The sequence below is a fragment of the Nostoc sp. genome (assembly GCF_036917465.1).
Classification (GTDB): Bacteria; Cyanobacteriota; Cyanobacteriia; order Cyanobacteriales; family Nostocaceae; genus Nostoc.
In genome coordinates, this window is the sequence record NZ_JBALDL010000049.1 from 1 (window position 1) to 57671 (window position 57671).

The 57671-nt window shown below is 41.2% G+C and carries 38 protein-coding genes and 1 pseudogene (1 of these 39 running past the window's edge); 21 read left to right on the forward strand and 18 right to left on the reverse strand.

Translation table 11 applies throughout. The features are described 5' to 3' along the window. Positions 1–84: 84 nt before the first annotated feature. Positions 85–2274, forward strand: coding sequence for an S-layer family protein (locus V7K38_RS10550; protein WP_334857590.1), 2190 nt, complete (start codon positions 85–87; stop codon positions 2272–2274). A 281-nt stretch (positions 2275–2555) separates the two neighbouring features. Here V7K38_RS10550 and V7K38_RS10555 read toward each other — a convergent pair whose 3' ends face one another. Then, the gene (locus tag V7K38_RS10555) at positions 2556–3332 is read right to left on the reverse strand and encodes an ABC transporter permease (RefSeq protein ID WP_334857591.1); all 777 of its coding nucleotides are present in this window, start codon (positions 3330–3332) and stop codon (positions 2556–2558) included. Between the two features lie 327 nt (positions 3333–3659). On the opposite strand from V7K38_RS10555, the gene V7K38_RS10560 reads away from it, so the two are divergent. Further along, entirely contained in the window at positions 3660–4841 is a 1182-nt protein-coding gene (locus tag V7K38_RS10560; protein ID WP_334857592.1) for a DegT/DnrJ/EryC1/StrS family aminotransferase, read from the forward strand. A gap of 37 nt (positions 4842–4878) precedes the next feature. Here V7K38_RS10560 and V7K38_RS10565 read toward each other — a convergent pair whose 3' ends face one another. From V7K38_RS10565 to V7K38_RS10580, 4 genes are all read right to left on the reverse strand, one after another. Beyond that, on the reverse strand, positions 4879–5625 hold the full coding sequence (locus tag V7K38_RS10565) for a DUF561 domain-containing protein (protein ID WP_334857594.1): 747 nt from the start codon (positions 5623–5625) through the stop codon (positions 4879–4881). A gap of 76 nt (positions 5626–5701) precedes the next feature. Beyond that, positions 5702–7663 (reverse strand): protein kinase domain-containing protein, encoded by a 1962-nt coding sequence (locus V7K38_RS10570; protein WP_442940762.1) that lies wholly within the window; start codon positions 7661–7663, stop codon positions 5702–5704. A 254-nt stretch (positions 7664–7917) separates the two neighbouring features. Then, entirely contained in the window at positions 7918–8460 is a 543-nt protein-coding gene (locus V7K38_RS10575; protein ID WP_334857596.1) for a Uma2 family endonuclease, read from the reverse strand. 202 nt (positions 8461–8662) lie between these two features. After that, on the reverse strand, positions 8663–9565 hold the full coding sequence (locus tag V7K38_RS10580; protein ID WP_334857598.1) for a hypothetical protein: 903 nt from the start codon (positions 9563–9565) through the stop codon (positions 8663–8665). Between the two features lie 289 nt (positions 9566–9854). Here V7K38_RS10580 and mnmA point away from each other — a divergent pair, with 289 nt between their 5' ends. Further along, positions 9855–10910, forward strand: a complete 1056-nt coding sequence (gene mnmA / locus V7K38_RS10585) for a tRNA 2-thiouridine(34) synthase MnmA (protein WP_334857661.1) — start codon at positions 9855–9857, stop codon at positions 10908–10910. A gap of 335 nt (positions 10911–11245) precedes the next feature. Here mnmA and V7K38_RS10590 read toward each other — a convergent pair whose 3' ends face one another. Continuing rightward, positions 11246–11485, reverse strand: coding sequence for a hypothetical protein (locus tag V7K38_RS10590; protein ID WP_334857600.1), 240 nt, complete (start codon positions 11483–11485; stop codon positions 11246–11248). A 471-nt stretch (positions 11486–11956) separates the two neighbouring features. Between V7K38_RS10590 and sat the strand changes: the two genes are divergently transcribed. Continuing rightward, positions 11957–13135 carry a sulfate adenylyltransferase gene (sat, locus tag V7K38_RS10595; protein ID WP_334857602.1) on the forward strand — a complete coding sequence of 393 codons (1179 nt, stop codon included), beginning with the start codon at positions 11957–11959 and terminating at the stop codon, positions 13133–13135. Between the two features lie 166 nt (positions 13136–13301). Then, positions 13302–15533 carry a caspase family protein gene (locus V7K38_RS10600; RefSeq protein ID WP_334857603.1) on the forward strand — a complete coding sequence of 744 codons (2232 nt, stop codon included), beginning with the start codon at positions 13302–13304 and terminating at the stop codon, positions 15531–15533. A 215-nt stretch (positions 15534–15748) separates the two neighbouring features. On the opposite strand, the gene V7K38_RS10605 is transcribed toward V7K38_RS10600, so the two are convergent. Continuing rightward, complete coding sequence (locus tag V7K38_RS10605) at positions 15749–20566, reverse strand: non-ribosomal peptide synthetase (RefSeq protein ID WP_334857605.1); 4818 nt, start codon at positions 20564–20566, stop codon at positions 15749–15751. Between the two features lie 496 nt (positions 20567–21062). Between V7K38_RS10605 and V7K38_RS10610 the strand changes: the two genes are divergently transcribed. From V7K38_RS10610 to V7K38_RS10625, 4 genes are all read left to right on the forward strand, one after another. Further along, the gene (locus V7K38_RS10610; protein WP_334857606.1) at positions 21063–21905 is read left to right on the forward strand and encodes a DUF2382 domain-containing protein; all 843 of its coding nucleotides are present in this window, start codon (positions 21063–21065) and stop codon (positions 21903–21905) included. A 361-nt stretch (positions 21906–22266) separates the two neighbouring features. Continuing rightward, the gene (locus V7K38_RS10615) at positions 22267–23169 is read left to right on the forward strand and encodes a DUF2382 domain-containing protein (protein WP_334857608.1); all 903 of its coding nucleotides are present in this window, start codon (positions 22267–22269) and stop codon (positions 23167–23169) included. A 268-nt stretch (positions 23170–23437) separates the two neighbouring features. Next, a complete protein-coding gene (locus V7K38_RS10620) occupies positions 23438–24358 on the forward strand; it encodes a YsnF/AvaK domain-containing protein (RefSeq protein ID WP_334857610.1) in 921 nt (306 codons plus the stop codon). A 121-nt stretch (positions 24359–24479) separates the two neighbouring features. Further along, positions 24480–25409, forward strand: a complete 930-nt coding sequence (locus V7K38_RS10625; protein ID WP_334857612.1) for an ion channel — start codon at positions 24480–24482, stop codon at positions 25407–25409. Between the two features lie 12 nt (positions 25410–25421). On the opposite strand, the gene V7K38_RS10630 is transcribed toward V7K38_RS10625, so the two are convergent. After that, the gene (locus V7K38_RS10630) at positions 25422–25616 is read right to left on the reverse strand and encodes a hypothetical protein (protein ID WP_334857615.1); all 195 of its coding nucleotides are present in this window, start codon (positions 25614–25616) and stop codon (positions 25422–25424) included. Positions 25617–26109: 493 nt separating this feature from the next. Here V7K38_RS10630 and V7K38_RS10635 point away from each other — a divergent pair, with 493 nt between their 5' ends. From V7K38_RS10635 to V7K38_RS10655, 5 genes are all read left to right on the forward strand, one after another. Then, positions 26110–27834, forward strand: coding sequence for an alpha/beta hydrolase (locus V7K38_RS10635; RefSeq protein ID WP_334857617.1), 1725 nt, complete (start codon positions 26110–26112; stop codon positions 27832–27834). A 1068-nt stretch (positions 27835–28902) separates the two neighbouring features. Continuing rightward, positions 28903–29772 (forward strand): SDR family NAD(P)-dependent oxidoreductase, encoded by an 870-nt coding sequence (locus V7K38_RS10640; RefSeq protein ID WP_334857619.1) that lies wholly within the window; start codon positions 28903–28905, stop codon positions 29770–29772. A 643-nt stretch (positions 29773–30415) separates the two neighbouring features. Continuing rightward, complete coding sequence (locus tag V7K38_RS10645; RefSeq protein ID WP_334857621.1) at positions 30416–31912, forward strand: glycosyl hydrolase family 57; 1497 nt, start codon at positions 30416–30418, stop codon at positions 31910–31912. 322 nt (positions 31913–32234) lie between these two features. Continuing rightward, a complete protein-coding gene (locus tag V7K38_RS10650; RefSeq protein WP_334857623.1) occupies positions 32235–33392 on the forward strand; it encodes an FIST signal transduction protein in 1158 nt (385 codons plus the stop codon). A 7-nt stretch (positions 33393–33399) separates the two neighbouring features. Beyond that, entirely contained in the window at positions 33400–34479 is a 1080-nt protein-coding gene (locus V7K38_RS10655) for a sensor histidine kinase (RefSeq protein WP_334857625.1), read from the forward strand. A gap of 32 nt (positions 34480–34511) precedes the next feature. Here the strand turns inward: V7K38_RS10655 and V7K38_RS10660 are convergent, their stop codons facing one another. After that, positions 34512–35870: a sensor histidine kinase gene (locus tag V7K38_RS10660; RefSeq protein ID WP_334857627.1), complete on the reverse strand. Its 1359-nt coding sequence runs from the start codon at positions 35868–35870 to the stop codon at positions 34512–34514. A gap of 310 nt (positions 35871–36180) precedes the next feature. Between V7K38_RS10660 and V7K38_RS10665 the strand changes: the two genes are divergently transcribed. Both V7K38_RS10665 and V7K38_RS10670 read left to right on the forward strand, forming a co-directional pair. Further along, the gene (locus tag V7K38_RS10665; protein ID WP_334857628.1) at positions 36181–36945 is read left to right on the forward strand and encodes a Uma2 family endonuclease; all 765 of its coding nucleotides are present in this window, start codon (positions 36181–36183) and stop codon (positions 36943–36945) included. A 145-nt stretch (positions 36946–37090) separates the two neighbouring features. Beyond that, positions 37091–38239 carry an S-layer homology domain-containing protein gene (locus V7K38_RS10670; protein ID WP_334857630.1) on the forward strand — a complete coding sequence of 383 codons (1149 nt, stop codon included), beginning with the start codon at positions 37091–37093 and terminating at the stop codon, positions 38237–38239. Positions 38240–38439: 200 nt separating this feature from the next. Here the strand turns inward: V7K38_RS10670 and V7K38_RS10675 are convergent, their stop codons facing one another. Beyond that, positions 38440–38877 carry a CAAD domain-containing protein gene (locus V7K38_RS10675; RefSeq protein ID WP_334857632.1) on the reverse strand — a complete coding sequence of 146 codons (438 nt, stop codon included), beginning with the start codon at positions 38875–38877 and terminating at the stop codon, positions 38440–38442. Between the two features lie 940 nt (positions 38878–39817). Between V7K38_RS10675 and V7K38_RS10680 the strand changes: the two genes are divergently transcribed. Both V7K38_RS10680 and V7K38_RS29645 read left to right on the forward strand, forming a co-directional pair. Then, on the forward strand, positions 39818–41542 hold the full coding sequence (locus V7K38_RS10680; protein WP_334857634.1) for a sensor histidine kinase: 1725 nt from the start codon (positions 39818–39820) through the stop codon (positions 41540–41542). Positions 41543–42852: 1310 nt separating this feature from the next. After that, positions 42853–46297, forward strand: a pseudogene (locus tag V7K38_RS29645) (beta strand repeat-containing protein). Positions 46298–46981: 684 nt separating this feature from the next. Here V7K38_RS29645 and V7K38_RS10695 read toward each other — a convergent pair. The 3 genes from V7K38_RS10695 to V7K38_RS10705 are packed head-to-tail and all read right to left on the reverse strand — an operon-like array spanning position 46982 to position 48995. Continuing rightward, complete coding sequence (locus V7K38_RS10695) at positions 46982–47683, reverse strand: carbonic anhydrase (RefSeq protein WP_334857663.1); 702 nt, start codon at positions 47681–47683, stop codon at positions 46982–46984. Between the two features lie 27 nt (positions 47684–47710). Then, entirely contained in the window at positions 47711–48022 is a 312-nt protein-coding gene (locus V7K38_RS10700; RefSeq protein WP_334835305.1) for a P-II family nitrogen regulator, read from the reverse strand. Between the two features lie 4 nt (positions 48023–48026). Then, the gene (locus V7K38_RS10705; protein ID WP_334857637.1) at positions 48027–48995 is read right to left on the reverse strand and encodes a sodium-dependent bicarbonate transport family permease; all 969 of its coding nucleotides are present in this window, start codon (positions 48993–48995) and stop codon (positions 48027–48029) included. A 598-nt stretch (positions 48996–49593) separates the two neighbouring features. On the opposite strand from V7K38_RS10705, the gene pcrA reads away from it, so the two are divergent. After that, positions 49594–51915, forward strand: a complete 2322-nt coding sequence (gene pcrA / locus V7K38_RS10710) for a DNA helicase PcrA (protein WP_334857638.1) — start codon at positions 49594–49596, stop codon at positions 51913–51915. A gap of 59 nt (positions 51916–51974) precedes the next feature. Here the strand turns inward: pcrA and V7K38_RS10715 are convergent, their stop codons facing one another. From V7K38_RS10715 to V7K38_RS10735, 5 genes are all read right to left on the reverse strand, one after another. After that, a complete protein-coding gene (locus tag V7K38_RS10715) occupies positions 51975–52268 on the reverse strand; it encodes an antibiotic biosynthesis monooxygenase family protein (RefSeq protein WP_334857639.1) in 294 nt (97 codons plus the stop codon). Between the two features lie 92 nt (positions 52269–52360). After that, positions 52361–53005 carry a retron system putative HNH endonuclease gene (locus tag V7K38_RS10720; RefSeq protein ID WP_334857641.1) on the reverse strand — a complete coding sequence of 215 codons (645 nt, stop codon included), beginning with the start codon at positions 53003–53005 and terminating at the stop codon, positions 52361–52363. Further along, a complete protein-coding gene (locus V7K38_RS10725) occupies positions 53002–54444 on the reverse strand; it encodes an AAA family ATPase (protein ID WP_334857643.1) in 1443 nt (480 codons plus the stop codon). The genes V7K38_RS10720 and V7K38_RS10725 overlap by 4 nt, the downstream gene beginning before the upstream one ends. 33 nt (positions 54445–54477) lie before the next feature. Next, on the reverse strand, positions 54478–55011 hold the full coding sequence (locus V7K38_RS10730) for a GAF domain-containing protein (RefSeq protein WP_334857645.1): 534 nt from the start codon (positions 55009–55011) through the stop codon (positions 54478–54480). Positions 55012–55015: 4 nt separating this feature from the next. Next, on the reverse strand, positions 55016–55933 hold the full coding sequence (locus V7K38_RS10735) for a metallophosphoesterase family protein (protein ID WP_334857647.1): 918 nt from the start codon (positions 55931–55933) through the stop codon (positions 55016–55018). Between the two features lie 135 nt (positions 55934–56068). On the opposite strand from V7K38_RS10735, the gene V7K38_RS10740 reads away from it, so the two are divergent. Continuing rightward, positions 56069–56932 (forward strand): hypothetical protein, encoded by an 864-nt coding sequence (locus V7K38_RS10740; protein ID WP_334857648.1) that lies wholly within the window; start codon positions 56069–56071, stop codon positions 56930–56932. A gap of 84 nt (positions 56933–57016) precedes the next feature. Then, positions 57017–57671, forward strand: the 5' portion of a protein-coding gene (locus V7K38_RS10745; RefSeq protein WP_334857650.1) for an ATP-grasp domain-containing protein. It continues 179 nt past the right edge of the window; the window shows 655 of its 834 coding nt (coding positions 1–655); its start codon is at positions 57017–57019; its stop codon lies beyond the right edge, outside the window.

The following is a 57671-nucleotide window of genomic DNA, read 5'->3' on the forward strand; positions in this document are numbered from 1 at the left end:
AAGTCGTAGCGATCGCCTGTTTTTCTTCCTCCCCTTGTTCACACATCCTTAATTTCATCAAATCCATCCTCGATTACGCGAACGGTGAGTAATAACAATTTGCGCTTAAGTTTTCCTGAAAATACTGCATTAGCAGATGTATTTCTGACCAATGGAGCTAGAGTTGATGTCACTGCTAATGGTGGCGGTAGTATCACGGTCAATTCAGGAAATATAAGCATTTCAGGAAATCAAACTCGGCTTTTTAGCGGGATAAATCCAGGGGAAAGTAGCAAGCAAGCTGGAGATATTACGCTCAATGCCACGGGAGCAGTGACAATTGACGAAAGTAGAATTCTCAACAGAGTGGTATTACCGCAAACTGGACAACCTCAAGCACAGGGCAATAGTGGCAACATCAATATTAAGGCTGGATCGCTCTTTTTAAGCAACGGTGGTCAAGTGCAATCCGTAACTTTTGGTCAGGGAAATGCTGGGAACGTAAACATTGATGTCCGTAATGGCGCTGTTACAGTTATTGGTAAGGATTCCGAGGGATACAGTTCTAGTCTAGACAGCAGTGTGGGAGAAAAAGGAATAGGTAACGGTGGCAACATCAAAATTACGGCGAAGGAACTTTCTTTAAGGGATGGGGGTTTTATAAATACCGGAACTTATGGAGAGGGAAATGCCGGAAACATATTCTTGCAGGTTTTGAATCTTGTCTCTCTCGAATCCAAATCTGTAATAAACACTGGTATTTTTAGCAATGTGTCAGATGGAGCAGTAGGTAATGCTGGTGAAATTAATATTAAAACTTCCTCACTCTCTTTAAGTGGCAGTGTTCAAATAGGTGCTTTCGTTATCAGTGAAACCGAACAAAACCCCGGAGGTATTGGTAGTGGGGGAAATATCCTAGTCAATGCTGATTCTGTAACTATCTCAGGAGCCAGTCTGGATACAGGTTATTCTAGTGGTTTATTTACACTTACTGGCAAAGGTGCAGAAGGGGCAGCAGGAAATATTACAGTCAATGCGAGGGATTTTCGGTTAACAGATGGTGCTACTGTAAATGCCCAAACTCGCAATTCTGGAGCCGGGGGTAATGTTACTATTAACACGACTACCTTTGAAGCTATTAATGGTGGACAAGTTTTCACCACCGCCAGCAGTTCTGGGAAAGCAGGGAATATTACCGTTAATGCTACTGACAGCATTACACTTTCTGGAAAAGACTCCACCTTTGCTGAACGAAAAAACAACTTTCAAGATATAGTTCAAAATGAAGGAGATGCTAGTGGGCTGTTTGCTAGTACCCGAACTAACTCTACAGGTTCAGGAGGCGACATAGCGATCGCAACTCAAAAATTGGTTGTCCAAAATGAAGCTCAAGTAAGCGTGAGTAGCAAGGGAGAAGGAGATGCAGGCAATCTTGATATAAATGCACATAAAATCACTTTTGATAACAAAGGAAAACTCACTTCTGAAACCGCATCAGGTAAAGGTGGAGATATTACTCTAGAAGTGCGGGACTTATTACTTATGCGCCGCAACAGCCAAATATCCACTGATGCCGCCAGTGATGGAAATGGCGGAAAGATCACCATCAATGCACCTAATGGCTTCATTGTCGGCTCTCTCTTCGGAAATAGCGATATCACCGCCAACGCCAACTTTGGCTTTGGTGGAAAAATTAAAATCACTGCTAAAAACATCTTTGGATTTGTGCGGCGCACAGGTGCAGATATAGCAAAGCTCGATCCAACAGGCGAAAACAAACCGAGTAATCTGCTAACAAATGACATTACGGCGTTTTCTCAACAGAACCCTTCATTAGATGGCACTGTCCAAATCAACTCACCAGATGCTGATCCCAGTAAAGGATTAGTGGAATTGCCCGTAAATCTGGTTGATACTTCCCAGCAAATTGTTGCTGATTGCCATTCTGGTGGAAAAACAGGAAGGAGTTCGTTTATTACTACTGGGCGTGGAGGACTCGTAGACGATCCTACGCAGCCATTGATAGCTGATGATGCGGTGCTGGTAGATTGGATCGCGCTCTCTCCAGAAATCAAGAATCGTGCTGACGGTATTCAGAAAATAGCGGTTGTTCACAAGCAGCGAAACACAGAGGAAAAATTACAGAAGGTTAATTCTGTCAATGAACCTACTCAAATTGTGGAAGCCCAAGGTTGGGTAATCGATGCCAATGGTAACGTGGTTTTGGTTGCTCAAGTACCCACTGCAATGCCCCATAACTTCTCACTCACCTCTAAATCTTGCCCTGCTAATTAGATAATATTAAAAACCACATCTGTTGTAGGGGCAATTCATAAATTGCCCCTACAACGCGGATCTATTTACCATTAAAAAATAATCATTGAAGAAGAATTCAGAAATCAGAATTCAGGAGTCAGAATTAATCAGTCGGGGATTCAAACCCGCGACTAATAGCGCAGCGTTAGCGAGTCAGCCAGTCATACAGAATTCCGAATGAATTCTGACTCTTGACTCCTGAATTCTGTTCGATAAAAATTTTAATGCTCATTACTATTACTCATTACTCATTTATTCCCTTACCTGATTAACTGCGCGGCGGAATTAAAAAACTGACGACACAACCCCCTAGTAAGCAAAATTGTTGTCAGTAGGTTAGCGAAAGCAACCATGAAGATAATCAAAATTTCGTAAGATACAGCATCCAAGGGTTTCACACCAGCTAGCAATTGTCCGGTGGTAATGCCTGGTATTGCCACCATCCCGATGAGGATCATTTGATTTAGAGTCGGAATTAATCCGGCTTTGATAGCGTCTTTGCGATATAGGCTAACTGCTTGCTGGGGCGTTGCACCTAAGCTCAGGTGGGTTTCTATTTCGAGATGGCTGGAATTAATGGTGCTGACAAGACGATCGCCAGCGATCGCAGCTGCATTGGTAGCATTACCCAAAACTATCCCTACTAAGGGAATTATATACTGTGGTTGATACCATCTTTCTGGTTGGATAATCAAGAAGTTGGTGTAAAACACTGTCAGGGCAGTACTAATTAAAATTGCACCCCACACCAAAGGCAACAAATGAGGAATTTTTTGGCTGATGCGATTTCGTGCGACAATCGCCGTAATTGTCAGCATTATTGCTAATAGCGCCAAAACTGCCCAAGCATTGTCTAAAGCCAAGATGAAATCTAAAATGTATCCCAATACAAGAAGTTGTAAGATGGTTCTCCCAGTCGCAAGGGCTAGGTTCAACTCTAATCCTAATTTTTCCCAGGCAGATAAACCAATGGCGATCGCCATTAATCCCACAGCAATAGCTAAATCCACGAAATCCAGCTTGATAATATCCTGCATGGGTTCTCTATCTCCTAGTATTTTCTTCTCAAAGCAGCCCATACACCTGGAACTTTGCTCTGATGTGTTGGATCTTGGTTGATATATATCGCCTTCATCAATTGAAAAATCAAAAATGCTACAACCTTAACATGGCAAACTCCTAGTATGTCTACTATCTGTAAATTAAATATGCGGTAATCTGCCGCCCCACAATTTAAGTAAAAACCCTAATAGATGCGTATCTTGGGCGATAGTCTTTTAGTTGCTCCTTTTTGATTAATAATTCAACAGCAAAAATTGACTCTCGAAGTGCATCCTTTGTATCTTCCGATAAAATTAGAACTCATGATCCAAAGTGTAAATCCTATCCCTGCCTTTGATATCAAGCAACAATACACTACTATCGAAGCAGAAGTAAGTGCAGCCGTCTTAGAAGTTCTGGCTTCTGGGCGCTATATTGGCGGCCCCTTAGTCGAAGGCTTTGAGCAACAATTTGCTGCTTATAATACCGTTACTCAATGTGTGGCTTGTAATTCTGGTACTGATGCGCTCTACTTAGCGTTACGAGTCTTAGAAATTGGTGCAGGCGATGAAGTGATTACAACGCCTTTCACCTTTATTGCGACATCTGAAGTAATTAGCGCCGTGGGTGCAAAGCCTGTTTTCGTTGATATTGATGCTACTACGTTTAATTTGGATGTGGAGCAAGTCGCGGCAGCGATTACACCCAAAACTAAAGCGATTATCCCGGTTCACCTATTTGGGCAACCTGTGGATATGACATCATTAATGGCGATCGCTCAGTCTCACAATTTGTCAATAATTGAAGATTGCGCTCAGTCTACTGGTGCAAAGTGGGCTGATGAAAGAGTAGGAAGTATTGGACATATTGGTTGCTTTAGTTTCTACCCTACCAAAAATCTTGGCGGTTGCGGCGATGGCGGAGCAATCACGACTAACGATCCGGCGATCGCTACTAAACTGCGAATACTACGAGATCATGGTAGTAAAGTTCGATATTTACACGAGGAAATAGGTGTAAATAGCCGCTTAGATGCTCTCCAAGCAGCCATCTTGCAGATTAAGCTACGTTATTTAGATACTTGGAACGATCGCCGTCGAGATATTGCTAACTATTACTATCACTTCCTAAGCCAAATTCCGGGAATCGTCCCACCTCAAGAATTACCTGGGGGTATGGGGGTATGGAATCAATACACTATTCGCATCTCAGGCGAAGGGCGAAATGGTTCTAGCGCCAAATATCGAGATTGGGTGCGTAATCAATTACAAGAGCAAAGTGTAAGTTCAATGGTTTACTATCCATACCCTTTACATTTGCAGCCAGTTTATCAAAATCTAGGTTATCAAATTGGGGACTTACCAATAGCAGAGCAAGCTTGCCATGAAGTTATCTCTTTGCCCATGTTCCCAGAATTGACACAACAGCAGCAAGACCAAGTTATTTATGCGTTGAAAGATTGTTTGGGGAATAGGGAATTGGGAATTGGGAATTGGGAATTTTAATATTCACCACTCCCCACCTCCCACTCACCATTTAAGACTAAGCGATCGCGCGGTTGCTAGCATTCTCTAAGGCTTCTACTAAGCCACGTACAGCCGCAATCATGGCTATTTCGCTATTGAGTTGGTTGATGGCGGAACCAACACCAACACCAGCTGCACCAGCTGCGATCGCTAATGGTGCTGTAACGTTAGAAATACCAGAAGCACACAATACTGGTACTGACACCACACGAGATATTTCAAAAGCTGCTGCCAAGGTGGGAGCAGCTTTTTCAATTAATCCTAAAGTTCCAGGGTGAACTGGGTTACTGCTAGTACCGCCTTCGGTTTGGATAATATCTGCTCCAGCTTTCACCAGTTCTTCGGCTAACTGTACCTGTTGATCTAGTTCCAAAATGTGGGGAACGGTGACAGATAAGGTGATTTCTGGGAGGAGAGCGCGGGTTTGCTTAGTCAGCGCTAGCACTTCCAAAGCCTCAAAGCGGCGACCTTGAGCATAAAAGGAATCGAAATTCCCGATTTCAATTAAATCAGCGCCAGCTTCCACAGCTTGCACAAATTTTTCTGGTTCGACTGCTGATACACAAATTGGCAATTGTGTCAAACTTCTCGCTAATTTAACCAAAGCGCGATCGGCGGCAATATCGACAAAAGTAGCACCACCAAATTCAGCAGCTTTGACAGTAGCAGCGACGCTAGCAGCATCGAAGTTATTCAAGCCGCTAATTACTTTCAGAACGCGGCGGTTAGTAAATGCACGTTGGAGTGGAGAATGCATCGTCATGGTTAGGCTTTTGAAGTTATGAGAATTCTAAATTAGGTATATTCTACCGTCACTCAGTTGATGAGGAACTAAATCACTATGGCAGTTGCCAAATTTTGATCGTTTTATCCTTACCAGCACTAACTAAAGTTCTGCCATCAGGACTGAAAGCGATCGCATAAACTTCGGCTGAATGTCCATCAAAGGTGTGTATTGCCTCTCCCGTGTCCAGTTTCCAGACTTTAACAGTCTTGTCATCACTAACACTAGCGATATATTCACCATTTGGGCTGAAAGCGATCGCATTTACATCCGCTAAATGCCCCGTAATCGTGCGGATTTCCATTCCCGTGTCTAGTTTCCATACTTTGATGGTTTTGTCATCACTAGCACTAGCTAACATCTGCCCATCTTGACTAATAGCAACGTCATTTACATCGCCTAAATGCCCAGTAATAGTACGTATTTCATTACCTGTATTCAAATTCCATACCTTGATAGTTTTATCCTTACTACCACTGACAATAGTTTTACCATCCTGGCTGATGGCAACGGATAAAACTGCGCCGGAATGACCTGTAATAGTACGTATCTCCTGTCCCAGCTTCAAGTTCCAGACTTTGATGGTTTTGTCATAACTACCACTGACAAGAGTCTGACCATCTGGGCTGATAGCAACAGAATTAACATAGTCTGTATGACCAGTCAACGTGTAGATTTCTTTCCCAGTATTTAAATTCCAGACTTTGATAGTTTTATCCTTGCTGCCACTGACAATAGTTTTACCATCCGGGCTGATGGCAACAGCATAAACCCAGTCAGAATGGCCAGAAAGGGTGCGGATTTCCTTCCTACTCTGGATGTTCCAAATTTTCACAGTCTTGTCATCACTACCACTGGCAAGGTTATTACTTAGAGACTGAGAGTTAAAAGCAAGGGAATTAACGTCGCCTAAATGCCCTGTTATGGTTGTATAAGTATATCTATTAAGATACCAGACTACCGAGAGACCAAATAATGCTAGTAGAAACCACATTATAAGTCTTCTGTTGATCTGGATTTTTGAAGGTGCTACAGTGGCAAATGGCACAGGTGGCGGTGCTGCATTAGCAAATGGCACAGATGGAGGTTTATAGCGATGACTTGGTAACGATTGTGATTTTTGCTGCAAGTCTAGCAGAACTTCATCCACCGATTGGTAGCGTTCCTCAGTATTCTTTTGTAACAGCTTACTTAGTACCTTCTCCAGTTTTATGGATGCAAATGCTGGAAACTTCAAGTATTCCTGCCAGTGCGTTACCCAACCATAGCCCTCTTCGGCCCAGAGTTCGGATGGGTTTATTTTTGTTAACAGATGAAAACAAGTCACACCCAAACTGAATAAATCGCTAGCTGGATAGGCACGACATAACTTCATTTGTTCGATTGGGGCATACCCATAGGAACCAATGCTGGTACCTGTATTATGCAGCGCCGAATTTGTTGTTAACTGCTTGGCAACGCCGAAATCAATTAGTACTAACTTGCGATCGCCTTGACGACGGATAATATTTTCTGGCTTAATATCGCGGTGAATTACCTGATGCTCATGGACAAACTTCAAAATGGTTAATAATTCACTCAAAACGTCCCAAATCTTATCTTCACTGAAAAGTCCTTGTTGTTGTAACTCCTGTCCTAAAGTTTGGCCTACAATCAACTGCTGCACCAAATACAGGTAATTATCCTGCTCAAAATAAGCATACAAAGTTGGAATTTGGGGATGTTCTCCTAGTTGTTGCAGCCGCCGTGCTTCCTCTTGAAATAATTCCGTCGCCTTAAGCAAAGCGCTACTTCCTTGGACTTGAGGTGCTAGCTGCTTGACAACGCAAGCTTCTTTGAGTTTGTCTTCATCCTCGGCCAAAAAAGTTCTGCCAAATCCGCCGCCTCCCAGTGGTTGAAGAATGTGGTAGCGGTTTCGTAGCAGTGGTATTAATTTTATCCCGCAACTTTGGCAGAATTTTATACCATCAGGGTTGAGCGGCTTATGGCAATTAGGATTGAGGCAGTACTTCATCATTAGGCATCTATCACCCGTTGTAATCTTATGATAAATACTTCCTGTGCATCCTTTCCTATTTCCGATCGCTATTTTGTTAAATTTTTCAAGTGCAATCCAATCTAATCGATCAATTTACTCTTGTGCCTCAGTCGCCTCCGAAATCAAATAACAGAAAATAAACGCCAAAGTTCAAAAATAGTGTAAGTTATTTACTAAACAAAGGTTGAGTTTGGAAAACTTTAGATAAATTTTATTTGAAATTTGGTAGAGTACTAATCAAACTCTAGAGGCCACAAATCTGCAATTGGTACTTCCCATCCTGGGAGCAAATCGGGAACTGTTAAAATATCGCCATCACGAAGTATTATTGCTTCTTGTCCAAGGTTGTAAACTTCAACAATCCGCTCATCTGGATTGAGCAAAATTCCTACCTTAGTTCCCAAACTCAGAAATTCTTGAATTTTGGCTCTCACATCCTCTAAATTATCACTAGGAGACTTCACCTCTACAGTTAAATCGGGAGCTAATTGAGCGAAAGACTTGGGACTACGACGTAAGCGTTCGGCTAAAACAAATGAAGCATCCGGTGCGCGTAAATCTGAATTTGGTAATCTGAAACCAGCGCTAGAAGCTGCTGTCCGTCCTAGTTTGCGCGGTCTAACCCAGTTACGTAACTGGGCTACCATTTCGGCTGCGACTTCATCTGATTCGTATCCTGATGGACTCATGACAATAATATTACCCTTAACTAGTTCCATGCGATAGTCAGGGTGCTGTTGCTGCATTTTTTCAAAGTCTTCAAGGGTTAGGGACATAAAAACCTCTGATTATCACACGCCCTGTATCTATATTATCGAGACATTATGGAGACAATAGACCTCTCTACGGTAGGTTGGCTCCATTAATTCGCCAGTCATCGCCAAACTATCACTCCAAATAGGTAAAAAAACAGGAGTAAGCAGTAAAATCGAATGAATATTAGTGCTTATTTTTCAAAAAAGTTCATTGCTGTTTTAATCATTTACCGTAGTAAACCCTGGCATTCCGGTAGCCTATATTTCGCAGATATTTATTCCACTCCTCAGCTTGGAATCGATTAGAGAAAGGCCCTACTGCTACATGTGGCCCTCGTGGTTGCGTCCTTTCGATAACTCCGCCAGATCGTCCTAAATCTTGACTAAATCGGGCTAGATTCTGCCTAATTTGCGATCCGGTTGCAGATAACTGTTCTTGAGTGGTAGGAATAGCGACATAATATCTAGAGACTTGCTTGGGAGGATTTATGTTATTGCGATCGCCTATAAAGCCTCTATTTCCTGCCTCTATTTCCTGTCCGTTAGGGAAGTTGATAATCCGGGCGCTATATATACCCCGTGACTGTAACTCACTTACCCGTTGTTGGGCGTTAGATACTCTGTTAAAAACACCTGACTGAATTACATTCCTTCCTTGGTACTGGCGAATGTAAGCAGTCGGTTCAATCTGACGGATTGCTTGTAGCGTCCGGGAATCACTAGCATCTACGTAAACTGAGTAGCGCTCAAAGTTCTGGTTATATTGACTAAACTGTGAAGGTTGAGAGGGCTGAAAATTCTGCTCAAACTGATTATTTTGTACTGGTTGAGAGGGTTGAAAATCCTGCTCAAATTGATTGTTTTGTAATGGTTGGGAGGGCTGAAAGTTCAGTTCAGATTGATTGTCTTGCACTAGTTGCGCTGGTTGTAATTGCGGTGATGGCTGTTGGCCAAAGGGAATTGGCGGTGGCGGTAAAGTTTCACCTGCTTGTTGAGCTAGTAGCACATTGTTGTAGATTTGTGCTTGTGCTGGGATAGAGTCGGGAATTAGCACTAACCATCCTCCCACTAGCAGAGGGAGAAATCTAATAGTGGTCTTCCAACCCTCAGAACTTTGGCGCAGCATTTGAAATGGGGTAAATTTACTTGATATTCCTCTCGACATAGTACTTAGAAAGTAGTCAAAGTATTTTTAGGCAATTTCCATCAGGAACTAATTAGTTCTCTGTTGTAGCAACTATATAGCGTTAACGTAAAGTTAGCTCATCTGCTTGGCAAAAAATACATCTTTCAGAGGGAATAGGGAAATCCACGGCTTAAAATCCGTGACTTAAAACCGAAGTGCAATGCTGGCAAGGCTTTCAATAGTGTGTGCTACAATTGGACAACCACGCAGCTATCGTGTCGTGCTTTGTATGAAAAAAGTCGTCGTTGGTCTTTCTGGTGGCGTTGACAGTTCCACCGCCGCAGCTATCCTGCACCATCAGGGCTATGAAGTGATTGGTTTGACTCTTTGGCTAATGAAAGGCAAAGGTCAATGTTGCTCTGAAGGTATGATCGACGCGGCTGATCTCTGTGAACAATTGGGCGTTCCCCATAAAATTGTAGATATTCGCGATCTCTTTCAAACCCATATTATCGATTATTTGGTAACAGGTTACAGTGCTGGAATCACACCTTTGCCTTGCTCCCAGTGTAATAAAACGGTGAAGTTTGGGCCAATGGTGCAGTATGCCCATGAACAATTGGGGTGCGATCGCATCGCCACCGGTCATTATGCCCGAATTAGCTATGACGAAGCAACTGGACGTTACCAGTTATTAAGAGCTGTTGACCGCAACAAAGACCAATCATACTTTCTCTATGATTTGTCTCAAGATTTACTAAGAGCAACTATATTTCCTCTGGGCGAACTAGAAAAAACTGATACGCGCCGGATTGCGGCTGAGTACGGGCTGAAAACTGCTGATAAGCCAGAAAGTCAAGACTTGTGCTTAGTAGAAAGCAACGGTTCCATGCGGGCATTTTTGGATAAATATTTAGCTCCCAAGACAGGCGATATTGTCGATGTTACGGGCAAAGTTTTGGGACAGCATGATGGAGTCCATCACTACACCATTGGCCAGCGCAAGGGTTTGGGGATTGCTGCTGCTGAACCTTTGTATGTGATTGAATTAGATGCAGAAAATAATAAAGTAGTAGTAGGCGATCGCACTAAGGTAACTCAGCCAGAATGCACTGTAAATCGGGTAAATTGGGTTTCTATTGCCGAACCATCCACCCCAATTCATGCCGAAGTGCAAATTCGCTATCGTTCAACCCCTACACCAGTGACGGTGATTCCGTTGGAAAACTCCCGTGTGCGTTTGGTGTTTGATGAACCCCAAATCAGCATCACCCCCGGACAAGCGGCGGTGTGGTACGACGGCGAGAAAGTCTTAGGTGGCGGAATTATTGAACAGTTTAGTTGAATGTCACCCCGGTTTTGGTAGAAGCCAAAACTGCCCCTCCTTTTAACTTCAGATAAGCAAAAGCCGCCCTGAGTTTTGGAAGGGTATTTTTTGTTTAAATTGGATAATAAGCGTATATTTTCCCAATCGTCAGGAGTCATCTCAGAAGGCTAACGCCCTTTGAATTGTAGATGACACCCTATTTATCAACAAAATCGTTCCCTTCATTAACAAAGGCATGGTTTTCATTAACAAAGACATGGTTTTCATCAACAAAGGCATAATTTTCATCAACAAAAGCATAATTTTCGTAACGACAGCTTTTGAGGGAATTGCGAAACCCTCAACGGAGAACTCTAAAATTTTTCTATACCAGGTTTAATTTTTAATTGACGTTCTGGTTCAGAACGAATCAGCAAAAGACACTGAGAACAACATTCTCTAGCGATTCGCACCAATTCTCGCACAACGCCGCCACTGGTGAGAACAATTTGCCTTGCGGTTTCCGGTTCAATTAATTCTTCTGGAATGCGTTTTTGAAGAATTTGCAGAAACAAGTTAATTAGAAAATTTCGCCAGCAGACTAGACTTGTCACAACCGAGATGTCCGGCAAACATGATTTTGCCATTATGCGGTGCATCTTCAACAGCTTGCTCTAAGCGGGCAATTGTCTGATTAGCAAAATCAACCCAAACGCTTCAACCTGTCTCGCTGTAATAAGCGGGAATAATTCGAGATCCTGATATGCTTTACGAAACTTGTCCAGCAGAGATTTGTTCATGTTCATCATTACAGCCATCCTGGGATTATCATAGCCAATTCTGATATTACTGCTGACACCATAAATAATAGACATCTGGTGACAATGAATCTAGAGACGTAGCAATGCTACGTCTCTACAAGGGTTTCAGGTGACGCATATTTAATTTCTGGAGATGTCTAATGCCGTGAGGCGCATACGCGGTGAGCAGTTCACAGACGCAAACTCTTTTTCTCTCAGTACCAGCATTTGATAAGTTAGTACATAATCTGAAACAATAACAGTTAATACAAAGAGGGGATTACGTTGAGTCAAAATCCAGATGCCATAGCCCCCCACGGTGGACAGTTGGTTAACCGTATCGCCACACCAGAACAAAGAGCAGAGTTTCTCTCAAAAGCTGACTTTTTGCCGCGAGTGCAAATTGACGATCGCGCCGTTTCTGATGTAGAAATGATTGCGATCGGTGCTTTTAGCCCACTCACGGGTTTTATGAACCAAGAAGACTACGATCGCACTGTTACCGAAATGCGACTAGCTAATGGTCTTGTATGGTCAATCCCGATTACACTATCGGTAAGCGAAGAAGTCGCTACTCCCTTGCAAGAAGGCGGCTTAATCCGTCTGGATAACTCCAGAGGTGAATTTATTGCAGTTTTACAACTTACCCAAAAATATAACTACGACAAAACCCGCGAAGCCATTAAAGTCTACCGCACTGATGATGTCAAACATCCAGGCGTGCAGGTACTCTATAACCAAGGTACTGTACATCTGGCAGGTGATATTTGGCTGTTGCAACGCGAACCTCATCCCCAGTTTCCCAGCTATCAAATCGATCCGGCTGCCTCACGGCAACTATTTAAAGACAAGGGTTGGAAAACCATCGTCGGCTTTCAAACTCGCAACCCCATTCATCGCGCCCATGAATATATTCAAAAGTGCGCTTTAGAAATCGTTGATGGTCTATTTTTGCACCCATTAGTCGGGGCAACAAAAGAAGATGACATCGCCGCCGATGTGCGGATGCGCTGCTATGAAATTTTGCTGGAACACTACTACCCCTTAGACCGGGTAACTTTGGCAATTAATCCAGCCGCAATGCGCTATGCTGGGCCTCGTGAGGCCATATTCCATGCTTTAGTCCGCAAAAACTACGGCTGTACTCACTTTATCGTCGGACGCGATCATGCTGGCGTTGGTGACTATTACGGCACTTACGATGCTCAATATATCTTTAATGAATTTGCGCCAGGTGAATTAGGTATTGTGCCGATGATGTTTGAACACGCTTTTTACTGTATGCGTACTAAGCAGATGGCAACATCTAAAACCAGTCCCAGCAAGCCAGAAGAACGCATTCATTTATCGGGTACAAAAGTTCGGGAAATGCTGCGGCGGGGTGAATTACCTCCACCAGAATTTTCTCGTCCAGAGGTAGCGGCTGAGTTGGCGCGGGCGATGCAGATAGAAGTACCTGTTTAGGGCATTGGGCATTGGGAAAGAAACTTGTTAAATAATTCCTCCTTGTCCCCCTCATCTCCCTACTCCCCACTCCCTATACTTTGCAAACAGTATTGAGTGTAACTTTACAATACAGAGTTCAGCCCTGTAAGCTGCTAGCTAATGGGCTTAGGGCTGATAGCTAATTATGAAACGCCGCACGTTTTTACATAGAATTGGCTCAATACTCGCGGTATTGGGGATAACTGAAGCTGAGTGGTTAAGTTTAGGAAATCGCTATTATCAGGCTTTGGCACAGCCCAGTCCGCGTAAGTTGGCATTATTAATAGGTATTAACCAATACCAAAAGATTCCAAACCTCAGTGGTTGTATCACGGATGTAGAACTGCAAAGGGAACTTTTGATTAACCGCTTTGGTTTTCAAGGGTCGGATATTTTAACCTTAACTGATGAACAAGCTAGCAGGGAATTCATTGAGACGGCTTTTTTGGATCATCTGGGCAAACAAGCTAAACCTGGTGATCTAGTCGTTTTCCACTTTAGCGGTTATGGCAGTCGTGTCAAATTGGAAACATCGCCAGATATAATCCAAAATGCTTTGGTGCCAGCAAATGTGAGTCAGAATACACAAGATAAAAAAATAGTCAACTATATATTAGAAGAAACTCTACTGCTATTATTGCGATCGCTCCCCACAGACAGAGTAACGGCAGTATTGGATACTAGCTATGATGCTCCTAGCACAGTCATCGGATTAAAAATTCGCGCCCTTCAGGAATCGCTAGCAAAGCTAGCAACAGAAGAACTCGGCTTTCTCAAACAACTTAAAACTCAAAAGTTATCCAGCACTCCAATTGTTTTAGCGGCTACCTCAGAACCAAACCAGCCGGCAAGGGAAGGACTATTTTCTGGTTTTAGTGCTGGGTTATTTACCTACGCCTTGACACAGTATTTGTGGGAATTCACCCCAGCAACCAAAATTCAAATCGCCTTCTCCGATGTGGAAAGTACTTTACACAAATTGGGCAGCAAACAACAGCCAAAATTATTAAGTAGTCAGGAAAACCTCTCTCCAAACCTTTCCCCTAAAAGGGGAGAGGCTTTGAATTCTCCCCCTTCCCTATTAGGGAAGGGGGCTGGGGGGTTAGGTTCTTTTACACCTGACCTGAATTATCAGCTACTTCCAGACAGTACTATTGGTGCAGAAGGCGTGGTAAGCGCTATTGAAGAAGACGGTAAAACAGTCCATCTGTGGTTAGCAGGATTACCTCCACAAGTGCTGGTATACTATGGAGTTAATTCTCGATTTACTTTAAAAACAACAGAGCAATTAATATTGCGATCGCGCACTGGGTTAACAGCAAAAGCGCAAATTGCCAAAATTGAAGGTGCAAATCCCTTACAAGTTGGGCAACTCGTCCAAGAAGCAGTCCGAGTTTTACCCCGGAATATTAATTTAATAATAGCTTTGGATACTGGATTAGAAAGAATTGAGCGGGTAGACGCTACAAGTGCCTTTGCTGGATTTTCCCATGTATCCACCGTAGTCGCAGGAGAGAAACCAGCTGATTATCTATTTGCCAAGCTACAAGAAACTCCCACTCGTTATGGTCTATTTTCTCTTGGTGGCGAGCTAATTTCCAATACCACCGGAGAAGTAGGAGAAGCAGTAAAATCAACAGTCCAAAGGTTAGCGCCAAAATTATCAATCTTGCTAGCAGCCAAATTATGGCGACTCACAGAAAATGGAGGTTCTTCTCGCTTGGCTCTCAAGGCAACTTTAGAAATAATTAGTGGTATATCGCCTCGCGTCGTCATGCAGCGCGAAACAGTACGAACTTTCAAAACTGAAACTTCGATTAAAAAATCAGTACAGGCGCGATTAATCGCATCTCTCCCCACTCAGATTGTGCCTATCGGTAGTCGAATGCAATATCGAGTGGAAAACCAGAGCGATCGCCCAGTATATTTAATCTTGCTGGGATTAAACAATAATCATACAGCAGTTACCTTCTATTCTTGGGAAACACCCCAAGAACCAAACACTGCGGACACCAAGCCTATCCTGAAAGAAGTCGTCATTGCCCCAGGTGAAAGCCTCACCCTACCCCAAACTAATGCTGCTTTCCAATGGGTGATTTCAGGGCCAGCTTCTGAGTGCGAACAACAACTTATTTTTAGTCCTGTCCCCTTTAGCGGAACTTTCGCCGCCTTAAGTACTGCTAAGTATTCCACAGCCGAACAACAGCCAACTGGCTTATTATTGAATCCCTTAGACGTTGCACAAGCCTTACTACAAGACTTGCATAACGCCAGCGCCAGCGCCCTCAAAACGGAGATGAACGGCACAGCAACCGACTCATATATCTGGGATGTGAATAATTGGGCAAGTCTTAGCTTTAGTTTTCAAGTAGTATAAATAGCAAGATGATCTAATATCCTTGGGTTAAGGCTTGTCATTAACTATATTTTTGTAAGAGTTATTAATATTTAGTCCCCTGAAGAGAACTTGAGCTACTAGCCTCGGAATTTATCCTTTATTTGTAATAATGAGCTTAATATAATTTGATTAACTTTGCTCATTTGAGTGAGTTAAAACGAGGAATATTAAGCTCAAAATCATCGCGTGAACAGTTACTCCTGTCTTGAAGGTGGTGAATTTAAGAAACCACTACTAATGAAATATGAGAAGTATTTATCCAGCAGTTTAGCATCCATTGGTGGACAAACAATTGCCGAATCTGCCAATCCATTGAGGGTATTCTGATAGTCATAATCAACTGTATTTTGATACAATTCCATGACTGTCAAAGAATTTTGATAGACTTTTTCAGACATCATCGGTAAAAGCGGATGTAAAACATTTTCCTGAGAGTCCCTGAGATTTGCAATTAACTCATCTTTCCACTGAGTATATGGTAACTTCTTGAGTTGATAACCATAAGAACAAATAAACTCAAAAAGCTCGATGATGCTAATATTTTGATCCTGCGGGGGTACGATATGGAAAGTTTTCCCTAGAGATTCTTGCTTTTTGGATAAATGGACAATTGCTTTAGTGGCGTAATCCACAGGAAGCAATTCTTCTTTTTGATTTATGAGTTCGGGAAAACTACCAAGCTGTATGCATCCTTTAATAACTCTAGGCACAAAAGCATCTTTTGTATGAGCAATACCTGTACTGCTGTGTCCCATGAGAAATCCTGTTCTGAAGATGCTAACAGGTATTCCCCTAGACTTGGCAATCGATACAAGATTTTCGGCTACCCATTTGGTTTGAGCATAGCCAATATCCATAGCAACATAGTCTTTAGAAAACTCGATGTTGTCATCTTCGTAAACTACTTTTTGTCCTGTAAAATGGCTGATTGCACCAAAAACAGCAATAGTAGAAATGTAATGCATTGGTTTAATTTTTCCCAGACAAGCTAATCTGAGAACTTCTTGGGTTCCCAGAACATTGGGTGCTTTGATTGCAGAGTATGGTTTAGCAAAATTTACTTGGGCAGCACTATGATAAATAACATCAATTTGCAGAGCCAGTTTTTCAAACTGTTCACTAGAAAGACCCAAATATGGCTGTTCTAAGTCTCCCGGAATTGGAATCATCCGAGAGCTAAAATTTGGGTGATGAAGGAAATATTTTTCTAGGTTTTGTTGAATCTTTTTCAATCCTTCATGCTCGTTTGGGGAGCGCACCAGGCAGTATATTTTTGCTTGAGTTTGCTGTAGCAGTTCATCAAGTAAAAAAGCCCCCAAATAGCCTGTAGCTCCGGTGAGGAAAATATGACGCACTTCATTAACCTGAGCAACAGCCCTTCCTTGGGCATCAATTGCGGGATCGAGTACTACCTCAGATTTTAGATCGATCGCACTGGTTAAAGAAGAAACGCCATCTCGACGCACTTTCTCTATTACCTGAACTAGCCCTTCTATAGTGGATTTCTCAAACAGGGTTTTTAGCGGTAAATCGACTTGAAAGGTTTCTCTGACAAAAAAAATCAACTGAGATGCTAGCAGGGAATTACCACCAAGCTCAAAGAAATTATCATGAATCCCAACTTCTGCGATCGCTAAAACTCGGCTCCAAATTTCAGCCATTTGTTTCTCAATCGGGGTACGAGGTGCGACAAATGCTACTTCCAAATCGCTTCTATGCATTTCTGGCTCTGGTAGATCGCGAAGATTTACATTGCCGTTGGATATATGCTGAGTTTGCCGATCCCCAGGGACTGTTAACATGCGTAATTTGGAAATTGTCTGGTCTGGGTTAGAGACAATACTCTGTAATAGAGTAGAAAAATGTTCCACCATCAGAGCGATCGTCTCAGCTTTAAATAGGTCAGTACTATATTCCAAGTTGCCCGATATCCCTGCTGCTGTCTCTCGCAGTTCAAGATAAAGATCGAACTTAGATGTCCCATTGTCAATTCCCAAACGGTTCATTGTCAATCCAGGAACGGTCAATTTAGGCATTGGGGTATTCTGAAGATGAAACATCACTGAAATCAGGGGATTTTGTTTCAAGTCCCGTTTGATCTCTAGAGCATCAACTACTTTCTCAAACGGTAAGTCTTGGTAGGTATAACCCCATAAAGCTACTTCTCTGACTCGGCTTAACAACTCCCGGAAACTTGGAGAGCCAGATAAGTTGGTTCGCAATACCAAAGTATTGAGCAAAAATCCAATTAGTCCTTCTAACTCAGAACGGTGGCGGTTGGTAATAGGCGCACCTACTAAAATGTCTTCTTGCCCTGTGTAGTGATATAGGAGTGTCTGGAATGCTGCCAACAAGGTCATAAACAAGGTAGTTCCCTCTTGCCGCGAGAGAACATTGAGGGCATCTGTTAAAGATTTGGGGATAACGACCAATTGACGCGCCCCCTGATATGTTGGCTCCAATGGTCGTGGATAATCGGTGGGCAATTGTAATATTGGTAGACTGCCACTCAAATTTTGCTGCCAATAAGCAAGCTGATGATCTAAAATTTCACCTTGCAGCCACTGCCGTTGCCAAGCTGTAAAATCCGCATACTGAATAGCTAAGTCAGGAAGGGGAGAGGGGTTTCCAGTGGAGAAAGCTTGATAGAGGGCTGACAGTTCCTCAAACAAAACACTTAAAGACCAATCATCACAAAGAATGTGGTGCTGGTTGAGGAGGAATATATGCTCCTCTGAACTCAATTGCAGCAATGTTGTTCGCAGCAATAGCCCTTGAACTAAATCGAAAGGACGTTGGGCTTCTTCAAGGATGATCTGGCGGACTTGAGATTCCTGATCATCTGGAGACAGCCCTTGGAGGTTCACCACTAAGAGTCTGATGGGAAAATTTGAGTGGATGACCTGTATGGGTTGTCCTTTTACACTCGCATAGGTAGTTCGCAGGACTTCATGACGGTTGATAATTTCATTCAAGCTCTGCTCTAATATGGTGGTTTTGAGTACACCTCTGAGGCGAAAGGCTTCAGGAACATTGTAAAAAGCATGGTTGGGTGCTAACTGGTCAATAAACCACAACCGTTCTTGCCCAAAGGAAAGCGGTAAATAGCGATCGCGCCCAATGGATTGTATTCGCACAGAGCATCCTTTGTCTTCCTGTTGCGCTTTTTTAATGCTTTCAGCTATTTCAGCGATGGTGGCCGCTTCAAAGAAATGCCGCATTGGTAACTCAACTTGAAAGATATCGCGGATGCGGCAGAGGATCTGAAAGGCTAGTAAGGAGTGTCCTCCCAACGCTAAGAAATTGTCATGAACACCAATGTTTTTTATACCCAATACTGTAGACCAAATTTCTCCTACTCGTTCTTCAATAGGGGTGCGAGGAGCAACAAACTTCACACTTGCATTCAAAGTTTGAGCTGGTGCTGAGAGTGCCTGACGATCGACTTTTCCATTAGCTGTTAAGGGTAAAGCACTCAATTGCACAAAGCGAGAAGGGATCATGTGGTCAGGCAATTTCTGTTTGAGAAAACGGCGTAAATTACCAACATTCGTGTCTGCTGGTTCGGGCTTGGGAACTACGTAAGCTACTAGACGTTGGTCGCCAGGGGCAAATTCTCTAGCAATCACCACAGCTTCTTGCACGTCAGGATGTTGCCACAGCGCAGTTTCAATTTCTCCTAGCTCAATACGGAAGCCGCGAATTTTTACTTGTTGGTCGATGCGCCCAATATACTCAATATTGCCGTCTGGTAAGTAGCGAACTAAGTCACCTGTTTTATATAATTTGGAATTTTTAACTTTTAATTTTGAATTATTGAATGGGTTGGGGATGAATCGCTGATCTGTCAGTTCTGGGCGGTTGAGATAGCCTCTGGCTAGTCCCTCACCAGCAATGTAAAGTTCTCCAGAGACACCTGTGGGTACTGGCTGCATCTGTTCGTCCAAGATAAGACAGCTAGTATTGGCGATCGCTCGTCCGATAGTCACGATACTGTCACCTTTCTTCACCAGGGTAAATGTCGAATAAGTCGTATCTTCTGTAGGCCCGTATAGATTGAAGACTTTTTGAATATTGTCCAACTCATATATCTGCTGCACCAAACGATTCTGGAGTGGTTCACCGGCCAAGTTAACGGTGCGTACAGAAGTGGGTATACCATTAATTCTGAGTAACTCTGCGATCGCAGATGGCACTGTATTAATCAGGGTGACTTGTTGAGCAGCAAGTAAGCGAGGTAAATATAAGGCATTTTCTGCCAAAATTACCTTACCACCCCAACAGAGGGGAACAAATATCTCGAAAACTGAGAGATCGAAGCAAATAGATGTTGCGGCTAGAACTCCAGCGAGATCCTCGGTTGTAAAAACTTCTTTTGCCCAATGCAACAGAGCCACGGTGCTGTGATGTTCGATAGCTACCCCCTTGGGTTTACCAGTCGAACCGGAGGTATAAATGACATAGGACAGGTTTTCATCTGTCACTAGGCTGGTTAAATTTTCCTGGCTTTGTTGAGTAATTGCCTCCTCATCACTATCTAGACAAACTACATAAGCCTGATGCTTTGGAAGCTTTGAAAGGAGATTTTGTTGGGTTAGTAGTATTGGTAACTGTGAGTCCTCTAACATCAAGGCTAGGCGCTCTGAGGGATAGGCTGGATCTAGGGGGACATAAGCTCCACCTACTTTGAGAATGGCTAATAGTCCAACGATCATTTCCAGCGATCGCTCTACGCAAATGCCAACTAGAATCTCCGGTTTGGCATTCAGAATCTGTAGATAGTGCGCTAGTTGATTAGCTCGCTGGTTAAGTTCTTGGTAAGAAACCTGCTTGTCTTCAAAAATGACCGCAATTTGCTCAGGTGTCTTTTCTACTTGGTATTCAAATAACTGATGGATACATATATTGCTTACGTAATTTGCTGGATTTTCATTCCATTCCAGAAGCAACTGGTTTACTTCTGTCTTGGGTAGACTCAGGTCTTGTTGAGAATGTCCAGTAGAATTTTTCATTGAGAATAAGTATTTTTTGTGACCACAATTTTAGCTGCTAATACTTAAAATGGCTAGTCAAAGTGGAAAGCGTACAGTGACCAATTATCTGTCGTTATGACAAATTGTTATTGCCGAAAAAGCCTGTACAGCAAGGTTTTTAAACTTAAGATCCTCAATCCAGTATTCTTGATAGTGATAAAATAAAGTCATTTACCCGATCAATGACTAAATAGCTGTTGCTACATATAAAATTTGATATCAATTAGGTACAACGACACTAATCTGTTATCGATGACAAATAATTAGTCACTGTACAAATTGCTAGGTTTTTACGACTTTAGTTATACTCCTATTGATTACCTAAGTGTTAAAGTTGAGGATTTAACTCATAAACTATGAGTTGTAAACCATAAAATATCTCAACTGAATCAACTGAATTCAGTCGCCAGCAGGATGAAACTCAGCACAATATTCTTTAGAGTAATAAAAGTTACAAACAACCTGGAAACAGCGTATGCCTCTTCATAAACTTGAAAATTTTGATCCAAACTATCGAGAAACTTTTGGCGCAGACGATGTTAAAACACTGGAACTTTATACTGAGGGAGGAGACAGAGTTGGCTCAGTAGCTGATGTTTTAGTTGATGATGATGGTCATTTTCGGTATTTAGTTATTGACACAAGCATAGATTTTTTTGGTAAGAAAATATTACTACCAATTGGCCTGTCTCGGATTGATTATCCTGCAAGACGTGTCTATGTTGATGGGTTAAGTAGACAGCAAGTAGAAGGTTTGGTTGAGTACAAAGAAGACACAATCTTTGATCGCAATTACGAAGAAAAAGTACGTACTGGATTTCGTTCTCCAACTAGCGGTGTAACTTACGATCGCGATACATATAATTACCAGACAGAACCAGCTTTATATGGATTGAATGAGCAATCTCATCAAACTTTCAGACTTTATGAAGAACGATTGATTGCAAACAAACACCGCATCAAAACCGGAGAAGTAACGGTTGGTAAGCACATTGAAACAGACACTGCAACTGTTACAGTACCTATTCAAAAAGAACGAGTTATAATTGAGCGAGTTGCGCCAACAGAAGCAGGAAACGTTGTAGATCCCACTGAACTTAAGTTTCAAGAAGGCGAAGTTGCACGCATAGAAGTATACGAAGAAACGCCTGATATACGAAAAGAAGCCTTTGTGCGTGAAGAAATTCGAGTTAAGAAAGTAGTAGAACAGGACATTGTAGAAACACAAGAAACCATTCGTCGAGAAGAGTTAGATATTGATACTTCGGGGAATTTAAACGTGCAGGAACATGGCACTACTACACATGAAGCTATTTAATTAGCCGAGCGGTAAATTTATTTGTTAGATTTATCTGAAATAATCAAGCAGGCAAAGCTAATTTTTATCTCTGCCTGCATTTTTTATTAAACAACAAGATTCCAGATTCCTTTAAAAAGGCGAGAATCTAAACTTTAGAAAAATTTATATCTTGAGAAAGGATTTAAAAAAGTAAAATTGCACTTCATCTTGCAATTCTTTCGCGTCCTTACTTAATTCTTTGCTCTCCCATCAAAAACTAACTATAACTTTTGATTATTGAACTTTTGAAAAAGTTCATTCGCCAGAAAGAGGTAAACAAGTAATTAAATCGATAACTTAGTTGATAGGAGATGGGAAGAAAATTTTTGAGGAAAATATAATGGTTCTTTACAAATTACAAGATTTTGAGCCTAACTATCGTGATACCTTGGAAGGTCAAGACATTAATGGGCTTGGAGTTTATACACAACTAACTGACGAAAAAATTGGTACTGTCAGCGATGTTTTAGTGGATGAGGAAGGTCATTTCCGCTATCTAGTTGTTGACTTAGGCTTCTGGATTTTTGGTAAAAAAGTATTACTACCAATTGGTCGCGCCCGTGTTGACTATAATGTTAATCGCGTCTACACAATTGGCTTGACTAGAGAGCAAGCAGAAGATTTACCTGAGTTCAATGAACGTCAAGCCCTTGATTACGACTACGAAGAACGGGTACGTGGCGTATATCGTCAACCCACAGGCTCCACCCTTCCTTTAGAAGCATCACCACCTGTAGAAGCATCAATACCTGTAGATACAACCTATAAACAACCGGCCGCTACGCCAACGCCAACTTATAATCGTGATAGCTACAATTACGAACATGAGCCTTCTTTATTTGGGTTAAATGATCAAGATCATCAAACTCTGAGATTGTATGAAGAACGGCTGATTGCCAACAAACGCCGCCAAAAAACTGGAGAAGTATCCATTGGCAAGCGGGTTGAGACTGAGACTGCACGGGTTGCAGTGCCAATAGAAAAAGAGCGGGTTGTGATTGAACGTATAACTCCAGCAGATGCAGGTATTGCCGTTTCTGGGCGCGAAGCAGATTTCAAAGAAGGTGAAGTTGCTCGCTTAGAAATCCATGAAGAAACTGCTGACATTCGTAAAGAAGCATTTTTACGTGAAGAAGTCAGAGTTAGAAAAGTGGTCGATCAAGAAACAGTTGAAACCCAAGAAACTGTGCGCCGTGAAGAGTTAGATGTGAATTCTGGTAATCTTCCGATTGAAGAACGCTAACTAAGAGAGTGATTAGTTAGTAACTAACGATCAACAATCAATTCGACACAGTACAGGTGAGGCTGTAAAAGTAGCTTTGCCTGTGCTTGGAATATCTAACACCGCTTTAGCTTTTGGATTGCAAATATTGATCTGAATATGAGTTGGATAAATATATTTGCCACAAATATTTTCTAAATTGGTATTCAGACGAGCGATCAATACATTTAATTTAGCTAAGTAAAAAGCAGCTCATAAACATTAACTTTGCATTATGAATAGCCAACCGATGACAAAAAACATTGGACAGGCAAACTCTGACTCTCGTACTAGCACCTCCATAGCAGATTTAAGAAACAAGGTAAACAATTTTACGGTGTTCGATCGGCAAGGTCAGCTAGTAGGAGTAGTTCATGATTTAATTGTGGATACTAATCGCCGATTAAACCTAGTCATATCTAATCAGGCGAGTCAAGAAACTCTAGAATATGGTCAGATGTTAGCCAATAAACATCCTTCTTTATTTAGATTGCAGAGCCAAAGAATAAAAAAAATCGACAAGCCGACTAAATCTGTTTTCATAGACTTAAACAAATCAGAAATCGAATATATGCCTGAATATTTAGAAACAGAAACACCAGGCGATTCCTATGGGCAACCTGCTCCGTATGTACCCCCACTATCAGACAATTCAACTGAGCAACTAGTTAAGGATCAAACTACAAATAGCCCAGTTGAGGGAATAAATTTAGAAGAAGTTAGCGAAGAACAGATTATTCGTTTACTAGAAGAACGCCTATTTGTTAAAAACAGTAAGCGGAAAGTTGGTGAGGTGATTGTTCGCAAAGTAATCGAAACCCGGATGGTACAAGTTCCTGTCCGGCGTGAAAGGCTGATTGTGGAACAAATTAGCCCAGAACACAAACAACTCGCAGAAATTGATTTAGGTGAAGAGGAAATTTCTGGCGTTGACTTGACTGGAGTAGAAGGACTTGAAGTGACACATTTTGATAGTGGTTTAACGGTAAGCGGCGAATTTAGCTCACCGAAAACTGCTAGTTTATTGTTGAATGCGATCGCACTAGAGCAAAATCACGGTTGCAATCGAGTGCGTATTACCATAGCCGTTGAAGATGAGTCACATCAGCAAAAATACCAGGAGTGGTTTGATCGTTGTTCTAAAGATCAATCACCAAAGCGTGAAAAATAGGTTTCTAGCAGATAAATTAGTAGGGTGGGCATTGCCTACCCTATTTTTTTTGCTGATTTAATAACTTCAGCCCGGAGAGTGTCAAAATACTAAGCAGTTGCCGTTCTTTTGGCTACTTGCAATGAAATTTCGACTGAAGAGACTTTCACAGAAGAAACAACAGCGCCAGCGTCTGATCCCACCTATTCAGATTCAAGTTCAAGATGGAAAATTGGAGATTATCGGTATGGGTGTATGGCATTCCTACTGGCGCGATCCCTACCATTTGCTGCTAACGATTCCCTGGACTGGCTTTCTGCTGCTGATTTGTACTTTCTATCTAACTATTAATGCTCTATTTGCCCTAGCTTACTTCATAGGCGGAGATTGTATTGCCAACGCCCGACCTGGCTCTTTTTTAGATGTCTTTTTCTTTAGCGTCCAAACCCTAGCATCCATCGGCTATGGGGCAATGTATCCTAAAACAACTTACGCCAACATTATTGTCACCATTGAAGCAATGATCGGTTTGATGGGAATTGCTGTGATGACAGGACTAGCGTTTGCTCGATTCTCCCGACCTACAGCCCGTGTGGTTTTTAGCCGTATTGCAGTAATTACACCTCATAATGGGATGCCGACTCTCATATTTCGCAGCGCTAATAAGCGTCGCAATATAATTCTGGAGGCGCAGATGCGAGTCTACTTAATGCGTGACGAAATAACCCTAGAAGGGCAGTTCATCCGTCGATTCTACGATCTCAAACTGCTAACGAACCAAACACCTAGCTTCACGTTAAGCTGGTCAGTGATGCATGTCATTGATGAGTTTAGTCCTCTATATGGGATGACACCAGAATCCTTAACCCAGACAAATACTATTCTGATCGTCTCTTTGAGTGGCATTGATGAAACGGTTGCACAGGTCGTCCATGCCCGTCATACTTATGGTGCTAATGAGATTTTGTGGAACAATCAATTTGTCGATATCTTCTACCATACACCCGATGGACATCGCTACATTGACTACAACCGCTTCCACGATGTCTTACCTTTAGATGAAATGCTTTAAATGCTCTAAGACTTACTCTGAAGTCTGATTTTGTGTGGGTTGTAAGGGTTTAACAACGACTCGACCATTTTCAACTACAGTGTAATTTTTAACCATACTTTTGCTATGGTTAACTGGTACATCCTGGCACTGGTTTTGGTATGAGATATTTTGCTCCTGTTGTTGGTTCAGGACAACAGCACAACAGGCGCAGGAGGAAAAGGACATATAAAGTATTTTGATCTCTATATCTATTATCGCGCTACTGATGCTATTTGGCTGAAAAATTTGCTCTTGATATGTTTTGATCGTTTATGACAATCAGCAGAGTAGATGATCGCGTTTGTGCGCCTTTAGTAGTTCAGTGCGTATGTGCGAAACTATAGATGTAATACCATTTTTGACTTGAGATTTTAGATTTTGGATTTGGAATCGCCTTTTCTGTGCGGGTTCTATTAATCCATCTCTCGTAATCATTTTTCAAATTGGTATAAATATTTGCTTTCTTCTGCTTGTAGCCTGTTTGATATATCTATAGGACTTACACTTAAAGAAAGGTAGGGGCAATTCATGAATTACCCCTACGAGAAATCAAGGGTGTCACTGCCTTTGTACGTAAGTCCTAATCTAAACCAATTAAATAAGAAAGCGTTTATAGATCCCGCCCCGCTTTCCTCTCTGTCCAAAATTGTTTGCCAGGGTTAGACAGTAGGTTTTTCTAATGAAAAAATTTTTGAGATACCTGGGTTTAGGTTTGCTATCTACCTTTTTGACTTCTACTCCCGGATTGGCCGCTGAACGCATTAGCTTTTACTACCCTCCCTTCGGCGAATTCTACTTGTCGGTGGACTCGCTGGAAACTTTTGCCAAAGTTGGCAAAATCGATCAAGATTTTTCATTTTATGCTAGCCGTGCTACGCCCCAACAACTTGCTCAACTGCGGGATCTGCTCCAGCAAAAATTTAATGTCACTCCTACTTTGGTGTCTCAGCTGACTTACTCACCTATAGGCGAACAAGTAATGGAACAATTGGGAAAATTACTCCTTACTGAATCTGGAAAGAATGGCTTCTATGCTATACGTGCCTCTTTTATTTTGGCTGCTGCTGACAAGCAAGAGGGTTTAACGGTTGTGAATTTGCTGCGGAAATTTCCTAGCAATACTGTGCGGCTGAATTTCACAGAGGGGTTAAGGATAGTTGATGACTTGTCACAATTGATCAAGAAAAAGGATCAAGTTTTTGCCTCTCTTCAAAAAGAAGCGATCGCCGAAGCCGCCAATTCAACCGTTGACTTCTCAAAACAAGCAGATTTGCGATCGCCAGGAAAATTCCTCTGGCAGAAAAAAAGCATAGAGCTAAATGACATTTCTCGCTCGCGCCGTCTACCGATAGATATCTATTTACCTACAACTCAAAACTCAAAACTGGCTAAAGACCCCCCTAACACAAATCAAAGTTCTCTGTCTTCTCCCTTTCCCCTGATTGTAATTTCTCATGGCATCGCCTCAGACCGCTCTACCTTTGTCTATCTGGCTGAACATCTAGCATCTTATGGTTTTGCTGTTGCTGTACTAGAACACCCTGGTAGTAATGCCAAACGCTTTCAGGAATACTTTGCAGGTTTGGCAAGACCACCAGAACCAGCAGAATTTATCAACCGATCTTTGGATATCAAGTATCTACTCGACGAACTCCAGCGTCTAGATAAATCTGATCCCAGCCTCCAGAAAAAACTCAATTTTCAGCAAATTGGGGCGATTGGTCAATCTTTTGGTGGTTATACTGTTTTGACTCTAGCAGGAGCAAAGATCAACTTTGAGCAACTGCGCCAAGATTGTAATCCCAATTATTCATCCTTTAATTTGTCGCTCTTATTGCAGTGTGAAGCAATTAAGTTACCTCCAAAAAATTATGAACTCAAAGACGATCGCATCAAGGCAATCATGGCGATTAATCCGATTGACAGTTCAGTTTTGGGTCAGAGCAGCCTGAGTCAAATTAAAATACCTGTAATGCTGGTAGCAGGTAGTCAAGATATTTTCGCTCCACCTGTATTTGAGCAAATTCGCCCCTTCACCTGGCTTCCTGAATCCAATAAGTACCTGGCTTTGATTGAAAACGCCACCCACTTTTCAGCGATCGCTGAACCTACTCCTGAAAATGATGTCTTACCTGTGCCACCTACCTTACTAGGCCCCGATCGCGATGCCGTCTATTCCTATCTCAAAGCCCTCAGCGTCGCTTTTATGGAAACTCATCTCCTCAATCGCCCTGAATACCGTTCCTATTTGCAGCCATCTTATGGCACTTTTATTAGTAAAGAGCCGCTTAATCTCAGTATTTTACAGTCGTTATCGGTAGCTCAACTTAATCAAATATCGAGTGAGTCAACTCCGCAGTCAGTCAAACTATCAAATCCTCAACCTACCCCTACGCCGCGTTAGTTATAAGCTGAAAAATATCTAAGTTGGATATTTTTTTATTTGGAAGTTCCTTAAATTCTTTCTGCCTCCTACCTTCTTAAGTAAATATACGGGGTAGGGTAGAAGGCAGAATATTATAACTTACAGCAACATTCCCGGTTTCTCTAAGAAGTTGGGGATCTTGCTATTCAGGAATGATTTAAATTTGTGATGCTACAAGTCTCAAAGATTCCTCTGATAAACTCAAAGCTAAACCCAAACAAATTACTATTTACACTAAAGTTTCAGCAGATAAAACGCTGTTGTAATTTGCATTAATAATGATGCCCTAGCCCTCTCCTATTATTTAAAAACATCAAAGCTCAGAAACTTTTATTATCAAAAAATCAGTAAATATGCTGATATAAATCTGCCGATAAATCAGTAAGTTAAACTATTGCAACCATCAACCAAAATCCTATACGCTTTTTTTTTCCTAAAGGATGAATTATATGATGTCAGCCAAATCACCGAGCAGTTTGTAGTAGGGACTTCAGCCCTAAAAACCAGGACTCAAGTCCTGACTACGAGCAAATATTTTTTATTCAGTTTGATTAACCGGACATGATATTTAGATATAGAAATTACCTAAAACAAGGCTATTTGTCAGGAAAATGAGATATTCGTACTTAGGGATTTATAAAAACTTATTTAAGAAAATCTTTTATATATATATACTTGTCGTTAAGAACTATTAAGAAATCCTTATTAAAGAATATTGCAATACCTTGATTTAATTGCTAACGTGTGTATGACAACGATGCTGATGAACGCTCTGAACTAGGAGAAATAAAATCTATGAGCTATACCGATTCAGCCAAGTATGTTAGGCTTTGACGGTTTAAAAACGAGAAACTTCTGCCTCGTATAGACAATTATGAGGGATTGCAGATTAACCAAGAAATATCTCGTTTGCTATTAGTTTCAGTTTAATTTTAATTGCGATTAATTATTTGTCTTACCTTGTGCCGACAAGAGAGTAGCCCTTGATTGTATTTATCGGCAATAACGAAGAGGTTGGTAAGACTTAGATTTTGGAGGATAAAACCAATGGAGATTCAAGGTAAAGTTGCCCTAATTACAGGGGCTTCGCGTGGGATTGGACGAGCGATCGCTGTTGAATTAGCGCAACAAGGCATCAAGCGACTGATATTGGTAGCACGCGATCGCCAAAAGTTAGTTGAGGTAGCTAACGAAATCGAAGCGATGGGAACAGAAACTGCGATCGTGGCATTAGATTTAACTCAGACAATTGAAGTAAATATCGCTGTTGCCCAACTGTGGCGCAATTTCGGACAGATTCACCTCCTAGTTAATTGTGCGGGAGTCGCATATCAAACCTCATTTTTGCAATCTAAAATGCCCCAAGTTCAAGAAGAAATTTCTGTGAACTTGTTAGGGATGTACAACCTTACCAGTCTGATTGCTAGACGCATGGCCAGCCAAAGGCAAGGGACAATCGTCAATGTATCGAGTCTGATGGGGAAAGTAGCAGCACCGACAATGGCGACTTACTCAGCCACCAAATTTGCCATCTTAGGATTTACCCAAGCTTTGCGCCAAGAACTCGCTGAACACAATATTCGGGTGATTGCATTACTGCCTTCCCTGACAGACACAGACATGGTGCGCGACTTAAAATTATTTCGCTGGGTGATCCCCATGACTCCCCAGGAAGTGGCTAAAGCACTCGTCACCGGAATGCAAAATGATTCACCAGAAATTTTAGTCGGATGGCAAAGCCATTTAGCTATATTGTGCCAACGCCTTGCACCTTGGTTGCTAGAGCTAATTTTACGAATCGCAACACCGCCAGCAAGAAAACAACAGCCTGGTGAAAGACTCAACAAATTGATCCCGAAACTGAGTTTTTTGACGAGAATCCATCGTTTCGGTGATTTGTTCTTGTCAAGAACATGATTTTTTGCATTTAAACTTTTAGAAGCCGCCTCCTTCTCTGCGGGTAAAAACGGGAGTAATCGACAAAAGTTAACTAGATTGACTCCAATTAGCAATCCTTACACACCCAACTAAATCAGCTTCTAACTCTAGACATGGGCAATCAGCATTTCGAGCAACGCATATTTTGCTAAAAGCTCTGAATCATGCCGATCGGAAATTTCTGACTAAAATCTGGATATTACAGCGCTTTTCAAGTAATTGGGATTACCCAACTCCCTATTCCCTGTCTCAGCCGTGGCATAAATACCTAAAAACTGCTGCAACAGATGGTAAACAAAGTTTATCAATAAATAGAACCTAAAGATGCGAATATCTGGGTAGACTGCACCGATGATTAAGTAAGTGGGTCAAATTAAATATAAAACCTCACCCCTGCCTCCGGCTTCCCTCTCCAAAGTATCGGAGAGGGATTGAGGGTGAGGTTTGATATTATATTTAATTACGCCTACCTACTTACTAGACTGCCTGAGTTTGCAGTTACTGAAAATCACCAAATTCAAAATGTCATAGCTCAGGGTATTTATTGTATATACGCTGAGTTAGGTGCTATTAGATACTGGCGCAAATTTTACAGATATACCTTATTTCGGAGCAACCAGAAATGCTTTCCTTCCCCACAACCCTGACTCCTTTGCCCGAAATCATTGATGGCTTACCGAATATTTCTGGTTGGGAAACAGAGGTTCTCTCTGTAGTTAACCACGATGAGCCAGTATTTTTACCAACAACGAATATCCGTTTAGAGGATGTAAATGCTGTATTTGCGATCGCCTTACACATGCACCAGCCAACTATACCTGCTGGAAATGGCGGTACACTCATCAGCAATCTGCAATATATGTTTGAACATCCCAACGAGGGGGATAACCACAATGCAGATCCTTTTGCCTATTGTTACAGTCGCATGGGAGACTTGATCCCCGAACTTGTCAATCAAGGTTGCAATCCCCGTGTGATGTTGGATTACTCAGGTAATCTTCTGTGGGGACTGCGGCAAATGGGACGCAGTGATGTTCTCGATAATCTCAAACGGATTACTTGCGATCGCACCTACCAACCTTATGTAGAATGGCTGGGTACAATGTGGGGCCATGCAGTTATTCCTTCTACACCCATAGCAGATATTAAATTGCATATCATTGCATGGCAACATCACTTTGCGGCAATTTTTGGTTGGGAAGCACTAGCGCGAGTCAAAGGGTTTTCGCCTCCAGAAATGCACCTCCCAAATCACCCTGATGCTCTCTTTGAATTTGTAAAAGCGCTGAAAGAATGTGGATATCGCTGGCTACTCGTTCAAGAACATTCTGTAGAAACAATTAGCGGACAATCTCTTACCCACAAACATTTACCACATCGTCTGATTGCCCGTAATTCTCAAGGCGAAACTATTAGCATTACAGCCTTAATTAAAACCCAAGGCTCGGATACTAAATTAGTAGCACAAATGCAGCCTTATTATGAAGCCAAAACATTATCCAAACAACAAATTGGCAGTGTATTTGTACCACCAATAGTTAGCCAAATTGGAGATGGTGAAAATGGCGGTGTGATGATGAATGAATTTCCTAGCGCTTTTAAACAAGCTTGGTGGGATATGGTAAATAACGGAGGAGGAAAATCAGGTGTTGTTGGAATATGCGGTACAGAATATTTAGAATTAATCGAAGCTGCTGGATGCAAACCTGAAGATTATCCAACTTGTCAACCAGTGGGACAACATCAGATTTGGGAGAGAGTTTCACCAGATAATACCCAACCGGAAGCTGTAGAAAATGCAATTCAAGAATTGAAGCAAATAAACTCTAATTTTCATCTGGATGGAGCCTCATGGACAAATCATATCAGTTGGGTAAAAGGATATGAAAATGTCTTGTCTCCTATGTATCAATTAAGTAGTTTATTCCATCAAAAATTTGATCCTTTACAGCAAATGGATTCAGCAGAAACTGTTACCAGACAATCTCACTACCGGAATGTTCTTCTACATAACCTTTTGCTACAAACCAGTTGTTTTCGTTATTGGGGACAAGGTTCTTGGACTGATTACGCACGGGAAATTTATCAACGTGGCGAAAATTTATTGCAGATGAATTGAACTGACGACTTGGGATTGGGGAGTTAATTTTTTAGAAAATGCTCCCTCAGTTTTTGTATCGTTATACCAATTAGCGATGAAGATGCACTTAATTATGAAACGAACCGCCAAGTACGCCATCGTGTAGCGTCTCGTAGAGAAGAGAGAAGGAGTAATAATTAAGTGCAAGCTCACCGAGAATCAGTATTAGATGAGGCAGAAAATAAAACTCAGGGAAAATGAGATTTAATTCAAATAAGTGGGAAATCTAATTGTAGGTTTATAGGTGCTGCCATCGGAACGTCGTTAGCACACTGATGTTAAAACTTACAATGAGGTAGTTGTGTTTCGAGTTTTTGTTGGTCATAGTGACGATCCTGATTCTCAAAATGCGATCGCAGAAGTTCTTCAAGAATGTACCCGTTCCCTTGCTGGCTTACTTGCTCAAGCTGGACTTTTATTCACTGCTATAGATTTTGACCATGCGTTAATTTTACAACGCATCCAGAATGCTTTCCCCGGAATTGAGTTAATTGGTGGAACTACAAATGGAGAAATCTCTTCAATTTTGGAGTTTCAGCAAGATTCTCTAACCTTAATGCTGTTTGCTAGCGATGAAGTGGAAATTCACTCAGGTATTGGCCGAGGAGCATCTAAAAATCCAGCCCTTGCAGCCCAAGAAGCGATCGCTCAAGCAAAGGCTAAGAGTGCATCATCACCACAATTGTGCCTCACTTTTCCCGATAGTCTTACGAGCAACGGGGTCTTAATTTTAGAGGGTTTAAAACAAAGCCTGGGTGAGCATATTCCCATCATTGGGGGCATGGCTGCTGATGACTATACCTTTGACAAAACCTACCAATTCTTCCAAGGTGAAGTGTTAAGTGATTCAGTGCCAGTGCTGCTGTTCTCTGGACAACTATTATTTTCTCACGGAGTTGCTAGTGGCTGGACTCCCATCAGTCAACGTAGGCGTGTAACTAAAGTGGATGGCAACGTAGTCTATGAAATTGACGGACAGCGTGCCTTAGATTTCTATCAGTACTATCTTGGTAAAGAAAGATTTGCGTCCAACTATGCCATCCACGCCCTAGCAGTTTTTGAGGATCGAGATTATTTCTATTTGCGGGCACCCAATGGTTACGATCAACAATCTGGTAGCGTTACATTCTTTTCTGATATTCCTGAACAGGCTGTTGTACAAATCACCGATGCAACTCGTGACAATATTCTGTTAGCTTCGGAGACATCCTTGAAAAATGCTCTAGCTGATTATCCCGGTGTCGAGCCAACAGCAGCCTTACTTATTTCCTGTGCAGCCCGACGGCGAATTTTGGGAACTCTAACTAGAGAGGAGTATCAGCTTGTCAAAACTCATTTACCAGAAGCATTGCCTTGCTGTGGTTTCTACGCTTACGGTGAAATTGCTCCTTTGGTGAAAGGAGGCCAAACGCAATTTCATAACAAAACTTTTGTCACATTACTAATGGGGACAAAATAAATAGTGCATGGATAACCAAGACAATTCCATACAAATCCAAGAATTGGAAAAGACAAACCGTATTTTGCAGAAAAAGCTGGAACGTTGTGAATCTGAACGTCGCCAGCTAGAAACTGACATTTGCACAAAAGAATTTTTACTGAAGAAAGTCATTTGTGAGTTAGAAGATTCTCAGACAGATTTGCAGCACAGAGGTCAAAAATTAGAAAATACCTTAGATAGTTTGCATAAAATGCAAACTCAAATAATCCAAAGCGAAAAGATGTCTGCTCTGGGTCAAATGGTGGCAGGTATTGCTCATGAAATCAACAATCCCGTTAGCTTTATTTACGGAAATCTCAGCTATATTAGCCAATACACCAATGACTTACTACGACTGGTGGAGCTTTATCACCGTCATTTCCCTCACCCACCTATTGAAATTCAAACCGAACGCAAAACCATCGATTTAGAGTTTTTAGAAAAAGACGCGATTATGGTATTGAACTCAATGAATATCGGGACAGAGCGTATCCGAGATATTGTGTTGTCACTACGTAACTTCTCGCGCCTAGATGAAGGTGAGTTTAAAGCGGTGGATATTCATGAAGGCATCGACAATACTTTGATGATTTTGCAGCACCGCCTCAAAGCTACTGACAAAAGCCCAGTAATTCAGATTATCAAAGACTACGGCAATTTATTTCATGTAGAATGCTGCGCCGGACAAATCAACCAGGTGTTTATGAATATTCTCGTAAATGCACTCGATGCTCTAGAAGAATTCAATACCAAACGAACTTATCAAGAAATCCGCGATAATCCCAGTTGCATCACGATTCGTACCTCTGTCATTGATTCGCAATGGGTAAAAATTGCGATCGCTGACAATGGCTCTGGAATTCCTGAATCGATTCAAAAACAGATTTTCAATCCCTTCTTTACAACAAAACGTGTCGGTAAGGGGACGGGAATGGGAATGGCTATCAGTTATCAAATTATCACTGAAAAACATGGCGGAAAGTTAGAATTTTTTTCGACACCCGGAAAAGGAACGGAGTTTGTGGTTCAAATTCCTATCCACTACCAAGGTTGGGAAGTCATCTAACAATTTGGGCATTGGGCATAATTCTGCATCAATTAAACTAAAGGTAATAAAATTTCAAATTTTGTACCTATACCAATCTGTGAATGAAAATTTAATTTTCCGCCATGTCTGACGGTGATAATTCGATAACTTACTGCTAAACTAGTATTTTTACTATTCTTTGTTTCCAAAGAAAAAGAGTCCATAATTTGCTGTTGAAATTCTTGAGACATTCCAGGGCCATTGTCAGCAATACGAACTAAGACCCAACGAGAATCTGGTGTATTTGGGTTGCTTGCTTCTTGCGAAATAACTTCTGTGGTAATCTCAATTCGAGGTTTTTGAACGCTCTTTGTCTCTTCTAAATGCAACTGCTGTCGCACTCCTTCATTAAGTAAAGTATCTACAACTTCGCTGAAAATATTCATCAAAACCTGGTTTAGCTGCCCAATAAAGCAATAAACTGGAGGCAGATGACCGTAGTATTTGACTATTTCAATTTCTCCTTGAAGACGACTATTAATTAATAATATAATACTATCTATGCAAGCATGTAAATCTACTGGTTTGGGATAAAGCTCATCAATATGACAGAAGTTTTGTAAACTAGTAACGAGTTTTTTTAATCTTTCTGCCCCGGTGCGGATACTAGCAAGCGATCGCGACAAATCTTGTTCTAAAAAATCAAACTCAATCTCTTCTTTAATCTGATTAATTGTCTGGGAAACTGATGGTAATTCTTGCTCGTAAACAGCTATCAGCTTGAGTAAATCTTGGCTGTAATTTGAAACATAAGTTATATTCCCCCAAATAAAACCCACTGGGTCTAAAATTTCGTGCGCTACACCGTCTACCAAACGTCCCAAGTTTGCCATTTTATCATTTTGGATCATTTGGGCTTGGCTGCGTTCATACCGCACCAAATTGTCGATTCCTCGAATTTGCCAAGAAATAACATTCAATTCTTGGACATCTAACAATCTATAAGCACCAGATTCTGTCTCTACTACAATTGGTTCGGCTAATAATTCTGGCGATCGCTTTAAGTTAAGTTGCATTGCAGTTAAAATCGATGTCGTATCAGCAAGCACTAACATCGGTATCCGCGCATAGCTGTAGAGAACAGCTAATGGTTCCTGAACTAACAACTCTTGTCCGAATGGGCGAATAAAAAATTCCAGCAATCGCCGCCGCGAAATCATCCCAATGAACTTTCCTTGTTCTACCAAAATTACTCCTGGTAGCAGGGGGTATCTTTCCAAAAAACTAGTTATTTCCATACCAGTGTGATTTGTTTCCACTGGAAAGTCGTACATTGGTAGTTCTTGGAGGGTTGACTCTAAACTGAGTTCGCGATCGCCACCAAGAGACAAAAATGGTGGTGAGATTTGGCAACTGTATTCTTCTGACACTAGACACCCTGATTTTTACAAATATTGGGTAAACAATAAGTTAATATTTTACATTCTGCCACCTGAGAAATTCGGTTTCGGTTTAGGTATCTAATAAAACTATTGGTATCTCAGGGTGAAAATCGTTCTCAGGTAACTGGAAGTAATTGGCGTGCGATTTATCTAAATAAAGGCAATTTAGAGAAAAACTACCTTCTACCTCCTTCAAAATCTGTGTGGAGAATATTTAGAGCGCGATGTCTACGACGGGCTACGCCTACGCAAGCTAAACTTAAAAATAACCTTTACAAAGAGTGGAAAAGGTAGTGTTATGACCTCTGTAACCAATCCACCCAGCGCCCTCACTCCTTTCCCTGACCATACCCAACTTCCTGAGTCTGATGGAACCTTTGTGAAAAATTGGCAAGAGCATCCCCAAAGTCTCCTACTAACTGACTCGATTACACCCATTCTCAAGCAATTAAATCCTGAAGATCAATATTGCATTGGCCAGGACTTAGGCATTTACTGGCGGTTGACCGATCCCCCTGAAAAAGGCGCAGAAGCACCAGATTGGTTTTATGCACCAAACGTACCGTTTTTGCTGAATGGGCAAACGCGACGTTCTTATGTATTGTGGCAAGAGTCTATTGCCCCGTTGATTGTCTTAGAATTTGTCTCTGGGGACGGTAGTGAAGAACGAGATAAAACTCCTTGGAAAGGTAAATTTTGGGTTTATGAGCAGGTGATTCGTCCTCCCTTCTACGGCATTTATGAAGTGAGTAAAGCCAGTATAGAAGTTTATCATCTGATTGAAGGACAGTATCAGATTTTACCAGCAAATGAACGAGGACATTATCCTATCATTCCCTTGGGTGTTGAATTAGGCTTATGGCAGGGAGTTTATCAAAATGTGGAATTACCCTGGTTGCGTTGGTGGGATTTACAAGGTAATTTGTTGTTGAGTGGCGATGAAAGAGCCGAACAGGAACACCAAAGGGCTGAACAGGAACGCCAAAGAGCAGAACAGGAACACCAAAGAGCCGATCGCCTAACTGCCCAATTGCGATCGCTCGGCATTGAACCAGAAGCCTGAAATTCTACTAGGAATTACGAATTACGTAAAGCCTGTAGCATGGCTTCGCTTAACGCAGAGAGTGCCGGAGGCTCTATTACGAATTAATTAAATCTGTGGCTTAATTTGTTTAGACACATATTTTACTGCTACCAGGGTAATCACGATGACAAATAGACCTCCTTCCGAACCGGAGTCATCCGAAAGAACTGCTCTTGGCTTTGATGAGTTTATAGCCATTCTGGTTGCCTTCACCACCATTGGAGCGATTCTTTTTTGGTCATTGTCTCGCAGAGATTCTAGCTGGAACTTCAACAGGCTACTGTCGGCTTCTTCCAGTCCGTCGCCTAGTGTTCAACCAAATCAAGTATTGCCCTCTACTCCCAAGGTAGAACCAAATGTAGTCCCCAACAAAATTTTGCCCTATTCTCCACCAGAGGCTGTTGTTGAACCCAAGGCACCTTCATTGCCAACTAACAGCACCACTCCTTTCCGCGCATTACCATCTGCTCAGGTAATCCCGACTCAACCCCCACAGACACCTGTACCCTCTTCAGCAGTACTTGACTCATCTATTCCATCATCAGCATTACCTTTAGTAACTCCGGCAAAACAAAAATCTATTATTCCACCGCCGATAGCATTTAACGATGTGCCGACTAACTTTTGGGGTCGGCGTTTTATAGATGTTCTTTCTTCCCGTAGCATTCTCAAGGGGTTTCCTGATTATTCTTTTAGACCAAATCAGCCCGTAAACCGTGCCGAATTTGCTGCTATAGTGCAGAAAGCTTTTGATCAAGAACCATCTAAGACTGCGATCGCATTTCAAGATGTACCAGCAAAATTCTGGGCAACTCCAGCCATCGACCAAGCCATTAGTGATGGATTTCTCACAGGCTACCCGAAAAAAACCTTCAAGCCACAAGAAAATATTTCACGAGTCCAAGTTTTAGTTGCCCTTGTCAGTGGGTTGAATCTAAAAGCACCCACTTCTTCAAATAAGATTTTAAGTGTCTATAAAGATGCTAAAGATATTCCAGCTTATGCTATTGGCAAAATAGCTGCTGCTACAACCAATGGTCTGGTAGTTAATTATCCAAATCCACAAATCCTTGCTCCCAACAAAGTAGCTAGTCGGGCTGAAGTGGCGGCGATGATTCATCAAGCTTTAGTAAAACGGGGCAAGTTGGAGGCAATTTCATCTCCAAATATAGTGCGTAGGCGTAGCCCAGCACAGGCATCGCCCAGCACCTCTCCAGAAATTTCGCGCACTCCAAAGGTTAAAGTATCCCCAAGATCATCGTCTCAACAATAATTCGTAATTCGTAATAGAGCCTCCGGCACGCTCCGCGTTAAGCGAAGCCATGCCGCAGGCTTTACGTAATTCGTAATTACAGCAGGTTGAAATTTTGAAAGAATCTGAACGCTGGCTTGTGGCGTTCAGACTTCCATGATTTGGAATTAGAGCGTACTCTTAAACAGAACTACGTCTCGTAGAGAAGCGATAATTAGATATTAAGCTTCTGGAATTTGTTTCCCAACGACTTGTGATTTAAGAGTGGTGATTTCACTAGTTAGCTCTTTTCTGGTTGAGGCTTTGAGTAAATAGCGGTAAACAAACCAGGCAGAGTAACCAATACCAATCAACTCAAAAGTAGGCGCTACCAAGGGGATATCATTCAAAGCATCTAATATTGCCAAGAGTACTTTAACTCCAACAATTGATCCCACAATTAAACCAACTGTTACCAGGGGTTGCTTATATTGATTAAAGAAGCTTCCGAGATAGTCTGGCAATGTTGCTAAAAAGGTAGAAATTTGCTCACCGTATTTTAGCCATTCGTCTTCAGACTGTGCGGGAGGCTGAAGTTTAGTAATGGTTCCCGTTTGGGCGTTGATCTCTGCCACTGTAGTCTCTTTGGATGCGGTTTCAGTAAATTCTTGTTCTGGCATTTTCACTCCCATTAATTTGACAGTTGAGTTTTTCTAATCTGGATAATTACAACCAAAAAGTTGTTGATTATGTAATACACAAGTGCATCAGTACAATTTGGTTAAAGGTCACAAAAAGGGTTTAGCGTCCTATAACTATAATTGCCCCCTAATATCTACTGCATCAACTACAAGGTAGACAGTCAGTAGGAGGATAGAATTAAGAAGGCAGCAGGATGTATTATAATCGGCCTTCTAAGTTCTTTTCTGAATCAACTGGAATCTTCTGGTTGTGATTATCCCATTCCGTGTCATTTGCTCATAATCGTACTAAATCTAAGTACAAATCAGGCAAAAATCAGCCCACCTCTCATTTATATAAGCCTAAAAGCCGATTTTAGCCGATATTAAAGCTATCTTAAGCAGCGTTCGTCAATTAACGCATTCGTATTGATATTAATACGTAACAAAAATTTTTTTCTGTTCATAAAGACTTGACTTTTCTGTTGTCTTACGATATAGATGTCTTGGGATTGGAGATGACGAAGAAATAACCAATGCCCCACAATCAAACCTTTTGTTTTTTCCTGATTGTATTAATTTTAGAAGGAAGCAGTAAGGTAGACTAGTGCCGTACCTGATGCCAAAAACTCATTGCTATCAACTGTATATCGAGGAAAGTGATGTGGGAAATAGAAGACAGTCTGAGGCTGGTCTTTAGTGCAGGAAATTATTCATTGCTCCTGCTGAAAAAAGTGAATTCTATTTATATTAAGTAATTCTACTTAGTGAATTGCTATCAAAATAACTCATCCTATATGAGGTTGTGCTAATTATTTAGTAAGCAATGATTTGCTATTGCTATAAAAAAAGATAATGTAAGTGTTAATCACCAATTAAACTGTTTGTAGAAGCTAAAGTGATTTGGTAATTTTTGCGGGAAGGCAAGGAGGTTTGAGAAATGCCAACTCAAAAGCCAACCCCTATCGGCAGCAGTTCAGAAAGCAAAAAAGTGTCAGCCGAAGAGCCATCGACAGATGAACTACCGACCATAGAATTTCCCTCACGAGGGAAGCTCAAAGCCAGTTCTTGGCGCATCCATCAAAAAATTGGCTATGGGTACTTTGTAGCTATAGGAATTGGTTTTTTTGGCTCACTAACTGGGTTAGTGATTGCCAACTACTACCGGGGAAGGGAAGTCAGACAATTTAATCAAGCTTATGTACAAGGACAACTATTGAGTAATTATAAAGATGCAGTAGTAGGGGCACAATTACATAGCTCTAATCTGGTTGCTGTATTAGAAAATTCACAACAGTTGCAAAGCAAAAAAGCTGATTTTCTGAAGAATGTTGAAAAAGCCAAACAATTAGAGTCAGAAATTTCTGGATTTATCGACAGTAAACCTAAAAGACTAGCAGCAACGAGTTCAACTTTACAAACCTTATTGCTAGATTACAAGAATAATTTAAAAGCTTACGTTGACCAAATCGAGGTCGTCTTAGAGAAAATTAACTCCCAAAAAGTGCAGCCTCTGCAAATTTCTTCTGCCCGATCGCAGTTATTGACAATTATGCGTGGTGAAACAGCCATGCGGCTAGACCAGCTTTCGCAAAACTTGGCTAACATCCTGCAAACTGCCGAAATTCAAGAGCAAGAAAGGCAAAAAGCAGTTGAGGAGGCAAAAGTAGTTGAGCGCTTCATCGTGATTTTGAGTATGCTGGTTTCGGTTGCGATCGCAGCTATTGTAGCTTGGCGTACCAGTCGTGCGATCGCTGAACCAGTTATCACCGTCACCCAGGTAGCTGAACAAGTGGCGCGGAAACATAATTTTGATTTACGAGCGCCCGTCACCACTGACGATGAAATTGGCCTACTCGCCAAATCTCTAAATCGTCTGATTGAGCGAGTATCTGAGCGAACAAAAGAACTACAACAAGCTAAAGAATTAGCCGAAGCTGCTAGCAAGGCAAAAAGCGTATTTTTAGCCAATGTTAGCCACGAATTACGCACACCACTAAATGCTGTTATTGGCTTGAGCCAACTTTTAGAAGACGATGCCACCGATCTTGGTTTATCGGCAGACTTTATTACCGACTTAGAAACAATTAACGCTGCTGGTAAGCATTTACTGCACTTGATTAACGAAATTCTCGACTTGTCAAAAATTGAAGCGGGGAAAATGACCCTCTATCCAGAGACATTCGAGATTGCAAATCTGATTCATAACGTTGTCCTCACAGTCAAACCAGCGATAGAAAAAAATGCCAATGTTTTAGAAGTGCATTTTGATGAGCAACTTGGCACCATGTACGCCGATCAAACTAGGATGCGCCAGGTGTTGTTAAACTTGTTGAGCAACGCCAGTAAATTCACTACAAACGGCAAGGTGACGCTAATAGTCAACAGAGAAAAGGATGAAGTACGACTGGATGCTCCTTTGGGGATGATTACTTTTACCGTTACTGACACAGGTATAGGTATGTCTAACCGTCAACAGCAGCAGTTATTTCAACCTTTTACACAAGGAGATACTTCGACTACGAAAAAGTATGGAGGTACGGGACTGGGGTTAGCAATTAGCCGCCACTTTTGTCAGATGATGGGTGGTGAGATTATTGTCAAAAGTCAGCCAGGAGTTGGCTCTACTTTTACTATTCGTCTACCAATGACTGTGCAGGATTAAATATAATTCGTAATTCGTAAGTAAGCCGTGGGGAAAATTTATAAGTATGTAACAAAAAATTAAGCAATCCGATCGTTGCAATTATCTCATTACATCGGTATCTATTTGCACTCAGTTAGAGGAGTTGGTGGTAGCACAACTTGAGTAAGAGGGCAGGCGGGCAGTCCAGGACAATTAAGCATTGGCTGACGCTAGTGCCGTAATTGTCACCATTACCCTGATTTTTTGGCTTTTTGGATAGTGTTACGAAAAACAGTAAACCAAAAAGTTTTTCTCCAAAGCGCCCAAGTTGACCCTGACATCAAGCAATCGACTGCTTAAAAAGCCCAAGCGATCGCAAACTTTACATCCTCAGTATTCTAAAGAGTAATACTTAACACACTTACCATCTTCAACCTCTAGTCAGTGCAGATTGTAAAGCGATCGCAGCATTCAAAAAGGATAATATGTATTTTTTGTTACTTCTTCTACCAGTTATCTACTGCTTTGTTCTTGTTGAGAAACTCAAGTATATGAAGAATATACAAAATTTAGTATTACCCTATACATTCAACGGCAAGTAATATGAAGAGTATGCAAAGATGAGTATTTAAGTATAAACATTTAAGTAAGATATTAACTATGTATTTATCTTGAACCTACCGAGATTTTCCAATACTTTTCGCTTAAAGGTAAAAGGAAAAGAAAAACCTTTCACCTTTCCCTCAAACCAAATTCCTCTTTTGAACTGCAAAAATCGAGAAGTATTGTGAAATGTTCTCTATGTTCAAACTAGACACTCAGAGACACTAGCTTATAAGGAGCGGATAAAAATTTCGTTTTCAATCAAGAATTAACTCTTAACTATTTTTTCTTATAGTATAGTAATCCGAGAAAACATGGAGATTAAAAGTACGTATTTATAGGCTTTTTTGCGATTTTGTTTCTCACCAATGATTTAGGATTGCTATACGACTTAGGCGCTGGCAAAAAACAAATATAAAAGCTGAATTTTAGGCATTCAACTGTCAAGTATCAAGTTTTTTGTTGCTTATTTAGTTATTTCTGCTAAACAAAGATGACTAAAAAAGCATGAAATGACAGGTTCTCATGAATGCAGACTTCATAAAATTGTACAGTGCTTAAGACTTGTGCCTAAAATCACAGCCAAATACTTTTCAAATAACCTCTCAAGGGTGAGGGCTAAAGTATACTGAAAACGTCAAATTTTGGTGAGTTTTTTGCGCAGTTTAAGCGCACAAGTGGCGGCTTGAGAACTGAATAGTTACTGAAAAAATTTATTTAGGTAGGAAAAAGTCATGGCAAATATCATTGGAACCGACGGTAACGATACTCTAGTAGGCAATGATGAGGCGGATACGATTGACGGTAAAGCAGGCGACGACACCATCCTCCGCGGACCTCAGACCAATCTTGGCAACGATACTTTGACTGGTGGAAGCGGCAAGGATAAATTTGTTTACTACTACTACCTCGGCTACAAAAATAATATCACCGATTTTGGTGGCGTAGGTAAAGGGACAAACCCGACAGCAGAAGTCATTGCCGAAGTGGACACCCTAGAATTCCAGAACGTTGCTCGAAACTTGCTGCTTACCCAAAATGGCAACAATCTAGAAATCAGCTTTGCAGGTTCTTATGTAACAAGGTTTATTGGCACCTCACTTATCCTGCAAAACTTTGCCCTGGAAAATCTGGATAACCTTAGCACATCAACAGGAAGCACTGTAGACTTGGGCAATATCGTGTTTTCTGGTCAAACTAGCACTACAGATAGTTTTGATGTCTTCAATGCCGATTCGACCCAAAGCACCATCTTCAATAAGAACACAGTCACCTTCCTTAACGACCTGAACAATAACGTTAGCGGTTTTGATGACTCAGATGATGTAATTAATGGTCAGGGAGGCGATGACATCATTAACGGCTTGGGTGGAAACGACCTTTTGAGAGGTGGTATAGGGAATGATACTCTCGTTGGTGGTGCAGGGGATGATACTCTCGTTGGTGGTATAGGGAGTGACTCCCCCACAGGTAATAACTTTCTCGCTGGTGATATCGGTAACGATTACTTAGATGTTGAATATTCAATAGGTAATAATACCCTCAATGGTGGTGATGGTGACGATATCTTGAATGCTGGAGCTTCATCGGGGAATAACTTCCTCTCTGGGGGTGATGGCAATGATTCTCTCTCCACCTCTTATATTGTCAACCCATTATTTGGTGTTTACTACTCTTCAAGCAATAACACCCTAGAAGGAGGTGCTGGTGACGATACCTTAAATGCTCAGTCTGAATCGGGAAATAACTTACTCTCTGGGGGCGATGGCAATGATTCTCTCTCCACCTCTGGCGTTAGGAGTTTTAGATCATCGCCTAATTTTAGCTCTTCAGGCAATAATACCCTCAATGGTGGTGCTGGTGACGATACCTTGAGGGCTGAGTATTCAACAGGAAATAATTTCCTTTCTGGGGGCGATGGTAATGATTTTCTCTCCATTTCTGACCTTAATTCCTTCAGTTATTCTGGTTATTCTTATGGCTCCTCTTCAGGCAATAATACTCTCAAGGGTGGAGCTGGTGACGATACCCTGAGTGCTGGTGCTTCAACAGGGAATAACTTACATCTCTGGAGGCGATGGTAAAGATTCCTTCATTTTTACCACCTTGACAAACGGCACTCATATTATCACCGATTTCAGTGGTGTGGGTAAAGGCTCAAATCCCTCAGAGGCGGTGATAGCCTCCTTAGACACCTTGAAATTTATAGGTAGTGGCTTAACTGCTCGAAATCTGCGATTAACTCAAAATGGTGATAACTTAGAAATCACCTTTGGAGATTCCCCTAGTGGCAAACTCATTCTCCAAAACTTCAAATTAGAAGACTTGGATAATGTAGCAGCAACTTCTTCAAGACCAGCTATTGGCAATATCCTGTTTGATGGAGAAACCAGCATTACCGACAGTTTCGATGTGTTTGACGCTGATTCCACTCAAACGACCCTATTCAAGAAGAACACTGTTACCTTTCTCAATGACCTTGATAACAACATCATAGGTTTTGATGACTCTAATGATGTGATTAATGGTCAGGGGGGTAATGACTACATCGACGGCTTGAGCGGTAATGACATCATTAGAGGTGGTGCGGGAAATAACACTCTCAAGGGAGGTACTGGTGACGATACCTTGAGTGCTAGCAGTTCAACCGGTGATAACCTCCTCTTTGGGGACGATGGCAATGATTCTCTTGACACTTCTGGCTACTACACCACCAATGGCTCTCAGTCCTCCGACTCTCGCTCATTAGGCAATAACACTCTCTATGGAGGTGCAGGTAACGATACCTTGAGCGCTAGCGGTTCAGAAGGTGATAACCTGCTCTCTGGGGGCGCTGGTAAAGATTCTCTTTACATTTATAGTTCATTAGGCAATAACACTCTCTATGGAGGCGCTGGTAACGATACCTTGAGCGCTGATGGTTCAGAAGGTGATAACCTGCTCTCTGGGGGTCGTGGTAATGATTATATTAATATTTCTGGCTACTACACCACCAATGGCTTGCAGCCCTCCGACTCTCGCTCATTAGGCAATAACACTCTCTATGGAGGTGCAGGTAACGATACCTTGAGGGCTGATGGTTCAAAAGGTGATAACCTGCTCTCTGGGGGTGATGGCAATGATTCTATTGACATTTCTGGCAACTACTCCTCCTACATAGCCAGCTTAAACAGCGACTCTCGCTCATTAGGCAATAACACTCTGTATGGAGGTGCAGGTAACGACACCTTGAGTGCTGGCGGTTCAAAAGGTAATAACCTGCTCTCTGGGGGTAATGGCAATGATTCTCTTAACATTTCTGGCTACTACTTGTACTTTTCCACCTACAACTACTATGACTATCGCTCGTCTGGTAATAACACCTTAAAAGGAGGCGCTGGTGACGATACCTTGAGTGCTGGCGGTTCAAAAGGCAATAACCTGCTCTCTGGGGGCGATGGGAATGATTCTGTTGATGTCTCTGGCGGCTACTTTGGCGAGTTCGGAAATAGAGACTCTCGCTCAGAGGGCAATAACACCCTAGAAGGAGGCGTTGGTGACGATACCTTGAGTGCTGGCGGTTCAAAAGGCAATAATCTGCTCTTTGGGGGCGATGGGAATGATTCTCTTGATGTCTCTGGCTACTTTTCCTTTTACTCCACTGATGACTCCACTTACTTCGATGACACTCGCTCAGAGGGCAATAACACCCTCAATGGAGGTGCTGGTAACGATACCTTAAGTGCTGGCGGTTCAACAGGCGATAACCTGCTCTCTGGAGGCGATGGTAATGATGTTCTTACAGCCTCTTATGCCTCTGGAAAGAATATCCTCAGAGGTGGTAGTGGCAATGATGTTCTCACAGGTGGAGACGGTAATGATAGCCTCTATGGAGGAACCGGGACTGATACCTTTGGTTTCAATAATTACAATGGGGGTGTTGACACTATTTATGACTTCAACGCTGCTAATGAATTGATTCAAGTATCTACTGCTGGTTTTGGTGGCGGGTTATCAATAGGTTCACTCTCGCCCGATCAGTTTACCATCGGAGCATCTGCAACCACTAGCGAACAGCTATTTATTTACAACAGTGCTACAGGTTCATTGTTCTTTGACCAAGATGGTAGTGGATCTGGATTTGCTCAGGTAGGATTTGCCCAACTATCTACTGGGTTGTCATTAACGAAAGACAATTTTGTGGTTGTTTAATCTTTATTAGCGCTTTTTGATCGCCAAAGAGGATAATTTGCGGGGTGCTATTTTTAGCATCTCGCATCTCTTTTGCTAAATACAAGTCGTTTTGGTCAGCGATTCTTGTATACAGCACTTCCCGAAGTTATGAGCTACACTAAATTGATCGAATTATCGTTGATCTGTGCTAACAGTCTGTCAAGTTTAAATTGATGGGTAAGAAAGTTCGTAGTAAGGACTTCAGTCCTTATTTTCTAAGCACGCTTTGTGCTTACTACAAACTTTTCATTACTAGCTTGACAGACTACTAATAGCATCCCAAGTATCTGTACCTCATAGCAGCAGGAAGTGCTGTATTCGTAATTGAATAGGGGTTGATACCCTGCTTTTTATAAACGGCTTATTTGATGTCGGGGTTGAAATCCACGTCACAAAACATAATTACGTTAGGGGTAGCGTACTCCTACGGAGAAGCAAGCTACGCACAGCGTCTCGTAGAGAGGAACGAGCATCATTACGAATTAGGAATTGTTTAATCGGCATTTGGTAAAACAGTTCTGAATAAAGAAGTGAGATTTCCCACCCAGGACTCAAACACTAGTACCGCGAGACGGAATTCAAAATTCAAAATTCAAAATGAATACAGGGTGAGCATTCTATTAATTTGGAATGGGTGGTTTATTTACGCCATGCTGTACTAGTTTAAATAATAATACTTACTTTGCCTGTATCTAAATCGTAACGACCGCCCACAATTTTCAATTTGCCCGATCGCACCTGCTCAGTTAAAAGCTTTGATTTTTGCAACCGTTCAATTTGATATTGCACATTTGCCACCACAGCATTTTCAACTGCGTCACCCGGCTGATCCTTGACCTTTTTCAGGGCTGGCTTAATTGCCTTCACAAAAGTACTAATATCACCGAGTAACGATTGGTTTTGTACAGCTGCGGTTACAGCCCCACAACGCTCATGTCCCATCACCATCAGCAGTGGAGAACCTAACAAAACAACGGCATATTCAATACTGCCGATCGCTTCATGCGTGGCAATATTTCCGGCAATCCGAACATCAAAGATGTCTCCAATGCCTTGATCGAAAACAATTTCTGCGGGGACTCGTGAATCCGCACAACTAAGAATAGTTGCAAATGGATGTTGAGCTTGAGCAACTTCCTGCAACCGTAGTGCAGATTGATCCGGGTATTGGGGATGATGCTGAATAAATCGCTGATTTCCCTCCATCAGCTTTCGCAATGCGGCATCGGGATTCAGGGATTCAGGGAAGTTTGGAGGCATTTCACCAGCTTTAGCCTGTTCCACTCGCCAGAGGAAATCACTGGCAGTTACCGCCATTCCAAATGTCCCAGTGATTCCCAATTTCAAAAAGTCACGACGTTCCATAAAATGCTTCATCTGATTTACAATTATTTACATCGAAGCAACACATCTGACAGAGCGAATTTCCATCACATCCGAAACGTAGCAAGTACCTCCGAACTTGTTGAGAAGTGGTTTGATATTTTCTACAACGCGCTTGAGTTCTTCTGGCATACAAAACGCGAGGATGTAAACATTATCAAGCATGGTCATGTCTAAATCTTCTGTTGTTCCTTGTAATCCTTTGCCAGCAACATTTCGGATTACGGCATGGTTATGTACACCCGACTTGTCTAAACGATCTAAAATTTTGGCAAGCTCAAAGGAGTTGGCAATAATTTCTATCTTTTTAACTACGTGCATATTATTAGCTCCAAAATAGGTTAATTCCGTAGAGATATAACGGAATTCCCACAATAATATTGAACGGAAATGTCACAGCGAGAGCGGTAGAAACATACAGGCTCGGATTTGCTTCTGGAACAGTCATCCGCATAGCTGCGGGGACAGCAATGTAAGAAGCGCTGGCACACAATACAGCGAATAACAGCGAATCTCCGCGAGGCATACCAATGAATTTAGCGATCGCTAACCCAATACCTGCATTGAGTATTGGAATTAGTATGGCAAATAAAATCAGGAAAACTCCGGTTTTTTGCAAGTCTTTAATTCTTCTAGCAGCCACCAATCCCATATCAAGTAAAAAGAAGGTGAGAACGCCATAAAACAACCCTTGAGTAAAGGGTTCTAATACTTTCCAACCCCGTTCTCCTGTCAAAACACCTATAAATAGACTACCGACTAATAGAAAGACTGAACTATTAAGAAATGCTTCTTGCAAAACTTCCGGCCACGAAAACTCTCGCTTTCCATCGGCGGTGAATATATTCACCAAAATTAAACCAACTATAATCGCTGGTGATTCCATCAGGGCAAGGGCTGCCACCATGTAACCATCAAAAGGGATGCCAAGCTCAGTTAAAAAAGCGCTAGCTGTGATGAAGGTGACAGCACTGATAGAACCGTAGGTTGCTGCGATCGCCGCCGCATCGTAAGTATCCAATTTCCACTTCAAGATAAAAAAGGTGTAAATTGGAACAACACAAGCCATCATCATTGCTGCCGCGAGTGTTAGAACTACTTCCTGAGTTACACCGCTTTTGATTAGTTCTACACCTCCTTTAAAACCAATGGCAAACAGCAGATACAACGAAAAGAGTTTGGGTATTGGTGCAGGAATTTCTAGATCGGACTTGACAAAAACAGCAGTCATGCCTAAAAAGAAAAACAGGATTGGCGGATTCAAAATATTGGATACAATTAAGCTCAGATCCATATCCACCTCTCCTTGTATTGGTTAAACCTGAAATTAAAGAAATTTTTCATCTTTAAAAACTTAACTGTTGAATCATGATGTATTGTGTCTAGCTACCCTCTGTCAATTGGGTACTCAAAAAGTGAATCGTCCTATTGGTGACAATACTTATTGCTTAGGTGTTAAACAGCGCTGAGAATAAAAAAAGGTAGGAGCGTGTCCAAAGTTTTTTGATGTTAGATTCCCCGTCGCTGATCTTACGACAGAAAGTGTCAGAAGAACTCGCGATCGACCTATTTAGCGGAGAAAAAATTAACGTATTATAGGCGCAATCCATGAATTACCCCTACAGAAACCTTGCTTAAATCTTAGTATTTTTTGATTTACAACAATTTTGTAAATCCCGCTTGCTCAAAATGACGATCAGATGTAAAGACTTGAGTAATTCCCTCCTGTGTCATTACTGCAAAGCTAATACAATCAGTTAGCCCATATTGCCACACAATCTTTATTGACCAAGTTTCGTTAGGATATTGTAACCTGGGCAATAGTGACTCTCTATTGATGTGACACCAGGCGACGCCGAATAGCCCGTCGGAGACATCGCTTTTTCACATCCATGACAACAACCATCGACTTTCTCAGTCACCTTAACCCTAGTCAACGTCAAGCTGTGGAACACTACTGCGGCCCGTTGCTAGTCGTTGCCGGCGCAGGTTCCGGCAAAACACGAGCGCTGACTTATCGCATTGCGAATCTGATTCTGAAACACCATGTTGATCCAGAAAATATCCTGGCGGTTACTTTTACCAATAAAGCCGCGCGGGAAATGAAAGAACGGGTTCAACGGCTGTTTGCGGAGCAACTGGCCATGAAACAACACGGACAGCGTTTTGATTTGTTGACAGAATACCAACAAACTCAACTGCGATCGCAAGTTTACAAAAATACGATCAAAGATTTGTGGTGTGGCACTTTCCACAGTCTATTTTCTCGCATTCTCCGCTTTGATATTGAAAAATACGTAGACGAAAAAGGACGGCGTTGGAATCGCAATTTCTCTATCTTTGATGAATCAGATGTAATGACTCTGATTAAAGAAATCGTCAATAAACAGCTAAATTTAGACGATAAGAAATTTGATGCCCGCTCTGTCCGCTATGCTATTAGTAATGCTAAAAATCAAGGTTTATCTCCCCAAGAATTTGAGCAAGACCAACCTAATTATCGCGGAAGGGTAATTGCTCAAGTCTACAATTTATATCAAGATAAATTAGCAGAAAATAACGCCCTCGATTTTGACGATTTAATTCTCGTACCGACTAGATTATTTCAGCAAAATGAGCAGGTATTGGGTTATTGGCATCGCAAATTTTGCCATATTCTTGTAGATGAATATCAAGATACTAATCGAACTCAATATCAACTGATCCACCTATTGGTGACTAACGGCGAAACTAAAAAGAGCGAATGGGAATGGCAAAATCGCTCAGTTTTCGTTGTCGGCGATGCAGATCAATCAATTTACAGCTTTCGGATGGCAGATTTCACCATCTTGCTGGGATTTCAAGAAGACTTTGGTGATGGTTTGGTAGATGATGACACCCAAACGATGGTTAAGTTAGAAGAAAACTATCGTTCTTGTGAAAATATTTTGCAAGCGGCAAATGAGCTAATTGAAAATAACACCCAACGGATTGATAAAATTCTGAAGCCGACGCGGGGGCCGGGTGAGCAGATTACTTGTCACAAAGCCGATGAAGAACTTGCAGAAGCGGCATTTGTAATCGATCAGATTAACACTTTAAAAAACCAAAATCCAGAGTTAGACTGGGGCAGTTTTGCCATACTTTACCGGACAAACGCTCAATCTCGACCCTTTGAAGAACTGTTGGTAAAATATCAAATTCCTTACACTGTTGTGGGGGGAATGAGGTTCTACGATCGCAAAGAAATCAAAGATGTGATCGCATATTTAAGAGCGATCGCTAACCCATCTGATACAGTCAGTTTATTACGAGTTATCAATACTCCCCGGCGAGGAGTTGGCAAAACCACTATTGATGCTTTGATGAACGCCTCCCAACAATTAGGGACAACCCTGTGGGAAATACTCAGCGATGAAACATCAGTTAATACATTAGCTGGACGGGCGACAAAAGCTGTAAATAGCTTTGCCGCAATGATTAGCCGTTGGCAAGGACAAATCGGTACGCTTCCCGTGACTGAGGTTTTGCAAGGAATATTAGAAGATTCTGGTTACGTTCAAGACTTGATGAGTCAAGGCACAGATGAAGCCACAGATCGGGTACAAAACGTCCAGGAACTTTACAACGCCGCATTGCAATTTCAAGAAGAAAACGAAGAGGTTTCGCTCCAAGATTTTCTCAGTAGTGCCGCCCTCAGTTCTGATTTGGATAATTTAAAAGAAGGGCAGACAGCCGTTTCTTTGATGACTTTGCACGCTTCTAAAGGTTTAGAGTTTCCCGTAGTATTTTTAGTGGGATTAGAACAGGGGCTATTTCCTGGCTATCGTTCGCTGGGCGATCCAGCATCTTTGGAAGAAGAACGCCGCCTGTGTTATGTGGGGATTACTCGCGCCCAAGAAAGGTTATTTTTATCACATGCGCGGGAACGGCGTTTGTATGGTTCGCGGGAACCTGCGATGCGATCGCAATTTCTCGACGAGTTACCAGAAGAATTATTATCTACCAAACGCGCGAGTCGTCAAAGTTATACCAAAAGTGCCTCTAATCCTAGCGGGAAGCAAGACTCAACGCAGATTTGGCAAGTAGGCGATCGAGTATTACATAAAACTTTCGGTCTTGGTGAAATTACCCATGTTTTCGGAACGGGTAGTAAGATGTCTGTGGCAATTAAATTTGCTAGCTTAGGACAAAAAATTGTTGACCCAAGAGTAGCACAGTTGCAAAAAGTTTGAAGACAAAGCCACAACCCACAGATCCCCGACTTCTTTAAGAAGTCGGGGATCTTAATTTTTCATATTTCAATTTCTTCAAAGTGTTCAACAGTGGGAAATGGTTCATAAAAATGATGCAGAAGTTTTTTCCACTCTTGAAACTCAGGAGAATTTCTAAATCCAACAGTATGAGATTCTAAAGTTTCCCATCTGACAAGTAATAAATATTTACCTTGGACTTCTATACATTTATGCAATTCATGGGATAAATATCCGTCCATTGAGGAAATAATTTTAGAAGCTTTTTTGAAAGTAGCTTCAAAATCGGATTCTAGACCATGTTTAACATGAAGAATAACTGCCTCAAGAATCATAAAGTTTTGCGGTGATAATTAAGCTAATGTTATTTACTATAAGATGAATGCGATGCTATGACGGGCTATGCCTACGCACCCAGTTTATTGAATCAAAAATAATTATTGAAAAAATAGGTAATAGCAGCACAAAACGGAGTATATTGACCGTTAGCATCCAGTTTTTCATAACCTTGAGCAAGTAGCTGTATTTCTGCTTCAGTTAAACCATCAGTAGCAAGCAATGCAGCGTCAATTGCTAGCCTACGCATATTTTGCAGCTTGCTTATATTGAGTGCAAGCTTCTCAATCGTTGTTTCAGTAGCAGCTTTTTTAGCTGGCTCATCTGTTGATTGAATTTCGCCAGAAGGAAGATATTTAAAAAAATCAGCACAGGTTATTTCTAGAGGTGAAACCATCAGATGCTCGTCATACCAGTTATCTTTTCTATGACCACAATGTACTGGTACTCGAAGTTTTGCTTCATCTTCACCTTGACATGACACGATGAGATTTGTGTATTCATAAGTCAATTGTGTATAAATACTTCTGGGTTTCAAGTGTTCAATATGGCATTCATTTCTCATGATCGAAGCACCACAGTAGCAGCAGATATAACCTTGTTCACAGAGCAATGCCTGAAACACATCATTTTTCACTGATTGTTTGAATTTTTTCCAAGAAAGTATATTACCGCCAAGCTTATTATTCCATTTAGTTAAGCTAATCGGTTTTGCGCCCTTTTTTATGTTTTTCATCTATTGAGAATTTCCTTTCGCCGGATAAGTACATCTGCCTTAACAAACTCCGGCTCATCTGATCCAATTTCATTAGCTAACTGTTGACGTAATTGCCTAGCACCTTCCAAGTTTCCTGCATCAATTAATCGAAAAAGTTCTAAAAGACTTTCCTTAATTTTCTGTGGACGTGCTGGAACACCCATGAGGTCTTCTAAGATCCGATTGCTATCTCTCCCAAAGGAACTTTCTGGTCTTTTAGCAACAACACCTTCGTCTGTTTTTTCGAGAATATAAATTCCTTCCGGCTGGACTTGGCTAATAACCTGGGGCGAATGGGTGGTGACAATAAACTGACAATTAGGGAATGTTCTTGTCAAAGCAGGAATAATTTCTCGTTGCCATTTTGGGTGTAGGTGTAGTTCAATTTCATCAATTAAAACAACACCACTACCTTGGAGTGGATCTGGTAAACTAGGGTTAGCGATCGCCAATCGTCTTGCTAAATCACCCACCATTGCCAACAAGCATTTCTCCCCATCAGATAGCTGATTAACGATGAGTTTTTCACTTCTTTTTCTAACAGTCATTCGCAGAGGTGAACGCTCAACCCGTAAGTTTGAGAATTCTGGTATCAATGAAGATATAGCTTGTCTGACTGCTTCTAATTGTTTGTCTCGATAATCAGGATTATCTCTTCGTCTCTCGTTCTCTAAGTCTTCTCGATTTCTAAACCATTCAAAAAATGTTTTGAAGTCTATTCTTCCTCCTGTAAGTGCCTGATTATATGCATCCACTTGCTTAAATGAACTTACCTCTGAAATCTCTAAAGGCATGTCAATAACAGCACGATTAACAGGGTAGTAGATTACTAAAGGAATGTTGGCTTCAAAACCATTTTCTAATTGATGACGCAGAGCATCAACTACAGCTTGTAAACCTTTCGTGTATTGAAGACTAGAAAGAGTAGTAAGTTTGGCATTATCCAAACTAACAGTATCAGAGATTTCGCGTTCAATAATTGGTGATATAGAGCTTAATATTGGTTGTAATTTCTGATATTCACTATTTGATATTTGTTGCATACGCAACTTTTCATTTACCAAAAGGTTAAGCTTAAAAATATCTCTATTTATTGTCAGAAATTCTTGAATATCACCTGAATTAATTTTCGTTATATTTAAAACTACTTCTTGGGCATTTTCTATTAATAATGTAATTTCATTCTGTGTTTCCTCACAGTCATTACTAATATCTTTATTATTAAAAAATATTATATAATCAGAAGAATTTTGAATATATGCTGTGATCTGTGATAGAAAAATAGCCAGACAGTCAAGAATACTCGATTTCCCTACACCGTTGATACCAATAAGTACCGTTGGACTTGTTTCATCAAACTCCAGCGTCAAATCACCGATTCCACGGAAGGCTTGCATTTTCAAGCGCTTGACTTTCATAGTTTTAACAACGCTGAATGTAATTTACTACAGCTAATCAAAAGCAGACTTGACATAATAAACTGTTAAAGGTGTGATTTTTTCGACAAGATTATTAATCACCCCTCGTTCATATTCAGTCCAAATTCTGGGATGACCAAAAATGCATGGTTGTAAAATTCCCCAAAGTTGGCCATCCTGGCAGATATGGGCATGAATCAAGGCGCGATGTCCAAAATTTTTCTGTTCAAATTCCCGATTCAAAACTTGAGGTTCAGCAGTTTCTACATCTTCGACAAAGATTGAAGGTTTGGCACGTAGCGCAGCCGCAAACATCGGATCGTCATCTACTAAAGTTGGGGGTTGTGCTGCCCAGTCTTCATTATAAACAGTAGGTACATCTGGAGTACGAATCCAACAAAAGGCAACTCTACCAAGGTTATTCTGTGGATTATGTAGGTATAGAAAACATCTATCAGATTGCAAAAAATCGCTTACAGCTGGTAACAGTGCAGAAAATATAGCCTCTGGTTTTTGAGATGATTCTACAATATTTTTGAGTATAGAAGGAAGTTCTTGCTGAGTCATATAACTAAGCTGATTTTAATTGAATAATACCTTTATCAAAAACACGATTATTAGTAGCGATCGCACTTATTTCTATTCTATCTTTATACACCTCATAAGAAGCAAAACTTAAATCACTGGTAGAATACTCTGTCCACTCAGAACGCCCTACAGGACGATTACCAGCGCCGGCACCACAAATTAAATAAGTTGTGCTATCAATAGCACGAGTGCGTTCATAACTATGTTCGTGACCATTGATGTAAAGTTGAACACCGTATTTTTTAAATAGGGGAGTAAAAGTTTTAATAAAATCTGGATTACTCCCATACTGACCCGATGAATAAATCGGATGATGTCCAAACACCACTTTCCAAGGAGTATTACTAAGACTTAATTCTTTTTCTAACCAAGTTAGCTGGTTTTTCCAATCAGCATTACTGTTAGTATCTAAAGCGAAAAACTGTACTTTATTACGTTTAAATGTATAGTAACGTCCCTTCATATTAAAACCAGCATACTTGATTTGTGGCTCACCGTTGGCAGTACGAATATCGTGATTGCCTAAACAAGCCTGAAATTTCACACCTTGTTTTAGCAAAAGTTGATAAGGACGCTCAAAAACTTCGCCAATTTTTTCAATTTCGCCGTTATTGTAAATGTTATCTCCAGCTAAAACGACTAAATCATAAGGATTTTGTTTGTGATATGCATTCATCGCTCTAGCCACGGCATACTGTCCCTTAGCTCCAGTCCCCGTATCCGCTACAGACACAAAACGTAATAATAAGTCTTTTTTGGCTGGGTTGGCGGCTATAGCTGTTGTTGAATCGCTAATATCAGCACTTTGATTATTTTGACGAACTAACATCCAGGCTAAAAATCCTGTACCAATGGCACTCAGGCTACTTAAAAATAAAAATTGACGGCGTTTCAAGTTCATAATTCACCAAATTTCATAAATAGTTAGTTTAACGAAAACAATGAGCAATGAAGTGATACATTAAGGCAAAAGAAGGCAGCACCAGTAATAATGTACGTTGTTTGTCTTTGATTCGCTGCTTTTGGTGAAAGTTCCATGTCACAAGACAATCAGTCAAAACCGACGGATGAGCCAAAAACTCAACCTCTCCAAAAACCTTACCAGAGAGTTCAGCCAATTTGGAAGGCTAAAATTATCCAACTTCTCCGAGGGACGATTGGGGTTTTAGAAACAACAGTGGACAAACTGGAAACAGCACCCCCACCGGGTACTGAGGAAAGACCCAGTTTTTTCCAGCAGCTTCAGTTGCGATGGGGTGGACTGTTAAGAACAATCCGCTTGTTTTTTCCATCAAATTTGTCAACAAAGTTATCAGATACAGCTTTGACGGGAATTGTAACTGGAATTGCTGTAATTCTTTTATGGACAACTGCGACTGTCTTGACTGGTAAACCTACTGAAGTAGCCACAGTTCCACCGATTGAAGAGGTTCCTGCGCTAACACCAACGATCGCTACTCCACCAGAGTCAGTTGTACCAGAACCGCAGCCGCCACAGCCACCAGAGGAAATTACGCCGCCGCCAGAACCGGAAATCAAACCGGAAATAGAACCAATTCCCACGCCAACGCCGACACCAGTTATAGAATTGACACCAGAACAAGCCTTGATTGCGGCTATTGAGAATCAGGTAGCTGAAACTAGCGATCGCATTGCCTCTGGTCTGATAAAGTCAATTCAAGCCAACTTCCGCACGAGTAACTTAACTGTCAAAATTAGTGACGATTGGTACACTCTCAAAGAATCTCAGCAGGACAACCTAGCTGCGGAGATATTACAACGCTCTCAAGAACTTGATTTTACTCATTTAGAAATTATCGACTCCCAAAATAAGCTGATAGCACGTAACCCAGTTGTTGGTACTGAGATGGTGATTTTTAAACGGCAAACAACTTCGTAATTCGTAATTTGGAGAGTATATTATAAAAAGCGTTTAATTGATATCCAGAAATTGATTTTTGTCAATATTTAATTTCAAATATTTATGTTAGATAACCTTTCGCTATTGCTCAAAGCTTGTGAAAACTTAAACATTAACTATGAAATTATTCATCCGACTGAAAACTTAGTAAAAATAAAACTGAATAATAAACAACATTATTTTTGTAATTATAGTACTCCGATAATAAATCAGGCATTAGCACAAATTATCAAAGACAAGGAATATACTTACCATATTTTAAAGAAAAAAGTTAAACTTCCTAAGACTGTAGGTTTTCTTTCTCCTTTTTGTGACCTCCAATATAAGATTTACTTAAAATTTCCTAGCTTTGAAGATATTATATTAGAAATCAAAAACAACTTTGAAACGCCCGTAATTGTTAAACGCAATTCTGGCTCAAGTGGACATAACGTTTTTTTATGTCAAAATACAGATGAAGTTAAAACTGCTTTAAAAGATATTTTTAATGTCAATAATAAAAAGTATGATTACGTTGCGATCGCTCAAGAATTTATCCACATAAAAGCTGAATATAGAGCCGTTTTTTTTAATAAAGAGTTAGTTCTACTTTATGAAAAAGATATAACTAATGCAAAATTTGCAGGTAATCTCAGCCCTCTCCACTGGGATGGTGCGAAAGCAAAGCATATCAACGAGCCACAAATATTGACAAAGATTGCTAATTTCGCCAAACCAG

Coding starts and splice junctions, on each gene's coding strand:
- mnmA (WP_334857661.1), top strand. CDS start 9,855: ATGAAAAAAGTCGTCGTTGGTCTTTCTGGTGGCGTTGACAGTTCCACC.
- V7K38_RS10695 (WP_334857663.1), bottom strand. CDS start 47,683: ATGGAACGTCGTGACTTTTTGAAATTGGGAATCACTGGGACATTTGGA.
- V7K38_RS10560 (WP_334857592.1), top strand. CDS start 3,660: ATGATCCAAAGTGTAAATCCTATCCCTGCCTTTGATATCAAGCAACAA.
- V7K38_RS10610 (WP_334857606.1), top strand. CDS start 21,063: ATGCCTCTTCATAAACTTGAAAATTTTGATCCAAACTATCGAGAAACT.
- V7K38_RS10700 (WP_334835305.1), bottom strand. CDS start 48,022: ATGCACGTAGTTAAAAAGATAGAAATTATTGCCAACTCCTTTGAGCTT.
- V7K38_RS10725 (WP_334857643.1), bottom strand. CDS start 54,444: ATGAAAGTCAAGCGCTTGAAAATGCAAGCCTTCCGTGGAATCGGTGAT.
- V7K38_RS10715 (WP_334857639.1), bottom strand. CDS start 52,268: ATGATTCTTGAGGCAGTTATTCTTCATGTTAAACATGGTCTAGAATCC.
- V7K38_RS10630 (WP_334857615.1), bottom strand. CDS start 25,616: ATGTCCTTTTCCTCCTGCGCCTGTTGTGCTGTTGTCCTGAACCAACAA.
- V7K38_RS10720 (WP_334857641.1), bottom strand. CDS start 53,005: ATGAAAAACATAAAAAAGGGCGCAAAACCGATTAGCTTAACTAAATGG.
- V7K38_RS10730 (WP_334857645.1), bottom strand. CDS start 55,011: ATGACTCAGCAAGAACTTCCTTCTATACTCAAAAATATTGTAGAATCA.
- V7K38_RS10665 (WP_334857628.1), top strand. CDS start 36,181: ATGACCTCTGTAACCAATCCACCCAGCGCCCTCACTCCTTTCCCTGAC.
- V7K38_RS10625 (WP_334857612.1), top strand. CDS start 24,480: ATGAAATTTCGACTGAAGAGACTTTCACAGAAGAAACAACAGCGCCAG.
- V7K38_RS10620 (WP_334857610.1), top strand. CDS start 23,438: ATGACAAAAAACATTGGACAGGCAAACTCTGACTCTCGTACTAGCACC.
- V7K38_RS10740 (WP_334857648.1), top strand. CDS start 56,069: ATGTCACAAGACAATCAGTCAAAACCGACGGATGAGCCAAAAACTCAA.
- V7K38_RS10655 (WP_334857625.1), top strand. CDS start 33,400: ATGGATAACCAAGACAATTCCATACAAATCCAAGAATTGGAAAAGACA.
- V7K38_RS10580 (WP_334857598.1), bottom strand. CDS start 9,565: ATGCTGCGCCAAAGTTCTGAGGGTTGGAAGACCACTATTAGATTTCTC.
- V7K38_RS10570 (WP_442940762.1), bottom strand. CDS start 7,663: ATGATGAAGTACTGCCTCAATCCTAATTGCCATAAGCCGCTCAACCCT.
- V7K38_RS10680 (WP_334857634.1), top strand. CDS start 39,818: ATGCCAACTCAAAAGCCAACCCCTATCGGCAGCAGTTCAGAAAGCAAA.
- V7K38_RS10575 (WP_334857596.1), bottom strand. CDS start 8,460: ATGTCCCTAACCCTTGAAGACTTTGAAAAAATGCAGCAACAGCACCCT.
- V7K38_RS10675 (WP_334857632.1), bottom strand. CDS start 38,877: ATGCCAGAACAAGAATTTACTGAAACCGCATCCAAAGAGACTACAGTG.
- V7K38_RS10670 (WP_334857630.1), top strand. CDS start 37,091: ATGACAAATAGACCTCCTTCCGAACCGGAGTCATCCGAAAGAACTGCT.
- V7K38_RS10555 (WP_334857591.1), bottom strand. CDS start 3,332: ATGCAGGATATTATCAAGCTGGATTTCGTGGATTTAGCTATTGCTGTG.
- pcrA (WP_334857638.1), top strand. CDS start 49,594: ATGACAACAACCATCGACTTTCTCAGTCACCTTAACCCTAGTCAACGT.
- V7K38_RS10640 (WP_334857619.1), top strand. CDS start 28,903: ATGGAGATTCAAGGTAAAGTTGCCCTAATTACAGGGGCTTCGCGTGGG.
- V7K38_RS10565 (WP_334857594.1), bottom strand. CDS start 5,625: ATGACGATGCATTCTCCACTCCAACGTGCATTTACTAACCGCCGCGTT.
- V7K38_RS10635 (WP_334857617.1), top strand. CDS start 26,110: ATGAAAAAATTTTTGAGATACCTGGGTTTAGGTTTGCTATCTACCTTT.
- V7K38_RS10705 (WP_334857637.1), bottom strand. CDS start 48,995: ATGGATCTGAGCTTAATTGTATCCAATATTTTGAATCCGCCAATCCTG.
- V7K38_RS10605 (WP_334857605.1), bottom strand. CDS start 20,566: ATGAAAAATTCTACTGGACATTCTCAACAAGACCTGAGTCTACCCAAG.
- V7K38_RS10600 (WP_334857603.1), top strand. CDS start 13,302: ATGAAACGCCGCACGTTTTTACATAGAATTGGCTCAATACTCGCGGTA.
- V7K38_RS10735 (WP_334857647.1), bottom strand. CDS start 55,933: ATGAACTTGAAACGCCGTCAATTTTTATTTTTAAGTAGCCTGAGTGCC.
- V7K38_RS10645 (WP_334857621.1), top strand. CDS start 30,416: ATGCTTTCCTTCCCCACAACCCTGACTCCTTTGCCCGAAATCATTGAT.
- V7K38_RS10615 (WP_334857608.1), top strand. CDS start 22,267: ATGGTTCTTTACAAATTACAAGATTTTGAGCCTAACTATCGTGATACC.